Origin of the sequence: Lachnotalea sp. AF33-28, from assembly GCF_003477885.1 — a bacterium.
In the GTDB taxonomy this organism is placed as follows: Bacteria; Bacillota; Clostridia; order Lachnospirales; family Lachnospiraceae; genus AF33-28.
In genome coordinates this window covers 173015-230685 of record NZ_QUEE01000006.1, presented here as the reverse complement: position 1 = coordinate 230685, position 57671 = coordinate 173015, and the positions used below count along the sequence as shown (strand labels likewise).

Here is a 57671-nt window from a genome sequence, read left to right as displayed (position 1 = left end):
GCGCTTCATCCATCACGTCCATTACCAGATGGATCATGTCATACCATCTCTGGCATTCCGCCAGATCTCCTCTCTCAAACAGCTTCAGGAACCACTCCAGCTCGTAATACATGGGCTGATCCATCAGCTGACCGTTCACCGTCACACTGTCCCTGCCGTTTATTTCTGCCCGTACATCGGTAAAAAAGCTGGGCGCATAAGGGCTGTAAAAGCTCCCGTCCTCTCCGTGTATGCTCACAAACTGATTGGCGTTGCAGTCTTTAGCGGCAGTGCATTCACACAGAAAATCAGGATAAGTCAATATTACCGTGCCGGACAGATCAATGCCGTTGTCGGCCTTATTGCAGAAATAATGTACACTTTCCGGTTTTCCGAAGAGCCCCAGCGCGGCTTCGATATTGTAGACATTCAGATCCATCAGTGCTCCTCCGGAGAAATCTGGATTAAAGATGTTGGGATTTTTTCCGGCTTTATAATCGTCGTACCTGGTGGAATATTTGCTGAAATTTCCCTGGAACAGCCGCATTCTGCCCAATTTATTGATATTTTCCTGAATCCAGATATAGTTGGGCATATGCAGGGTAATGATCGCCTCAAATAAAAACAGCTGCTTTTCTGCCGCCAGCGAGGTCAGCTCCCGGGCTTCCCTTCCGTTGGAGGTAAAGGATTTCTCGCAAATCACATGCTTGCCATGCAGCAGGGCCATGCGGCTGTGCATGAAATGCAGCCCGTTGGGGGATGCCACATACACAAAATCGATTTCCGGGGACTCCATAAATGCTTCCAGATCCGTATATACTCTGGCAACCCCATGGCGGTCCGCAAGGGCTCTTCCATTTTGCTCGCTTCTGGAATACACCGCCTCGCAGGATATGCTGCCGCCCTGTGATTTGAGCAGCTTAAGCGCATTTAAAAAGCGGTCCACAATAAATCCAGTTCCGATCGTACCAACTCTCATAACCATCCCTCCATACTTCTATCAGACAAAGCTGATGTTCTGTGCACTTGCACACTCTTTTATTATGATTCAGCTGTGCTCTCCCATCAGATCATGTCCAGCTGCACTGGCGTATAAAACATCTCCCGCACAGCAGCAGGATCCCGTGTCTGGGATAATATCCACATCAGCTTGGTGACTACGGATTCAAATGTCATATTATAAGCTTCCATCAGCTCATATTTCTCCTTTACCAGGTTTCCAACCTGATAAACTTCCATATCGCTGCCCTCATGAGGCACCTGTGTGGTCATAACCATGATCTTTCCGGAAGCGATCCAATCCGCGATGGCATCGATGAAACCTTCATCCCCATAGCAGGGGATGCCGCCGACGCCGAAGCTCTCCACCACCACCGCGTCGTAGGAGTCCTTCAGCCAGCTAAAGATATCCGCTTTAAGCCCCGGTATCAGCTTCAGCGGAAATACCCGGTCATCCAGCCTGTTATAAAATACAGGGCCTCTTTTGCAGGTCTCAAGCTCTATGTAGTGTACCACACGGCCATCCCTGATCAGTGCCAGCTCCGGATAGTCGATGCTGGAAAATGCGTTATAACTCTTGGTACGCATCTTTCTTGCTCGGGTTCCCACGATCGCCCGGCCGTCAAACACGATACAGACGCCGTGGGCCCGGTCCTGGGAAGCATAGCAGAAGGCGTCCTCCAAATTGCTGCGGGCATCCGTATCCCGCACAAAAACTGATTTCTGCGATCCGGTAATCACTACCGGCTTAGGGGAATTCTGTATCAGATAAGAAAGAGCGGCAGCCGTATAAGCCATCGTATCCGTGCCATGGGAGATCACAAAACCGTCATAACGGTCATAATTAACCCTCACTGCCTCCGCTATAGCCAGCCAATGCTTCGGATTCATATTCGTGCTGTCCAGATTCAGTATCTGAACGGCATCGACTTCACAGAAACCGTTCACCTCCGGCACATAGCTTAAAATCTCCTCAGTATCCAGCATGGGGGTAAGGCCGGCATCCGTGGGCTTGGATGCGATGGTTCCACCGGTTCCAATCAGCAATATCTTTTTCATAATATCTTACTCCTGTTTATTATCTGTCGTCTCCTATAGTGCCCCTATTATAACATATGCGCCGGAATTTGACAAACCATGCACATTCCGGTGACTGAGGTAAACGGGCAAATAGGTTACTCATCACAGCTGGCGTAAACTTCCCGCGCATAGCGGCGCAGAGTATAGTAACACAAACAGTTATCGGAGATCTGTCCTTTTTACATAGCAAAAGAGCTGCGCACCATGCTTGATGCGACAGCTCTTTCTACTCTTAGATAACCGCAGGGGTTACCGCTTCAATATCATTTATTTCTCTTCCTTGGAATACAGCGCAACCAGCTTCTGCAGGTGTGCGTACTTATCCTTAGCGGCATCTTCTGCTCTCTCAAACAGTTCTTCCGCTCTTTCCGGATTCTTGAGAGCCAGGGAAGTATAACGAACCTCGCCCTTTAAGAATTCCTGATAATTGCCGGTAGGAGCTTTGCTGTCCAGGCTGAACGGATTCTTGCCTTCTGCTTCCAGAGCAGGATTATAACGGAACAGATGCCAGTAACCTGCCTCAACCGCTCTCTTCTCCTCTGTCTGAGCCTTGCTCATGCCGACCTTGATACCGTGGTTGATACAAGGAGCATATGCGATGATCAGTGAAGGTCCCGGATAAGCTTCCGCCTCTGCGATGGCCTTAACGGTCTGCGCATAGTCAGCGCCCATAGCGATCTGTGCAACGTATACATAGCCGTAGCTCATAGCGATCGCAGCCAGGTCTTTTTTCTTCACATCCTTGCCGCCGGCAGCGAACTGCGCAACCGCACCGGTAGGAGTAGCCTTGGAGGACTGTCCGCCCGTATTGGAATATACCTCGGTATCAAATACCATTACATTGACATCCTTGCCGCTTGCCAGCACATGGTCCACGCCGCCGAAGCCGATATCATAAGCCCATCCGTCACCGCCGAAGATCCACTGTGACTTCTTCGCCAGGAAATCTTTGTGCTTTACAATGTCTCTGCATACATCGCAGTCCACACCGGAGAGCGCTGCAACAAGTTTATCCGTAGCGGTTCCGTTGGTCGCTCCGCATGCGAAGGACTCCAGCCACTCTTTGCAGGCAGCCTGTACTTCTTCACTCGCTTTGTCGTTAGAAGCAACCTCTTCCACTTCCGCTTTCATTCTGTCTCTGAGCGCTTTCTGTGCCAGAGCCATACCGTAACCGAACTCTGCCGCATCCTCGAACAGGGAGTTGGACCATGCCGGTCCCTTGCCTTCCTTATTCACAGTATAAGGAGTGGACGGTGAGGAGTTGCCCCAGATGGAAGAACATCCGGTCGCATTGGCAATATACATTCTGTCACCGAACAGCTGGGTGATCAGTTTAGCGTAAGGAGTCTCGCCGCAGCCTGCGCATGCGCCTGAGAACTCTAATAACGGCTGTTTGAACTGGCTTCCCTTAACAGTGTTCTCTTTGAATTTAGCCAGAACTTCCGGTTTCACCGGCAGACTCTGTCCGTAATCAAAGTGATCCTGCTCAGCCAGGTTTTCTTCCAGTGATGTCATGGTCAGAGCCTTAGCGCCCTTCTTGCCAGGACATACATTTGCACAGGAACCGCATCCGGTACAGTCAAGAGCGGATACGCTCATGCTGAAATAATATCCGGGCATGCCTGTCATCGGAACTTTTTTCATTCCTTCCGGCGCTTTCGCAGCTTCCTCTTCGGTCATAACAACCGGGCGGATTACAGCGTGAGGGCACACATAGGAACAGAAGTTACACTGGATACAGTTTTCAGGATTCCATGTAGGAACATCCACAGCGATGCCGCGCTTCTCATAAGCTGCGGAACCGGACGGTGTAGATCCATCCACATAATCCTTAAATGCGGATACCGGCAGGTTCTTGCCTTCCTGCATATTGATCGGAATCTGTACATTGTTAACGAAATCCAATACGTCCTTACGGCCGCCTGCCACAGATTTGCCCAGCACTTCATCGGAAGCATCCTTCCAGCTCTCCGGAATCTGTACTTCCACAACCTGCTTTGCACCGGCTTCGATGGCGTCGTAGTTCATCTGAACGATCTTCTCGCCCTTTCTTCCGTAGGTAGCCTTTGCAGCAGCCTTCATCAGCTCAATTGCCTTGTCTTCCGGAATGATGTTGGCCAGTTTGAAGAATGCGGACTGTAAAACGGTGTTGATACGTCCGCCCAGACCGATTTCCTTGCCGATCTTAATACCGTCGATCGTATACAGTTTAATATTATGGTTTGCGATGTATCTCTTAGCCTGTCCGGGCAGATGCTCTTCCAGACCTTCCAGATCCCACGGGCAGTTTAACAGGAATGTACCGCCGTCCTTCACATCCTGTACCATGTTGTACTTACGTACGTAAGAAGGATTATGGCAGGCAACAAAGTTCGCCTTGGAAATCAGGTATGTAGAGTGGATCGGATCCTTACCGAAACGCAGGTGGGAAATGGTTACGCCGCCTGATTTCTTGGAATCGTAATCAAAGTATGCCTGCGCATACATGTCTGTATTGTCACCGATGATCTTGATGGAGTTCTTATTAGCGCCGACAGTACCGTCCGCACCCAGACCCCAGAATTTGCAGCTGATCGTAGCGGCCGGTGTTGTATCCGGATCCTCGCCGATCGGCAGGGACAGGTTTGTAACGTCATCCACAATGCCGATGGTGAATTTTTTCTTATCCTTATTGTTGTATACAGCGATGATCTGTCCGGGAGTCGTGTCCTTGGAACCTAAGCCGTAACGTCCGGAGAATACCGGTACCTGGTCAAATTTGGTCCCCTTTAATGCAGCAACCACATCCAGCCAAAGCGGCTCGCCAAGTGCTCCGGGCTCTTTCGTTCTGTCCAGAACGCTGATCTGCTTTACGCTGTCCGGAATCGCATCAATCAGAGCCTGTGCACAGAAAGGTCTGTACAGACGAACCTTAACAACTCCGACTTTCGCGCCTGCAGCCAGCATATGCTCAACGGTCTCATCGATGGTATCACATACGGAACCCATAGCGATGATCACATGCTCAGCATCAGCAGCGCCGAAGTAGTTGAACAGTTTATAATCCGTGCCGATCTTCTCATTCACCTTGTCCATATAATCCTGAACAATCGCAGGAAGAGCGTCATAATAAGGATTGCTCGCCTCTCTTGCCTGGAAGAAGATATCCGGGTTCTGAGCGGAACCTCTCTCACAGGGATGGTTGGGATTCAGAGCATGCTCACGGAACGCATCGATCGCTTCCATATCCGCCATATCCTTCAGATCTTCGTAATCCCATGTCTCGATTTTCTGGATCTCATGTGATGTACGGAATCCGTCAAAGAAATTGATGAAAGGAACCTTTCCCTTGATTGCAGCGAGATGCGCAACCGGTGTCAGGTCCATAACTTCCTGCACACTGCCCTCGCAGAGCATAGCACAGCCGGTCTGGCGGCATGCGTATACATCGGAATGATCACCGAAGATGGATAATGCATGGCTTGCAATCGCACGGGCGGAAACATCGAACACACCCGGCAGCTGTTCGCCGGCAATTTTATACAGGTTGGGTATCATCAGCAGCAAGCCCTGGGATGCTGTAAAAGTTGTAGTCAGCGCGCCTGCTGATAAGGAACCGTGAACGGTACCGGCAGCACCCGCCTCGGACTGCATTTCCGTTACCTGCACGGTCTGTCCGAAAATATTCTGTCTTCCGTCTGTTGCCCATTCATCCACGGCTTCCGCCATAACGGATGAAGGTGTAATCGGATAAATAGCCGCAACTTCCGTAAACGCATAAGAAACATGTGAAGCCGCATGGTTACCATCCATGGTTTTCATTTTTCTAGCCATTGTTATACTTCCTCCTATAGAATAATAAGCATTAACAGTGTGTTAAACTTATACTGCTATTAATTATACATATTTTAATAGTAAATTGCAAATCCTTTATTGTTAAAAATAAGTGAAAAGGCAATGAATTCCCTCTTTGTTTTAAAAAAAGAACATGCGGCCGCGGAAAGAAATACGGCACTTTTCAGTTTCCTTCCCCGGCCTTCTTACTAGGATTCCCATATTCCATCTCAGCCCTGCCTAAAAGGCCTGCGGCATAAGCCCATAAAAGCCTGCGCTCTTCTTCCGGCAGGGATGACAGGATATCCAGCCACTGTTTCTGTTCCCATGACAAGTATACATACTCCTCTTCGCAGAAAAACTGCGCCAGAGTGATCCCCAGCGCATCACAGATCTTCCGAAGCGTTACAAGTCCGGGAACATTTTTCTTTTGAAATAAATAGCATAAAGAAGATTGGCTGATTCCGGTCAGCTGAGACAGCCGGTACCGGCTCATATGCCTGGCCTTTAGCAGTTCTTTCAGCCGCTCTGTTATTTGCTCGCCATCTGTCATGATAAAATCGCCCTCCTTAATCGGCTTTTCGCCGTTCTACTATATTGTAATGTAGATAGAGGAATTTTATCAGGTACCAAATTCAGAACCCACTGCTTCTGTTTGCAAAAGTATATCGATAAATTTTTTTAACTTTTGTAGGAAGGTCTCTGCTGTTCGATTGTTTTTACGATGCTATTCCAAATCTTCAGCTTTTTCTCCTCTGTGAATTCCTGTCCCCTTGCTGTGTTTACCGGTACATACTCTGCTTTCATTACCTTTTTTTCGGTTCTGCCGTACACCATCTCCCATTCATCCTTTCTTATTAATTAGTTGGTGACCATGAGGTTCATTAACTGTTGCACTATAGTAACGTTCAAATGCGCTATTTATTACACTCTTTTTTAAATTTTTTTTTAAAGTTTATAGTTTCATCCGTTTTCTTTATGATATGATAGAGAAAATCTGCTGATCTGCAGTTAAAAGAAGCACACTAAGGAGATATAAATGATACTGATCATTGAAGATAACGCCGACATCCGGCAGGAACTGGCTGCCTTCCTTGGGGCAAACGGCCATCCGGCCGTCTGCCTGGAACATTATCCGGACAGCCAGGAAGAAATGGCAGATGCGGTGCGGGGACTGTGTACAGCCTTTTTGCCCGAGCTCATCCTTCTGGACATCAGTCTGGGAGCCTGCGACGGTCTGAAACTCTGTATGGATATCCGAAGCAGATCATCCGTCCCGATCATTTTTGTCACAGGCAGAACCGATGAAAAGGATGAACTGGCCGGCATACTCACAGGCGGAGATGATTTCATTTGCAAACCATACAGCCTTCCGGTTCTTCTGGCGCGCATCAACCGCATTCTTTTCCGCCAAAAAAACGCAGCCTCCGAAACCGTCCGGGCAGGGGGCGTCTCCCTGAATATCCTGGACGGTCAGGTTTCTTGGCAGGGGCTCACCCTGAATCTGTCCAAAAATGAAATGAAGATCCTCTACTGTCTCTTTCTGAATAAAGGGACTGTTGTGACTAAGGATTCTCTGATCGAATATCTTTGGGAGAACAAATACTATGTGGATGAGAATATACTGAATGTCAATCTTTCCAGATTGAGAAACAGGCTGAAGGAGCTGGGCCTTAAGGATCTGATTGTTACGGTCCCCCAAAAAGGGCTTACCGTAAACGATGCGGAACAGGAGGATTTTATATGACCGTCTTGAATTATCTGTCCGATAAACTGATGCTGATATTTTTGAATCTGTTCTGTGCGGCCGCATTGAGCCTGTACCTTTCATTACTTGGAAACAGTCCGGCCGTCCTCCTTCCCATACTCGTAATCTGGATGGCGGTACTGTCCGCCGTGTGGAGGGCGGATTATGTGCGCCTTAAAAGAAAATACATGCAGATATCCGCACAGCTTAATCTGCTGGACCAGAAATATCTGATCTGCGAGATGCTTGACAAGCCCCGTACGTCCGTGGAGAGACAGTATCAATCGATTCTGCGTGCAGCTTCCAAATCCATGCTGGAACAAGTAAACCGCCTGAAAAACTCCCAAAGACAGTATAAGGAATATATCGAGGAATGGATACATGAGGTCAAAACGCCGATTACTGCGGTTGACTTAATCTGCCGGAACCATCCGGACGGCAATCATCTGCGCATAGGGAAAGAACTAAGCCGGATCGATTATCTGGTGGAACAGGCGCTCTATTATGCGCGCAGTGAAAACGTTGAAAAAGATTATTTTGTCAAAGAATTCCCCCTGTTTGACGCGCTAAGGCCCGCCCTGCTGCTAAACAGGACACTGCTTCTGGAAGAAAAGATCTCTCTGCAGATAAAAGAAACGCCCGATACGGTCTGCACGGACGAAAAATGGCTCACCTATATCTTAGGGCAGATACTCGCCAACGCCGTCAAATACCGCCGTTCATCAGGCGCTTGGATCCGTATATCGGCAAACCATACGCCGGGCGGCGTCTATCTCACTATCGAGGATAACGGCCGCGGCATACGGCAGGAGGACCTGCCAAGAATATTTGACAAAGGCTTTATCGGCAGCATAAGAAACGGCAATAAATCCACCGGCATGGGGCTGTATCTGTGCAAAAAGCTCTGCTTAAAGCTGGGACTTTCGATAACTGCCGACTCGGTTTACCGGGAGAGCACCCGAATCACCATCGGATTTCCCACAGGCACCTTTCTGCATCCGGACCGCAGAGACTGACCGGTGCTAACAAATTTGTAAGTACAAAATAACTGCTGCTCCTGCTATGATATTCTGTATAAAGCATAGAAGAGGTATAGTATGGATGCACTGCTAAGAATTGAAGAACTCGAAAAATATTACGGCACCAAAACTATGGTGACCAAAGCTCTGGACCAAATCAGCTTCACGGTAAATGAAGGAGAATTTCTGGGGATCATGGGCGCCTCCGGAAGCGGGAAGACAACGCTGCTAAACTGCATTTCCACCATCGATACCGCAACTGCAGGACATATCTATCTAAGGGACAGGGACATTACGGAATTAAAGGAAGACGCTCTGGCCGAATTCCGGCAAAAAAATCTGGGGTTTGTCTTTCAGGATTTCAATCTGCTGGATACCCTGACCATTGAAGAGAATATTGCGCTCGCCCCTGTCATTCAGGGAACCCCTGCCTCTAAAATCGCGGGAGAAGTGGCGCAAGTGGCGCAGGAACTCGGCATAAGCGATATCCTTTCCAAGTTTCCCTATGAAGTGTCCGGCGGACAGCGGCAGCGCTGTGCCTGTGCCAGAGCGCTGATTGCACGGCCCAGCCTGATACTGGCGGATGAACCCACCGGCGCCCTGGATTCCAAGTCGGCCAGCATGCTGTTGGAATGTTTCACACAGATGAACCGCAGCATGCATGCCACTGTTATGATGGTCACCCATGATATCTTTTCAGCCAGCTACTGCAGCAGGATTCTCTTTCTCCGGGACGGAAGGATATTCAACGAATTGGTGAAGGGGGATAAGAACAGGCGCATATTCTTTAATGAGATCATGGATGTCGTAACACTGCTGGGAGGTGACGTGTCCGATGCTCTTTAAACTTGCTCTGCGGAATGCGAAGCGCTCCATGCGGGACTACAGCGTATATCTGCTGACGGTCACCATCGCCTTTTCCCTCATGTACGCGTTTAATATGGTTGTCTTTTCAGAAGAAATAAGAGGGATTAGTCAGATCATGGGAAGTCTCGCCCCGGTCATCTGTTTTATCTCCGTCATCGTAATCGCCGTCATCGCATGGCTGGTGAATTATATGAACCGTTTTATGCTGGAGAAACGCAGCCGGGAACTGGGCACCTATATGCTCTTAGGCATCGGCAGCGGCAGAATATCCCGGATGGTTCTGCTGGAGAATATGATCATGGGAGGGGCCGCCTTCGCTGCCGCCCTGTGTATCGGGACCTTCCTTTACCAGATTCTCACGATGGTCATCATGAATCTGTTTGAAGTGAGGTATGCGGTCAGGGACGTTTTTTCTATTCCGGCGGTGCTGCTTACATTCTTTTATGTGCTGCTGATCTACACGTTCTCCCTTCTGCGGATGAAAAAACGGCTGAAGAAAATAAAAATCTGCAGTCTGATATATGCGGAAAAACAAAATGAGACAGCCCTGCTGTCCGGGAAAAAGGGGCATTGGTTCCTCTGCATGTTGTCCGTCGCGCTTCTGGCTGCAGGCTGTGTGCTCCTCTACCTCATTTTTCATAACACCGCTCTGTTTTCTGCAGCTATGCTGTCTGCCGGCATCACGCTGATCATCGGCGGCCTCTACGGCGCTTACATCACGCTGGCAGCCTTCCTGGTCAAGCTTTTTCTGGGCGGTAATGAGCGGAAATACGCAAAGGATCACCTGTTCATCTACAGAAATCTGTCGGCCAAATTAAAGACTATGAGCGTTACGGTCGGAACCCTGGCCATGCTGCTGACGCTCACCCTGGCCTGCATGCAGAGCGCCATGCTTTTTAACCGTTTTTTTGAGCTTTCCGCTTTAAACCGCTGCACCTTTGACGCGCAGGTCTCTGCCAAAGACACTTCCGTATTTGCAGAAGCCGAAGAATACTTTGAAAGGACCCGCGGTATAAAAGCCAGCCTCCGGATTCCCATTTATGACTGCGGCCAGAGGACCTTATATGACGCGCTGGAGCTGGATTCATATGTGGAGGAGGATTATGCGGTTTCTTTCAGCGATTACGCGGCGATGCGGCAGATGCTGGGATACGAACCGGTAACACTGGAAGGAGGCCGGTATATCCTCCACGCTTACGCGCAGATCAAACGTGCTGCGGACGAAAAGGGGGCGCTGCCGTACAGCATAAACGGCACCGGCCTGACCCTGCAGGCGGTCTATGATGAACCGCTTTCACAAAACGGCAGCATCGGTGCCGGCTGCATCATCGTTCTTCCCGATGAACTGACCGTCGGACTCGATATCCCTTATACCACGCTGGCCATCGATACACTGGAAGATACCACTCCGGAGGACTGGCAGTATCTGACCGACCGATTTAAAGGCGACCGGCATTTCAGCGACTGGAGTGCCAATGCCTGGGACACAAAAGGAAATCAGCTCTCGACCAGCCGCTCCTCCATACTCGTGTTCGGCTTCAGTCTGTACTATACCGGCTTAATATTCATATGCACAGCAGCTTCCATCCTGGCCGTACAGCAGCTAAGCGAAGCCTCCAAATACAGATTCCGCTACAGCATTCTATCCAAACTGGGCGTACCGGATGCCAGGATCGGCAGGCTGATCTTCCACCAGCTGCTTTTGTATTTCGGTATTCCTCTGCTGCTTCCGGTTCCGCTCTCCATATTCATTTCCTCCTGCGTGAACACAATGCTGCAGACAATGATCTCACCGGCCGCCTTCCGGGCATCCGTCGCTGTAGGGCTGGGTATATTTCTGATGATCTATATCCTGTATTTCGCCGCAGCCTGTGTGGGATACCGCAGGAGCGTGCTGAATTAAAATGCAGTCACATGCTGCTTAAGCCGGCTGTGATCCGCTGTCCGCAATTTTTTCCATTGTCGCCCGAACCACAGCCTCCCTCCACTCCTCCGTAAAAGGAAAGGCTTTGGCCTCCTCCCTGCCGTAAGTCACCTGGAGCTCATACTCCAGGGGCAGCCAGGAGGAGATATCCGCTTCGTTATGCTCCATCACCGCATCAATACGGTCCAGTATCTTATAAAGCTTGGCTTCCGGTGATTCTTTCTTTTCCATCTCTTCCCACAGCGCCGAAAATCTGCCGCCCTCCCTGGCCGGCAGGGACGAAAACAGGTTTCTCACCGCATTGCCCTCACAGACTTCGTCCGATTCCTTTTTTTCGAAACAGGGGATATCCCCCGTCACCGCTTCTCCGATATCGTGAAGCAGACACATGCGGATTACCCGGTCCATATCCAGATCGGGGAACTCGTCCGCAATCAGCATCGCCAGAAAAGCCGTGCTGAAGGAATGGTCCGCCACGCTCTCCTGCCGCCCGTTTGCGGTCCACGAATGCCGGGTATTGCACTTCATCTTCTCCAAAATCTTATAAAACTCCAGTATATCTTCCGCTTTCATTCATCCTCCTGATCTGAACGGACAAGAGCCGTCTGAACTGTTACATTTTAGAATGTTACTGTTCACAGTTACCGAAAAATTCCCGCGTATGAGAGGGCAGGGTATGGTCCTCATTGGGACCCGCTCTCGCTCCGTGAAGCGCGCAGCGGTACTAATGCTGTAAAATACACAGCAATAAGTACCGGCGGGCTTCAAGGGATCCCTATGAGGACCATACCCTGCCCTCTCATACGCTGCTTGATCGGCAGCGTGTGAACAGTAACTTTAGAATATCCGGCGCTGTAATGTTTGTCAATCCATACTTGTATTTTGTTCTCTGTTTTTGATATAATGTAGTAACAGTTCAGACGGCGGGAAAATAGTGCAAAAGCAGACGTTGAGTTTGCTCATAAGACTGTTTTTGTGCTATTTTTCACATCGGATGGACATCCGATGCTTCTTGACCGGTTTTTTCGGTCAAGAAGATGAGCCGTCTGAACTGTTACTTAATGTAAAACATTATACCTGCGCCTGATTTTTGTCTGCAAAGCAGACAGTTTCCACAGGAAATCATGCGCATCCCCGCCAAATCGTAATATTAAGGAGGTCCCGCCATGGAATACGGGCTGATTGGAGAGAAGCTGGGACACAGCTATTCCAAGCTGATACATGAGCAGCTGGCAGATTATACATATGATCTGGTGCCTTTAACCAGGGAAGAATTTCCGCTTTTTATGAAAAAGAAAGAGTTTAAGGCGATCAATGTCACCATCCCTTACAAAAAGGATGTGATCCCCTATCTGGACGAGCTGGACAGCCATGCCGCGCAGATCGGCGCTGTCAACACAATCGTTAATAAAGAGGGGCGTCTCATCGGCCACAACACGGATTACGACGGCTTTCTGTACATGGTCCGCCGCAATCAGATCGATATGGAAGGAAAAAAGGTGCTGGTGCTCGGCACCGGCGGGGCCAGCGCTGCCGTCTGTGCCGTCGTAAAAGCGCTGAACGCATCCCCCCTTCTGTCTGTGAGCCGCAGCGGCAAGGACGGAGCCCTGACGTATGAGGAATGCCGCCGGGCACATACGGATGCCGCCGTCATCGTCAACACTACCCCGGTGGGCATGTATCCCAATGCTGACGCATCCCCCATCGACCTTACCCCTTTTACTGCCTGTGAAGCGGTGCTGGATATCATTTATAATCCTAAGGAGACCCGTCTCACCGCCCAGGCCAAAACGCTTGGAATGAAAGGGGTCACCGGGCTTTGTATGCTCACCGCCCAGGCCAAGTACGCATGCGAGTATTTCCTGGACCGCAGGATGGATGACAGCGTTATCGAGAAGGTCACCTGTCTCATAGAAGATACCCTGTAAATTATCCTATCAGGAGGATGAGTCCTATGATAAAACCGTTACAGATCAGATCCGCCGTATTCGGCACCGGAATGCCTAAAATATGTATCCCGCTGACTTCCTCAGGCAAAAGAGATCTGGCCGACGAGGCCCGCGCTCTGTTATCCGCTTCCCCCGATTTGGTGGAATGGCGCGTGGATTATTTTGAACAGTCGGACAGCCTGATCGAAGTCAGGATGATGCTATCCGCCTTAAGAGACATCCTAAAGGATATCCCTCTGCTCTTTACCTTCCGTACCAATGATGAAGGCGGACAGAAGCGCATTTCTCCGGAAGACTATCACCTGCTGTGCCGGACGGCTTGTAAATCCGGCTGTATCGATCTGCTGGATGCAGAGCTTTCCCAGGGAGACGCTCCGGTGAACAGCCTGTTGCTCAACGCGCATGCCTGCGGAGTGCGGGTGGTGGTATCCAGCCACGATTTTACTACAACTCCTCCCAAAGAAGCGCTGATCGAAAAGCTCACGCACATGCAGCGGCTGGGCGCCGACATGCCTAAAATCGCGGTTATGCCGAAATCCAGGCTGGACACGCTCACGCTCTTGTCCGCCACGCTGGAGATGCGGGAGAAGTTTGCAGACCGGCCTTTTATCACCATGGCCATGGGGGAATACGGCGCTTTCAGCCGGGTATGCGGTGAATTCTTCGGCTCTGCCTTAACCTTTGCCACGGCTTTAAACGCTTCTGCGCCGGGGCAGCTGGAAGCTGCCCGTGTACGCCGCATATTGGAGGCGCTGAATGGAATTTAAAGCGATTTAATATTATAACTCCAGCACCGCCTCATGTACTCCTTTTGCCGGAGTCGGGATGATCAGATTATCCCGCATCTGTATTCCATCCACAAAAAGCCTTTTCTGACCTTTACACTCCGGATTTCTGACAATTCTGATATGGTAGAGCGAGCCTCTGAACCGGCGGGTGATCTCAATGCTGTTCCAGCCCGAAGGCAGGCAGGGATCGATGAGAAGTCCCTCCATGACCGGGCGGATGCCCAGCAGATACTGGGTGACGGCCACATACATCCATGCGGCCGTGCCTGTCAGCCATGATACATTGGCCAGACCGAAACGCAGGCTGTCCGGCCCGAATATGTTGGAAGCGTATGCGTAGGGTTCCGCCTTATATCTCCAGACGCCCGCATGTTCCATGGCCACCGCCGGAATCAGTTTACGGTAATACTCATACGCCCGGTCACCATGGCCCAGCATGCATTCGGCGATCACCGCCCAGGTATTGGCATGGCAGAACACCGAACCGTTTTCCCCCGTACCCGGGTTGTAATTGGTCAGAGGATCCTTAGGATCCGGGAAGTTCACGATCGGCGGATCGATCTTCTTGATCCCCAGAGGTGTGTTGAGCAATTCATAAACGCTGTCCATGGCTCTTTCACACTTTTCTCTGTCCCCCATCCCTGAAAGGACGGCCCAGCTCTGTGCATTCAGCCATATCCTCGCCTCTTCACTGTCGGCGCAGCCCACATATTCGCCGTTATCCATGATGGCCCTGCGGTACCATGCACCGTCCCAGGCTTTGGTATTGACCAGTTTTTTCTGGCTTTGATAGCTTGTCTCATACTCTTTGGCAAGAGGCGCATCCCCCATGGCAAGAGCCATCATTTCCATCTTTTTGAGCATCATGCCATACTGCATGGAAGTCCAGATGCTCTCGCCCTTTCCCTCCCTGCATACACGGAAAAGCGCATCGTTCCAGTCGGAACGGAGCATCAGCGGAAAGCCCTCTCTGCCCAGATGTGCTGCCGTAAATTCCATGGCTCTTTTCAGATGCTGATAGACGGTTCCCTCTCCGCCATCATAAAAACGGACCGTCTCATAAAGGAAATCATAGCTTCCCTCCTCGCAGAGGATGTTATGCACCGCGAGGACGGTCCATAGATGGTCGTCGGAATGGACGGTGGTCACCGGCTCATATCCTTCCGTCGGGAAAAAATAATGATTGACATGGCCGTCCGCGTACTGCTGGGAAAGCAGCAGACGGACCTTTTCCTTCGAGGCCGTAAGATCAAACGGAATCATGGCCAGTATGTCCTGCGCCGTATCCCGGTATCCCACGCCGCGGAAAGTTCCTGTTGCATAATAGGACAGGTTTCTGGAGAACATGAAGTTTCTCTGGGCCTGATACGGGTTCCATACATTGATCATCCGCTCCGTATCCTCATCCGGCACGCAGCATGTAAAATGCTCCAGATGCTCTTTCCAGGATGCATTCAACTCCCGAAAGGATTCCTCCACAAAACCTGGCTCCCTCTGATTAGACAGAGAAGCGCGGATCTCCTCTTCCGTCATGCCGGTGCCTAGAAAAATTGAGATTTCTTTCTCCTCTCCGGCTTTCAGCTTAACCGGAATCTGAAAGGCAAAGCAGGGATCCCCGCCCCAAAGGACGGAATTACCTAACGTATCCTCCAAAACTCCGGCCGGCTCCTCCTCACTCCGGTAAGGTCCGATAAACTCATCCCGATCCCCTTCAAAGCTCAATACCGGCTCTGTGGCAGCGAAATAGATCAGAGGAGTCTCATCCGGCCTGGGCTGGTTTTCTACGCCATAGCGGTACACCAAGGCCTGTTCCTCTTCCATATAGCTGACCTTCAGCTGATGCTTATTGTAGCACTGCCACTGCAGCTCACGCATAAACTCCATCATGCCAAGCTCCACAAAGGGATAGACTGCTATTTCGCGGTCACAGTCGGATGTGAGCTTCAGATTCCATATCATGGAGTTCTCCCTGCTGCCGATAAAATAAAGAGCCTGCGCCTTCAGTCCCTTTCTCTCGGCCTCAAATCTGGTATAGCCCAGTCCGTGTATGCTTTTCCAGCGTTCGGGCTGCGTCTTTACCGGCATGCCGGTGGGGCACCAGACCTCCCCTCCATCCTTGATATAGGTATAAAATCCGCTCCTGTCCGTGGGCAGATGGAAAAAACGGTAATGGTTGATCCGCCAGATCTGCGGGGATTTATAAAATGCCACCCCGCCTCCGGCATGGGAAATCATGGCATGCAGCATGCCGTTGGAAAGGTAGTTCATCCACGGCGTGGGCATGTCGTAACGCATAAATTCTATTTCTTTATCAGAATCCAAAAATCTGTAATACTCACTCGGTTTGCCGCATTGAATCATGGTATGATATCCTCTCTGACGACTGCAGGGCGCACATCCTTCTTTGACGCCGTAAATCTGCAGTCCTCCAGTTTTATATTCCTGCCGTGGCGCAGATATGCTCCCCACGAGGGAAGCGGGTCAAACAGATGAAATTCCGGATACTGTTCACCCATTTCCGGCACAGCCTGCTTTTGATAAGCTTCCCTGCCGCCCGGCATTGCAAAGTCACAGTTACGCAGGGTAATGTTTTCTGCCGGATAGTCCCACAGTCCGGAGATCACCACGCCTCCTTCGGCATTTCCCCAGGGCCTGCCCTGATAGAGTCCGCCTCCGGCCTGTTTTACATCCGCCCTGATATCCTCCATCAGGATATTTTTTATCGTCCCCGGCCGCGCCTTTGAAACCTCATAATACCGGCGCAGACGGTTTCCTCCGCTGATAAAGATCGGGCCGGTGCACCGGATCATATGTACATTCCGGACCGTTACGCCGTCCACACATCCTCCGTCCACCGGAACAATCTTGATTCCGCAGCCTTCCACATCGTAGAAACGGCAGTTTTCCACCGTGATATCGGAAAAATCCCCCACCGACTCGGTCCCGATTTTAAATCCGGCCCATCTGGAGGTCACGGTACAGTCCGATATCCGGACGGACCTACAGCACCTGCTGGAGGTGGATTTCAGGCAGATGGCATCATCCCCGCTGTCGATCTCACATCCGGTCACCTCAACCTGACGGCAGCCGTCGATATCGATTCCGTCATTATTGCCGTTGCAGCGGGAGGAAATCCTGACCCGGCGTACCGTTACCTCCTCGCAGTCCTGCAGATGGAGGCACCAGGCCGCCGCCTGAACCAGCTGTATCCCCTCTATATGTACCTGACGGCAGCCGACCAGCCGGATCAGAAACGGCCGCACCAGATGGGAAGGGTGTCCCTCCGGATACAGATAGCCCCGGCCGTTGATCATCCCTGGGCCGCCAATTCCTGTATCGGTTTTGTTACAGGCATAGATCAGCGCTTTTCCCCTCACATGTCCCACCGCATCCGTAAAGCAGGTCTCATTATCCGGATAATCCTCAATCCGCCCGCTCCCCAGCAGCACGGCCCCCTCTTCCAGCCACAGTGTTACATGGTCTTTCAGACACAGAGTGCCGCATACATACATCCCCGGGGGGAGAATCACCTTCCCCCCGCCGGTCTTTTCACACAGATCCACCGCCTGCTGTATGATTTCCGTCATAATTTTTTCCGATTTTTCAATTCTCTGATCCATATGCTTCCTTTTCTATTCTCTGAAATGCTTACCGGCCTCCACAAGCATCATCAGTGCCATGGACTGGCCGTAAGGCATGGGGCAGACAGGAATATTCCTGTAATCTTCCCTGTTGGCAAATACCGGGGTGCCATAGGAAACCCCCTGTACACAGCCGTCACAAGTGATCTGCTTTATGACCCCGTTTACTGCCTTCAAACCGGTTTCCTCGTATTTTTGATCCAGATATCCCATCCGCACCGCTTTTAAAATGCCGTAGGCGAAAGCGCTGGTGGCGCTGGTTTCCAGATAAGAGGTGGCATCATCCAGCAGCGTATGCCACAGTCCGGAATCATCCTGGCAGGCTTTCAGCGCTTTTACCTGCTCTTCCAGCGTCGTCAGCAGAAACTGACGGACTCCGTCATTTCCTTCCAGCAGTTCCAGATAATCCACCAGTCCCGCTGTATACCAGGAATTTCCTCTTCCCCACAACGCCTCTCCGAAATGATGTCTGCCTAAGAATGTCCAGCCGTGAAATAACAGCCCGGTCTTCCGGTCGGTCAGGTATTTGATGTGCACCAGGAACTGGCGGATGCTCTCCTGGACATAGTCTTCCCGGCCGAGCAGCTGTCCCATCCGGGCCAGAAATAAAACGGTCATATAGAGCGTATCGTCCCACACCTGCCCCTCGTTCTGCCCGCCGCTGACCACATGCTGGATGGCGCCCTCACCGGCTCTCGGCATCCCATGATATACCCCATCGGCCCATTGCCGCAGCAGGGGCAGGTAGCTCTCCTTACCCGTCTCTTCATAGAGACAGGAGAGGGTGAGCATCGGGCAGGTCGTATTCACATTTTGTTCCGGAAGGCCTTTTTGAATCTGCCGGTCAAACCATCCGGTTAAAAACGTCAGGATTTGCGGGTCTTTCGTGTCCCGGTAATACTGATACATCGCAAACAGCGCCACACCCTGGGGCCATTCCCAGGCATCCATCGAGATGATGCTGATGGGGCAGGTTTCCTCCACCCCTCCCTCATTTTCCATGTGCTGCATTTTATCCATAATTTTACGGATCAGCGGATCCAGATTATGATGTTCGTTTATACACATATCTTTACCATTTCCTTTGATCATAGCTTTCTTTTACCTTTCAGGCCGCTTCCGGCGCTGCATATGCGGGACGCTTCCAAAAACGGCACGGCAAAAACCGGTGATTCCAGCGTCCAGGCGCTTTGGCCGAACCTTCCTTCTGAGTGCAGTATTTCATTGTCCAGCCTGGTTTCAACCTGAACCTCTGACGTTCCCCCGCAGCTCCCGTCCTCTTTGCTGCAATTTTCCAGGACTTCAATCGAAAAGACACCGTAGGTCTTCTCAAGCTGTTTTATATCAAGCAGCTTCTTCTCTCCTTCATAACCTGTGAGATAAAGCCTTTTCCCATCATCGCCTATATGGGCGTCCACCGGTTTCCCGTCAAAAACGAACTGATAGATCTTCACCTTTACGGTCAGTTCTTTGTCACGTATCACATAGGCATCGCCGTCCTTTTCAAAGGCAAGGTCTTCCCGTCCTCCCAGTTCAAAACAAAAACAGAGTCTGTCGGTTTCATAGACGCCGTCTTTTTGCTTGTCCAGGATATAATGGAAGCTTCCGCGGTCCGATACAAATCCCAGATGTCCGGCCATCCGGTTATTCTCCTGCACACCGTACACCATGGCGGAACAGAAATCGTAATCCCCGATCAACCCCCGGATGCGCATATAGGCCGGATTTCCCTCACCCCAGACCACCATGCCGTTGCGTCTCTGATTCCAGCAGTCCGATGCTTCAAAGATGCCCATGGAGTATTTCTCCGTCAAAAACGAATACGCTTTAAGATCAGGATGATCCAAATCCCTTATAATCGTGGTATCGGTCCCAGCCTCTCTCAATCCGTTCTTTTTATAGTATGTATGGGCCAGAAATCTTTCTTTCTCTGTAAAGCGGCAGAGATATACATCAGGGCATTCCGGCGGGTAAAGCAGGGATTCCACAGATATCTGGTCCAAAGAAACCTGATCCGGCCAGTCCGGATCAGAAACATCCGCAGCTCCTCCCGGAATACGGCCAAACCTTCCTCCGGTTCCCAGAAAAACATTCCAGGCCAGAGCGCCCTTATCCAGATCCGAATACGCTCTTGCCTGGGGAGGCGCAAGTTGGTTGATCCACGGGTTGTAATGGTTGGAGAGGCAGTCCCAGGCATAGCTGTTAAACGCTTCAGCCATGGCAAGACATTCAGGATCATGGAAAAATCTCCTCATTCTGGCGATTTCATTCAGCGCCACAAGGATATATGCGGAGCTGTTGTACTCGGAAAACGAGCCGTTAAATTCCGTGTATCTGTAAAGCTTCTCCAGACGGTCTTTTCCTGCCTGAAGGATTGCACAGTCTTTCAACAGCTCTCCCGCCGACAGGATCGTCATGCTGCTCATCAGGGCTATATTGGTATAATCCAGCCCCACATTTCTCTTAATGCTGCAAAGGGCCGCCCGCCTTATGGACTGATCCATCATCTCTTTTGTTTCTTCCGACACGCGTTCCCCGGCCAGAATCCGGATGCCCAGAAGGCATTTTGATATAAAGTCCGCCCAGTTATAATCCGGCGCAATCATGCTGTCTAAGGGTTCCTCCATATAGTAGGACCATAGGCCAAAGGTCCGGCTGTCCGGCCGGTCATCCTGCAGATGGCAGACCTTTTGTATCACCTGCTCCCCCCGCTCAAATAAATCTGTCCGCCCAGCCTGGAAAATCGCGTCCGCATACTCAGCCGCATCCCTAAGAGGGTGCAGGATACCGGTCTTTCTGGTGTGGTAACCGCCCTTCCAGTTCTCCTGGCGCACTGTGAGCATGGCCTCCGCCTCGTCGTACCGTTCGCTCTCATTGTCAATTTTTCTATGCAGCAGCCGCTGCATCCAATCCTTATTTTCCATAAATCGCTCCATTCCCGCCTTTGCTCCTGATTTACATAAAACCGCGGCGGCCGTTCTTCCAAACAGCCAGCCGCGGTTCTCCGGTCATTATTTTGCCAAGAACGCGTCTACTTGAGACTGCAGTTCTGCGGCAGCCTTCTCTACTCCGGCATTCTTCATCTTATCAATGAAATCACTGTATGTACTTTCCCATCCGCTTCCCATTACGCCGTACATCAGAGGTTTGCTGTACTCTGTTACCACAGCGGTGGTCTGCTCCAGTTCCGTCTTGATTGCGTCTGTCTTAAATGTACAGCCGATCAGATCTGATTTAATATTGGAATCGGACTCATTCAGCTGTAAGGACAGTTCCACTTCATCGTCCGTGCATGCCTGGTTCAGATAAGCGTTAAACGTATTGCCGATGATCCATTTCATAGCGGCATAGGAGGTATCCACACCGCCCTGAGTTCCTGAATACTCCAGGGTCTCTATATGGTTGTCATCGATTTTTTTGTAATGAACATCTTCAATTCCATAAACCATAAGATTATACAGTTCTTTTCCTTCTTCAGAAGTCATAGCGTTAATAAAGCGTATCGCTTCTTCCGGATGCTCGCAGCTGGAGGAAATACCGTTGCCGCCCGCTCCCCATGTGTTGATGATATAGTACTGCTCTTTTGTAGGGATCGCTGTGATATCCATGCCGTACATGGTGCTGTAAATCTGTGAAACACGTTCCGAATCGCCAAACTGGTTATTGATGCAGAATACGTAGGAAACGTCATTTAACATGTTGGCTCCGTCAAAATCCTTAGAATTAATTGTGAGGATATCGGGATGAATCAGGCCCTCTTCATATTCTTTTGCAGAAAGCTCAAAAGCCTGCTTCATCTTTTCCGTAACATACTTATTAAATACGGTATTGCCGTTCGCATCTTTAATATAATCTCCGTAAATGGTATCCGTAAAATCGTTGATGCCGAATCCGCTGTAAACCATGGATCCCATCGGAGGCATGTAATGGGTTGCGCCTTCGCCTGCCTGTACATTTCTTACATACTCTTCCAGTACAGCGGCTTTCTCAGCCAGGTGGCTGTCATCCATTTTCAATGTTTCCTCAATCTTTTCGGCATCACCGTATTTCTCCAGCCATTCTGTAGGCGTTACCAGATAATTCATGTTCGACGCTCTCTGGTAATTCGGCACCATGTAAATCTGTCCGTCCACGCTGCCAAGTTCCCATAACCAGTCAGGCAGTATATCCTTCAGTCCGTCCACAGATGCAATCAGATCATCCAGCGGAACCAGGCTGCCTTTTTCCACCTCTTCCGAGAAGTCCAGATTCACCGTATTTAAAATATCGATCTGCTCGCGGGAAGACTGTGCCAGCGTAACCGCCTGCTTATATTCAGAGGCCGTATAGCATTTCAGTTCCACCGTCACATGTTCCAGCCCCGGATATGTTTTCAGTTTTTCATTCAGCGCTTCCTGCACCATCTTGGTGTCCTTCTGCTCTCCGTTGCCGCGGTACCACCATACCAGCTTGACGGGCTCTTTGGATTCGTCGCCGCCCTCCCCGGCCTGTGCCGCGGTTGAAGCCGCTGCAGTTGTTGTTTCCTTTTCAGCTGCAGTCGTAGTTTCTCCTGTGGATTTATTTCCACAGCCGGCAAGTGCAAGCGTCATGATAAACGCCATTGCAAGTGCCAATACCTTTCTTGTAAGTTTCATTGTCTTACTCTCCTTTTCATTAAATATTTGCTGCGCCTGTTGTATAAAACCGGCGATTAAGCCTGTCTATCAGCCTTTTACTCCGCCCAATGTCATGCCCTTGGCAAAGTATTTCTGGAAAAACGGGAAAACTACCAGCACCGGACCTGCCGCCAGCAGCGCCATCGCATACCGGAAGCTTTCCGAAGGGAATACCTCTCCGCCCATGAGCTGGCCGGTCTCCGCCAGCTGTTTCAAATACTCTGATTCCTTTAAGATCTTCTGCAGCAAATACTGCAGGGAATACAGTTTCGCGTCATGTATATAGAGAAGTGAGGTCATCCAGTCATTCCACTTTGCCACTAAGAAGAGGAACCCGACGGATGCTAAAACCGGTTTGCAGAGCGGCATTACAATCTTAAAACAGATGTAGAGCTCCTTTGCTCCATCCACTTTGGCAGCTTCAATCAGTTCATTCGGGAGGCTCTTATAATTTGTCCGGATAATGATCAGATTGTAGGCCGAGATCAAACCGGGCAGGATATAGATCCACATCGTATCGTTCAAGTGAAGATACTGTACATTCAATATGTAGCTGGGCACCAGTCCGCCTGAAAACAGCATGGTGAACACCACAAAAAATGTGAAGGGCTTTCTCAATTTAAAATTCGGTCTGGCCAGTGGATATGCCATTACTCCCATAACCAGCACCGACAGTGCGGTGGCAGCCAGCGTGAATATAATCGTGACTTTATAGGACTGAAGCATCTGTTCCGGGTTTCGGAACGCCAGCTTATAGGCTGCCAGGGAAAACTGGTGCGGAATCAGCGAATAGCCTTCTTTGATCACCGAGGCCTCATCTGAAAAGGAAATTGATATCACCAGTAAAAACGGGATCAGATACATCAGCACCATAACGATAAAAATCAGATGAAGAACGGCCTGTCCCCAGGATATTTTCTTTTTCCGCCTGCCGGCGGGAAGCATTTCATTTTTCATCACATTAACCTCGCTTTTAAAACATACTGTTGTCCGGGCTGATCTTGCGCACGATACCGTTTGTGGTTACAACCAGTATCAGTCCGGTCAGCGACTGGAACAGGCCCACAGCCGTAGACTTTTCCAGAGCCCCGTTCTGCAGGGCACGGAATGTATAGGTGTTGATAATGTCCGTCGTCGGATAAAGGAGCCCCACATCCTTTGTCACCTGGTAGAAAAGTCCGAAATCTCCGGAAAAGAGATGTCCGATGCCGAGGATCGTGGTGATCACCATGACCGGTACCAGATGAGGAATCACAACATGCAGGGTCTGTTTCCATTTGTTGGCTCCGTCCAGCTGTGCCGCCTCGATCAGCGATTCATCCAGCCCCATTAAGGACGCGTAATAGATGATGCTGTTCATTCCCACCGTCTGCCAGATATGTACCGCGGTCAGTATAACCGGCCAGTAGACTGGCTGCATATACCACTGCACTCCGTTTCCGCCCAGGCTTTTTATTATGGTATTAAATATTCCGTAGGAAGGATTCAGCAGCGTGTATACAATAAACGCAATAATTACCATGGACATAAATCGCGGAAGGATCACCACCGTATTGTAAAACTTAAGAGCTCTGCGGGACCTTAGATTGTAAAACATAATCGCCAGCCCGACCCCGGCGATCAGATCCAGCACCAGAAAGGTAACGCTGTAGCCCAGCGTATTGCGGATCACTCTGACCGCATCCTGTGATGTGAAGAAGAACTCAAAGTTATCCAATCCGCACCACGGACTTCCCCAGATTCCCAGAATCGGATTATATTTCTTAAATGCCATCACCACTCCCACCATGGGAACGTAATTAAAAATCAACAGCAGCAGCGCGCCTGGCAGAACCATCATTGTCAGCCAAAAGTTTTCACGGAAAACGGCGCTGTTCATCGTTTTTTTCTTTCTGACTTTCTCCATTTCTTAAAAGCCCCTTCCGTATTGATGAAACAATTATAACGGAATATTTCAGGTCTCTTCCAGTGATGTTTTGTTACATCCGGTATCGTTTCATTTCCAAGTTACGGCATCTGATTGTGAAAACGATACATTTATCATATAATAATGAAAAACGATACAAACGAAACGGGGGATACGGGATATGCGCATTATCATTGTGGATGATGAAATGATTACAAGAGTATCTTTAAAAAATTTCATACTGACAGAATTAAACGGCTATGAAATAGAGGGGACATTTTCCAACGGGAGGGAGGCGGCGGACTGGCTGAAGACCCATACTGCGGACATCGTCATCACCGATATACGCATGCCGAAGATGGACGGCCTGGAGCTGGCCCGCTTCATTCAGGAGTCCTGTCCAAACACAATGGTGATCATCATCAGCGGATACAGTGAATTTGAGTATGCCAAGCAGGCGCTCCGTTATAATGTCAGCAACTATCTGTTAAAACCCATCGATTTCGAAGAGCTTACCGCGAGCATGGACTCCTGCAGAAATGCCCTGCAGCAGCTCTATTCCATGCGCAGGGATATGGATTATTCCTCCGAAGAATACGAACTGTTTTTCATTGATCTGCTGACTAAGGCCTATTCCACCCCTGAAATGTTAGAACAGCATTTTCATAAGATGAATTTTCCGTTTACTCTGGAGAAAAGCGCGGGAGTCCTGTTAAGAATCTCCTGCACCAGGGAATCCGACCGGGACTTTCAATGGAGTTATGGGCTGGAGACGCTGCCCACAGCGCTTCTGAATATGGTCAAAATGACCTTTCCCGACACCCATGCCTATCTGGTCATGAAAACGCGCTTCCACTACGACTTCATACTGATCACCGGAGAGGAGCCGGGGCGCCTTGACACGGGCCTGCTGCTGGATCAGATTGAGCAGAATCTCCATCTCATCTGTTCCATCGACTCGGTCTACTGTTTTTCATCACTGAAAAAACTGCTGGATACCCGCAGAGGAAGCGCCGGGAGCAGTCTCCCCCTTCCGGGTTCAGGACTCAAAGCGGGAAGTAACGATGCGAATACGGATACGGTTCAGGACAGCAGTGTGATCCAAAAGGCCATCGATTTCATTGAGACGCACTATTCTATGGACCTGACCAGAGAGGACGTGGCCGACACAGTTTATCTGTCTTCCGCTTACTTCAGCAGGTATTTTAAACAGAAGACCGGCATGAGTTTTCTGAATTATCTGACCACCGTGCGCATGAAAAAAGCAGTAGAACTCCTCGGTACGCGTATGAAGGTCGGCGATATCGCCAAAGCGGTCGGTTATCAGAGCCGGAACCGCTTTTTCATAAATTTCCGGCAGTATACGTCCTACAGCCCGACTGAATACCGCCGCATTATACTGAAGATGGGGGATTTTAATGATGAAAATGCTTAAGGCGCTAAGCGCGCGCCGTTTTTTCTCAAGCCGCTACTTTTTCCGCAATTTCCTGCTGCTGTTTTTCTGTATTTTATTCCTATTCTCCATATTCGCCTTCTACATCTATCATAATTCCAGGACGATTATCGAACAGGAATCCCTGACAAGCGGCAGAAATCAGGTGGAGACGCTGAAAAATTCGGTGGATGATTTCATAAAGGACGCCCGGTATATCATGGCCATCCTGGATACGGAGGATCTGTGCAGCATTTATTTCCATTCCAGCAATCCTGAAGCTTTTTTAGACGGAATGTATTCCCGCCTTCAGGAGCAGCTGAAATCCTACAGCAGCCGCCAGAACACCATCGATTCCATCTATCTTTACTCAGGGATCCAGCAGACGGTCCTGACTTCCACGCAGCACATTCCCGTCTCCTATCTGTCCGACGATAACTGGATGGATCATCTCTCCGACAATCCGGACGGTTATATTTTATACCCACGCTGTAAGAACGGGATCTTTCCCTACCTGCTTTGTCTCATGAAGCAGATTCCCGGCAAAGAGGGAAATTCTGCCATTGTCATCAATTTGAACCTCTCCAAACTGCCGGAGCTCATGCCGACCTCCAGCAAAACACAGTCCATCTATATCGTAACGGACGATGGAGAGATCATGTACCGGGACGGTCAGAAGGAACTGTTAGAACCTCTTACGGCGGTACCCGCCCTCTCACAGTTTGACGGCAGCAGCGAGGAAGCGTTTCACCTCTTTGAAAACGGAAATAAAACCTATACCTATAACCAGATGCATTCTAAGGAATACCCTTTCAGCTACGTGATTGTTTCTGAGCTCTCGGACTATTCGCAGCGTCTCTCCTATGCCAGAGCCCTCACCGCGTCCCTGCTTTTTGTCATCCTTTTTGCAAGCATCCTGATGTCCCTGTTCTTCACCTTCCGCGCTACCAAACCGATCCGTTCCCTGATCACCATGCTCCAGTCCCCCAAGACCTCCCCTGTGGAACTGGTCAACGACCGGGATATCAAATACATCGCACAGCAGATCACTTTCTATATGCAGAGCAATAAACAGCTCTCTGACGAGCTAAACGCCCGTGTCAGTCTGCTGAACCAGACCAGGATGATGGCGCTTCAGGCCCAGATCAACCCTCATTTTCTGTTCAATACGCTCAATATGATCCATATGCTGGAATCGGAAGCCCTGGGCTACCGGCATCAGGTGCCGAAGCTGACGCTGGCCCTAAGCCGTCTGCTGCGCTATGCCATTGAATCCACGGATCTGGTTCCGCTGGAAACGGAGCTGGACTTTACGAGAAGTTATCTGGATATCCTAACCCTGCGTTATGGAAATCAACTCGGCATCTCCATCTCCGTTCAGGAAGACAGCCAGAACACGCTGGTGCCCAAGCTGTTCATTCAGCCCATCGTGGAAAACGCGGTCTTCCACGGACTGTCCAAGCAGATCACGCCGGACAGCCACATCTGGATTTCGTTTACATGTGAGGACGGGAAATGCTGCCTTTCCATACGCGACAACGGCGCAGGCATGCCGGCAAAAACCCTGGAAACGCTGCGGGAAGCGGTAACAGACTTCGATCCCGACCCCAAAGAGCACATAGGGCTGCACAACGTGGCGCTGCGCATGCACCTTCTCTATGGGGATGAATTTTCAATGCAGATCGAGAGCGCAGAAAATGAGGGGACTGTCTTCTATCTGTATTTTCCCTATAAGATCTGACATCCGGTTTACTCCATATACCACGCATCCGTTTCCGGTTCTTCACCGTCATTAAGGGCTTTTGTATAGCGTTTCCACACAGGCTCCAGCAGATAAGAAGCTGCCAGGCAGTATAGACCGGGCAAAAAGAACAGCAAAAACAGCGGTTCCGCGGCTGCCAGAACGATTGTCGCAAATAAGAGCAGCACCAGCGAGACCGTACGGATGATGTGACGTAAGGACAGGATCAGTGATTTTTCGAATATGGCAACTACGTTCATCTCAAAGCGGCTCATCATAGGAAATGCGTACAGAAATACAAGTGCCGGGATGAGCAGCTTCAGGAAAAACAGCGCGGAAAAAGCGGCGTCTCCGGCCGTCTCCAGCTTAAAAAATGCGGCAAAGAGCGGTACATCGCCCACCAGCATCATGGCGAGAAACATAAGGATCACCATCCACACTGCGGTAGCTTTCCAAAAGTTTTCTTTCATTCCATAAAAGAATTCCCGGGAAGGATAACTGCGCCCCCTCCGGATATTCTTCACCACCGCATAATACAGACCGCTGGTGGCCGCTCCGGCCGTAACCACAAATACGGAGCAGACCGCCCACAGAACACTAAGCCACACGAGATCCACAATCTTCCGTACAATGCTAAAAAATGCATTTTCCGGATTTAACAACTGATCCATACAGTTCCTCCTTATTTTTTATTCAATAGGAATTTCCCGATGCAGGCAATCTACATCACCAAAAACGCGGCAATCCGCAGGAAATGCCCGAGAGAACCTTCGTCTTTATCCCCCGACACCTTAAATTCAAGGACGTGTCTTCCTTCCTCAAGCCCCGATGCGAGCATACAGTGATTGCACCGGTCAAACCGTAGCGCATAGGTATCCCAGGATGACTTGGCCTGCATCTTCCCCCCGTCGATCCGGTATTCCATGATGCCGGAATCCGCACCGATCATCCAGTAGACGCCGATTCCTGTGCCGTCAAATTCTACTCTGCCGGCCTGTCCCGGCACATTGCTGCTGATATACCCGGTATACCGGCCGCAGAGGGAGATGGCCTCTCTGCAAAAATCCGTCTCTGCAGTTTTCACCGCATCAAGCATCCGCACATTGCCGTACCTCAAATCTCCCATGGGCGGAGGCAGTGGACGGCGGGCCAAACCGTAGATTCCCTTCAGCAGGTATTCTTTTATCGTTTCGTAGTAAACGGCGTGCCCCCTGTCATTGGGATGCACCCCATCCGGCAGATAGGTTTCAGGAGCAGCCCCTTCCCTGCGGATCTGCTCAAGCAGTTCTTCTCCCACATGGATCACAGGGATATGATAATAAGAGGCTACCTGCTCATGGATGATGACCGACTCGGGAACCTGTCCTATACGATAACACTCCTCTTCCATCTTTACGGTCGCCGTCAATACAAACACGATCTCCGTCTCAGGCAGTTTTGTCCATATTCCCCGGACAATACCTTCCATTGCATTTCTGCACTGGTTCCCATCCGTCTTATAATCATTCACGGCGAACTCCACAAATACCAGATCCGGCTTTTGGGACAGGACATCGTGCTGGAGGCGGAATACGCCAAACTCTGAGTTCGTCCCGCCGATTCCCGCGTTATGGCTCCTCCAGCGCGTATCCGGCCAGTTTTCCTCAAGCCACGCCTGTATACGGGATGCCCATCTCCTGTCCTGCGCCGATGCGCCAGCTCCTTCCGTAATGGACCCTCCCAGATAAACCACACACAGATCTTTTTCATCCGTCAGCTTTTTCTTTATTCTTTCTAACATGCTATTCTCCTTTTTGTCCTCTATTTGGGATCAATCTCATCCACAGTCAGACGGTACCACAGCCTGCCTGCCAGTGCATGTCCGCCGCCATCCGTCAGGCGCAGCCGCATCCGAAACGGCTCTTTACCCGGCTTAGCTTCCACACAGAACACATTGCTCCCGGGTTTCAGCCAGACAGTATCCCCTGCCGGTTCACCGTTACAGTAAACACGTGCGCTTCGGCTGGCATTAAGGCAGAGCCGGACTTCGGTCTTTACTTCCGTACAGACAAAACATGTCATAAACAGGGGACATCCATTCCATTGGTCCACTAAGACCCAGCCTCCGTCGCTTCTGCACTTTTCCGCCTTTTTCATCCATCCGTACAGCCCCTCACCTAAATTATTAAGGGAATATTCAGGATCGGTATAATACCTGCGCATCGCCTCCAAGTCCTGCCACGGTTCACAGGGAAGAACCATCCATTCGTTAACTGCCTGCCTCATCTCTTCCCTGGCGCGAAACGCCGCTTCGGTCCGGAAGCTCTTTCTGGCAAACGAAATATGTTCCCGATCCAGTATCCCCGTATACAGCCGCACGGATTTACCGTAACCGCCGTCCGCCGCAATCTGGCTGATCAGTATCCGTCCCCTGCCCAAATCGAACTGCCAGGCACAGCCGCCGCGCGTTTCCTCCTTCCGCCGGTTGATCTCCACCAGAGAGCGGCGGCAGTACTCCGCGGAATGTTTCTTAACGAAGGTATCTTCCCACACCGTTTTTGCGGTTCTGCGGGCGAGCATGCTGCCCTCACCGCTTTGTACGGTATACTCACACAGTTTTCTGTTTTCTACTCTTCTTGGACACATATGCACCAGATCCATGCCATAGCAGTCCGCAATGGAGATATCCCTTAAAAAGTCACCGTCAAGTGTTTCAAACTGCCAGACCGTTTCCGGAAGAATCTCTATATCCGCGCCGGCAAGCAGCGCAATGCTCTCCTCCATGCCGGGCCTTAACCCCTGAATCAGCAGATGCCCTCCGCCCGCAGCCCATTGGGAAAGCCAGGTTTCCCTCCCTTTTATCCAGGCCGCATCTGCTAACAGGCAGCCCCGCTCCGGCAGCTTCTCCGTCTGGATACCGTCTTCAAAAAGCATCTTCCAGGCCGCTTTTGTCTCATCCAGCAGACCGGGCAGGCTGCTGCCTTCCTCACAGCCGATATATAACACCTTTCTTTCCTTCTGCCGTATCTCTTCCTGTCTCATGAGCAGGTAAGCAGCCATCCGCTCCAAAAGCTGTGCGGCATAGGGAACTTTCTCATAATACTGTTCCAGTTCCAGCTGACAGAGCAGCATAGAGGATTCATCAAAGCGGTATTCCACCAGAGCCGACCACAGATCGCCGCCGTCTCCGAAATCCCCGCAGCCGCATTCCAGAGGGTAGCGTATATTGCCGGCCTCTGCTTTGCGGTACGCCCATAAAAAGTCCGGAACCGGCCCAGCCTCACTGATCTCCCCGTTCCAATAGAAAAACGCATTCCGGTCCATCCCCATAAGCAGCGGATGGCTCCGGCAGCCCTCATAGGCTCCCAGATACATCCTGCATTCCAATTCCAGGTCCCCATACGCAAACGCGTGCTGTGCCAGGCACAGGATGGGATGTCCGTCCCGGATCCATCCGTCCATCCGCTCTTCCAGCCACTCGAATCGGTCGGTCTGGTGGCTTCCGATAATGATAAGCGCTCCATCCGGCATCTGCTCCTGTTCTTCCCACAGGGTCACATTTCCAAACTGCCGTTCAAGCAGCCTGTACTCGGATCCGTTTATTCCCACATAGAGGAAAGCCGTACTCATCCGCTTATCCGTCCCTCGGAATGCCGGAAAGATCTTATAGCTTTTTTCCTTTTTTTCTACCATCTTCTCGCCGGCAAAAAGCCGCCAGCTAAGTATCATGGTCTCCGGTTCATCCCCGCCGCAGAGACAGGGCAGCACTTCCACGGTTCTGACCTCATGGCCGGCCGGATCCATGTCCAGGCAAAAGGCGGTCCGGCAGACGCTTCTTTTTTCCTGCACGCACTCCACCTCCAGGCGGAGTGATACTCTGCTTTGCACATCATGATATATATCAAAGGTTCGGATAAATGCCCTGCCCTCGTAAAAGGCCTGATCATACTCTCTTAAGATGGCCGTTACGGGGCGCATCGCCTCCGCGATCAGCGGATAGGCAGGGTTTGGCTTATACCGAGGGTATCCGTATTTCTCCAGAATCCCGTTTCCTATGGTCATAGAATACTTGCGGATCAGTTTCGGATATACTCCCCATCTGCCCTCGCGGTCCACAGGCGGAAGCGGGATATCCCGGTCCGGCATGCTGACAGCAAAATAATGCGCGATATTAAAGCTGGAGATGCCGGTCACATCCATGCGCCTCGCATATTCCAGAAACAGCTTTTCCTTCAGGGCCACCGCATGGCAGCAGACTTCCGAATCCGTATAGACTCCCATCCCCTCATACATCGAAGCGTTCTGAGGGCATAGATACCAATGGCCTCCGTGCTCCCCGATTGTCAGCGGCGTGCTGTGATCCCACTGGCTGATGGTGCCGTCAATATTATAGTGAAGGCTGGCAATTTCCGTATGTTCACCGGATATGAGGCGGTTATCCCCGTCCAGGGAGATCGGCCTGCCTGCATGATCCGCAGCATGCATCAGCGCCATCAGGCCGGGAATATGTTTTTTATATACATCCCGCCCTTCCACCCAGCGCATTTCATTTTCCAGGCTCCAGATCACCACGCTCGGATGGTTTCGATCCCGTTTTACCAGTTCCTGTACATGTCTCCTGCAGTTATCCAGAAAAACCGGACAGGAAGCGTCCATGGCTTTTCCCGATCCGTAAATGGCCGTTTCATCCACGATCAGCATGCCCATCTCATCCGCGGCATCCAGATAATATGCCGGATGCGGCTCCGCATGAAGACGGACGCTGTTCACGCCGCTCTCCCTGCAGATGCTAAACCAGTTTTCTGCATATGCCTTCGTCTGCTGCACAGCTCCCTGGAAATGCCAGGAATCCCCCCGAAGCTTTATCGGAATGCCGTTGAGATAAAACAGATCTCCCTCCGTCCAAAACTCCCTGAAGCCAAAACGCACGGTATGCACATCGTAGCGACCGTCTGCTGCGGTCAGTTTTGTCTCCCAGCAGTAAAGAAACGGATTCTCCGTATCCCAGTAAACGGCATCCTTCCATGGCCTTTTATAGTATATTTCCTTTTCAGACAGCGGATTTAGAACGATGCTCTGTTCTGCCTCCCACATGACCCGTCCGGACTTCCATTCCGATACGCGGATAGCCAGTGTTCCGCACAGAGGAGTATCCGCTTCATTTTCCACCAGTATCCTGCCCTCGATTATGCCGTTTCTCACAGACGTCGTGATTTCCACGTCTTCCACCCGCGCAAAAGGCAGCGCGCTTAGGTAAATATCCTGCCAGATCCCCCTGGCAAAGCGCCCGAACCAGTTTCCGCCGAGCCCGGTTGTCTTCCTCGCGCCGGAGGGGATCTCCACCGTATCAAACGGGCCGCATTGGACATAGAGTTCCTGTTCTTCTCCGTATCTGACCAGGGGAGTGATATCCAGACAGATCGGAAGAAACGCCTCTGAAAAGGTGCCGGCCTTTATCCGATCCAGCCATATGACCGATTTCTGAAACACGCCGTCGCATCGCAGGACGATCTTTTTCCCCTTCCATTCTTCCGGTACACGAAACGTCCGATGCAGCAGTCCGGCCTCCGCTTTTGCCCAATGCTTAGGATAGGCAAAGACATCCATCGGAGCGAAATCATACTCCGGGATATGAAATTTATCGTCAAATCCTCTCCAGGAAGAAGGCACGCATACCTTTTCCTCTTCATAGACAATGGGATCCGGCAGCTCATCCGCGGCCTCCCGGTCCAGATACGGCATAAAGTCCCACTCGCCGTTCAGGCATAAGCAGTCCCTCCGGCTGCTTTTTACTGTATCCATCATATTTGCTCCTTCCGGATTTCAATTGCCGGCGCGCATTTTAAACAGGCGCATTCCTGGCATTCTGCCTTTATTATAAAAATATATCCGCATGCGTTCCAGTGATGTTTTATGACATTTATACTCTCTTCGTATCCTCCTGCCGTACGCAGCGATACACAGACGGTCTTTCGGCACGGATGAAGTTCTTCCGGAAGTGCTGCACTATACTTATTAAGCAGTCTCTACTTTGTGAAATGTGTGCTGACAGGCGCAAAAAAATATCCGGGTTCCATCCGCAGATGGAACCCGGTCGGCCACCATATCCGCCGTCACATCCGTGCCGGACACAGGACAATGCATATGGGCAGCCAGGCGGGGGATCCCGCGCATGATATGGATGACGAATTTCAGCCCCAGCCCATGCAGACCATTACATAAAAGAATAAATTATTGATATTAAGAGGTGATTTTCTGACTCCGCACATTTACCGTACGGATTAGCCCGTGATGGTCGCTTTACCCTTTCGCTGTCATATAGGAAAGGGACTCCGCCTTCACTTCGTACTTAAGCGCCTCTCCCCGTACGAATCTTGCGATTTCTTCCACCACTGTTTTTCCGCACAAACCGTACAGGTCACTCGCAGGGCCCGCCATATGCGGCATTAAAATAGCTCGTGACAGCTTACAAAACCTTGAATTTACAGGCAGAGGTTCCGTTTGATAGACATCAAGCACCGCATAGAAACGTTCCGCCTGCAGCAAATCTGCCAGCGCCTCCTCATCCACGAGTCCTCCTCTGGCCGTATTTACAAACAGTGCATCTTTCTTTATCTTCTCCAAAAGCCTTCGGGTAATCATGCCGCCTGTTTCCTCATTCAAGCCATTGTGCAGGGAAATCACATCACAAGTTTCAAAGATTTCATCCAAAGATGCCTGCTTCACCTTCAGCCTGCTGCAGTCCTCTTCAGACAGGTGGCTGCTGTTAAGCAGAATCTCAGCATCAAACGCCTTAAGCAGCGGCAGCAGATTTCTCGCTACCGCTCCGTATCCGGTAATTCCTACACGTTTTTTCATCAGCGAATGGTTGGAAAAGGTGTCGTTCCTCCATTCTCCTGCCTTTAAATTCCTGTCCCAGAACGGAATTTGCCTTAATCCCGCCAGGATGTAAGCCATTGTGCCCTCCGCCACGCTTTTTGCAAATATCTCATTAGCACAGGTCACTTCCAGCCCTTTATCGAATGCAGACTGATCCGTATATGGCGCAACGCTTCCGCCCATATGAGCTAGAAGCTGCCTTCGTACCTGTTTGATCATGCTTCCCTTTACACCGGGCGTTCCCCATCCCGTCACAACCACATCCGTCCCGCCAAGCAACTCTCTTAGTTCCTCCTGGCTGTAATGCCTGCCTAAGCAATTCCATGTTACGGTTCCGAGACATTCCAGTTCCATTCTGTTTTCCTCTGTAAAAAAACGATCGCGGACAGGGCCCTCCGGTAACAATACCAATATATTCATTGCTCTACTCCTTCTTATTACATTTTCTGTTCATTCTCCGGTCTGTGGCGGTATTCATTGGGAGACATCCGGCACAGTTTGCGGAACACCGTGCTGAAATAACTGGTACTCGAAAATCCTGTCTTCTCCGCAATCTTCTGGACACTGTCCTGCGTCTTATCCAACAGTTCCTTCGCCATCTCTATCCGGTACTCCTGTATGTAGTTGCCGGCAGTTTTACCTGTTATCTTTTTAAACATCCTTCCGAAATATACTGCGGAAAGCTTCGCCTCCCCGGCGAGACGGTTCAGATCCAGGTCCGGATCTCCATAGCTGTCCTTAATGATCTGAACGGCATCACTGACGATCTGATTGTGCCTGGAATCCTGCGGCTTCTGATACAGCTCTGACAATTCTAAAATCGCCTGGCAAAACAGTTCTCTCGCCTCTTTCACTGTTTTGCAGTTATAAAGATCCAGGCCAGGTATCACATCATGTATACCTTCTGGCAATGGCTCTGCGCTTTTATACGAGGACAGCAAAGTTTTCAGACTCATAGCGGCATGCCTTAGAGTAAACATCACTACATTGCTCTGTCCTGCTGCCACCGCTTTGTCAATCAGTTTATCGAAACAGTTCATGCCTTCCATCCCGTCTCCCTGGCGGATAGCATTGAGCATATGTTCTTCCAATAAGGACGGATAAATATAATCCGCCTGTTGAATCTTCGCTTGGTTTACAGCCTCTATGATACTGCCAGGACCTGTGATAAAGAGCTGTTCCTGACACGATCCAGTTTTAGCATAAATCCGTTCCAGACCAAACAGATCTGCACTGTTTTCACTCACTATCACAGAAAACCAAACCTGTGTCTTCTGATGTACCTCTTCGATCATATGGCGCAGAATATAATAGTTATCTTCACTGATCAGCCCAGCATGTTCCCGGCTCACCGCCCAGACAATCTGATTAAAATCCATATCCACGAAAAAATTATCCAGTTCCAGTTCCTGCGAACAGTAAACCTCTGTTATCCTTTGCATCACCTGTCGTTTGATCTGTTCTGCCGGTTTGTCCTCCATCATCATGCGTTCGAAATCAAATACGAACAAAAACAGCAGATATTCCGCATCCATATTTATCCTGCACTCCAGCCATGACAGCTTAGTTTTAACCTCGTCCCTGTTATTACGCATATCAGTGTGCAGAAGCATTTTAAGATATTGTTGCTGCATAATCCAGGCCATGCTCTGGCGATTGCTTTTTTCAATTTCTACAAGGCTCTCCATCGCGGCCATAGGTGTTATCACCTTTCCGGGCAAAAGTGCAATGAATACGGTAAGTACTCCCACAACAATGAAGCTCACAATGAGAACAGTTATAAACATCCGGTTCGCCTGATGAAACAATCGGTCGTAGGGTTGTATGCCGACAAGTATCCAGTTCACGCTTTCCGAAGGCATAAATACCACAAACATTTTTTTGCCTTCTATACTGACAGTAAAATTACGTCGGACATCCTCACGGTCAAGCACCTGTTCCCGAATAGCCTGTATATCACCACCGCCCATATAATCATGGGGAGTAATTCCTAAAAGCTCCCCTTCCTTATTCAGCAATACGGTACAGCCGCTGCTTTCCTGTCCATTTTCCTGATTATTTGCCTGAAGATACTGCAGTATATACTCCGCATTCATATTGATCATTACAATATTGCGCTGTTCCTGATTGGCCGCTGACTTGTCATAGCAAAACACCGTATATACTTCCTTTTCGACTTGCTGATATGGCACCGGTATAGTGCGCCTGATCAGTAATCCGTCATAATCCAAAAAATCAGATACCAGATCCGCTGCTCCTACATCAAAGAACACCTCCCGTTTAAACACATTCCCGGTATGTGAAGTGTAAAATTCATTAAGCCTCGCATTATAATAATAAATCGAATGCAGATAATTATAATTTGCCAGATACATGCTAAGCTGATTAGCCGCAGCCACACTCTGTGCGAAATCCGCCCGGTCTGTGCCGACGCTGTAGGCTGTCAGAGCCGGATCAAAATAAATCTGTCTGGCCAGATACTCCATATTCCGGGTGGTCATAAGCAAATTGTGATGAGTCTGGTTTAACTGGTTTATCATGGATTTTTCAACAGTTTCCTTCTGTGCTTTGGCAAAGTATATCATCAATAAAATCACAATGAGTATGGAACAGGCCAGCAGGGACAGAGAAACAACCAGAAATCTGACGCTTTTTTGATAATCCGCCAGGTGCTCTCTTTTAGACATAATTCTCATTCTACCATCCCCCTTATATTCCGGTTATTTCCCTGCCCGATTCCAGTATACTCTATTTTCTAAACCGGTTAAACTGTTTTGAGCTCTCCAATTTATTCCACGGCTTATAGGTTCCGCTCATCCGTTCATACTCCATACAAGCCGCTGTGCAGATAAATGCTGTGGCATAGACACAGGTGATCGGAAACCATCTGCGGTAGATGACTGCGGATTGCGGGCTGGTCGCCTCCACCGCGCCTCTTTCCAGTTCATCCTCCCCTGTATACAAATTTTTAAGGCACCAGGCCAGAGCCTTCCTCGATGCTTCCAGATACCTTGTCTCTCCTGTAAAATCATAGAGTCTGGACATCAGAATGCTCCAAACCGCCGTTCCTTTATCGCTGACGCCGGCTACAGTCGCGTCTTTCTCGTTATACCTGTAATTCCAGTGTCCGTCCGGTTGTTGATTTTTAAGCATATGTTCCGCAAGCCGGACCGCCTTGGATAGATAGGCACCTTCCGGTAACACCTTAGCGCTGGAGAGCAGTCCTTCCATGGCCCAGGCGGCCGCACGGGTATGGTAGATCAGTTTCTCGGCTCGCTGTTCTCTCCTAAGCCATGCCCTGTCCCACATACCGTCACTGCGTTCCAGCTTGGCTATGTGTGCATCGATATACGTCTTTATCAACGCCTTTAATTCTTCTGTGGGTTCTTCCGCATATAATTCTGCAAGGCCTTCTGTTCCGAATCCTGATTCATCCAGTGTATGTGCGGTCCAGTCCGCTTCAAGGGAAGCATAATCCTGTGGCGGCAGGTCAAATGTATCCAGCATCCGCCCTGTAGCCGCAGCCAGCTTCTGTGCTCCGCTTAGATAGCGTCCGTCCCCGGTAGCCTGATACAGCGGCATCCATCCCCATCCGCTCAGATAGTTGCTGTCACTGCCGCAGGTAATGTATTCCAGCATTCCAGGCTCTGCAGCACGCACATCGTCACGGAAGGTTCCAAATCCATCTGTCACATGCTCTTTATTATAAACCTGAAATCTCAAAGATGTATTTCCGATTCCCCACGCATCCCTTAGCAGTCTCTCTTGTTGGTTTTGATTAAAGAAATCCTGACAGGCAGCGCTAAGAAGAGCATAGATGGAAGTTCCCCAATGCCACATCCAGGGACTTAACCGGTAAGTCCCAGCTTCCCTGTCATAAAAACTAAAGATTCCTTCATTGAAGAGACTGTGTTCCGATCGTATTACCGCTCTCTGCAGATAAGAAGAAGTTCTAATAATTGCCTCTTTCAGCTCATCTTTTGATAAGGTGCCCTTAAGAGGTTCCTGTACCTCTGCCGGGCGCCGCGAATTAACCCGCTGATCAAATATCCATTCTCTGTTTCCCGCACTATCCAGCCCATAACATCTCACCATTCCTGCCGTATTGTCCGACAAGCACTTTATAGAAGCGCGAATCATACACTGTGAAGCCGGGCGCACCCTCATCCTTTTAACAATACAGAAGGAAGCAGGACCGGCCGTTCGAGGTGTTACGTATAACATATTTTCCCACGGTTCCAGCTGCTCTCCCTTGACCGCAATACTGCGTTTTCCTGCGTAAACCGTATTATCCGTATGATAATTAAATGTATACCGGACAGGTTCGGATCCAAATTCTATCTTTCCATACATATCCGCACCAACTTCAATATCCACTACAGGAAAGAACACATCACATGCCGAATTTTCCCGTTCTTTCATCACTATTTCATAATCCGGGTCATTTTCCCCTATATCCCAATATCTTGAAATGTTCTTGTTTCTGTCACTGTGCCATTCCAACTCTACTATGTCATAATGGCGGCCTGCCTGTCCCTCGACCAGAATCATATACTTGTCTGTCATTTCTATTTCTCCAGCCTCTTTTCTATCGCTTTGTTTTCAGGAATTCATCTACCTGCCTTTGTACATCAGCAATCAACTCATCGATCCCAGCCTGCTCCATCTTCGCTGCAAACTGCGGATATACCGTATCATAATCCACCATTCCGCAGGCCAGCGTCACAAAATATTCATCCCATACAGACTTGACCGAGGCCAGCAGAGGTGACGTATCCGCCGAATCATAAGTGAATCCGATCAGCGGTGACGGCCGTGCGCTGTCATTATAGGCTTCAACCAGCTCTACATAGTTATCCGGATAATTGTCCAGTACTGACTGTACCTTAATATTTTTTACGGCTGCCAATTCCTTATAGCCGTTCATTCCGCTTTCCGTCTTAACCACTTTTCCGTCATCCGTATAGTTAAAATGTTCACCCTCTATGCCATATGCAAACAGGTCCTGCAGATATTTATCCGTAAAAATCAGTTCCATAACCATCATGGCCCGCTCTGGATTCTTACTGGAGATAGGAATCGCATGCATGCTTCCGCAAACTGTGGTGGTTGCAACCAAAGGAGGCTCGTTTGTACATGGTACTTCATACATCTCAAATCCCATATTTCCTTTTACCAAATCTGATCCATAACCGTCATAGGCGATATGTTGAAACCAGCCCACGACCTTCTGATTTTTACGGTCTCCGGAACTGTCCTGAACCGCATTGACATTAGGATCAAAATAACCTGCTTCATACCATCTTTCGGCCAGCTTAAAGATCTCCTGTCCAAATTCACTTAAGTACTGTGTGGTGACCTTTGCATTAGGGTCATCCACATTGATGCCGACGGTTGAATATTTTTCAATCCGATCAAATACGCCTGCAGTGGCATAGCTTACCAGCCAGCCCTGCGAGGCATCCACACAGATCTTGTCAGGATATTTTTCCAATATCTTATCAAACAGCGGTTCCAGGTCCATGATTGTATCCACCTGGCTCATATCATACCCTACAGAATCAACGATATCTTTATTCAAAAGCAACGTGGGCTGCATCGTGTAGGGCAAATAGCCAGGCACAGCATAAATACTGCCATTGACTGTAACCGAGTTCCACACATATTCCGGGATCGCCTCATACATGGTCGGAGCATATTGCTTCAGCAAATCATTCAGTGGAAGAAACGCCCCCTTGGAGATATTTGCGAAGGTATCGTTGCGATGGTTGCTGGTCCACATGATATCGCTCTGTTCTCCGCTGGCCAGAATAACTGAGAATTTTTGATCAATATTACTGTCATCGCCGGTAACAAATTTAAATGTGCAATTTAACTTTTCCCTCAGGTACTCGTTGATTTTCTCCTGAACCTTTTCATTGTCTTTAGATACCATCTGACTCCCATGCCATACAAGCTCCACATAATCCAGCCCAGTTTCCTCCGAATCGTTATTCGAGTCGGTGCCTTCTGTTTCTTCTGTTGTAAGCAGTGCAGTCGAATCATCGTTCGAGGGCTTTTCCGCGCTGTTCCTGCACCCCGATAGTATGCCTGTGATAAGGAATACGCACAGCAAAGCCGCCATCCAGTTTTTAATTGTTCCTCTCTTCATAATGAGATCCACCTTTCTTCTCTTGTTTTCAGTATTTTTTTGTATCACTTAATCTATCCTTTTATGCTTCCCGCCATGATCCCCTTTGCAAAAAACTTCTGGAAGAACGGAAACACCACCAGCATCGGCCCTGCCGCCAGAATACACATTGCCATACGTACTGTTTCGGACGGTATATTGGAAAAGTCAACATCCACCGCACCAGAAGCTGCCATTTCCGAAATTGCCTGTATATTGGCCATAATCCGGTATAGCAGATACTGCAGGTTGGCGAGTTTATTGCTGTCAATGTATAAAAGCGGCAGCCACCAGTCATTCCAGTATTGCAGTGCAACCAGCACACCGATCGTTGCAAACGCCGCTTTGCACAGCGGCACCGTTACCTTAAGATAAATACTGAAATTACCAGCTCCATCTATTTTAGCCGCCTCAATCAGCTCGTAGGGAATGCCTTTGAAGAATGTGCGCATGAGCAGAAGGTTCCAGGCACCAATCACATAAGGAAATATCAGCGCACCCAATGTATCCTTTAGATGCAGCACCCGTGTCACCACCATATACCCAGGAACCATCCCCCCGTTAAACAGCAGTGTAAAATATACAAGAAACCCAAAAATTCTGGCCCACCTAAAGTCGGGTCTGGCCAGTGCATATGCCATCATTGACATAAACACCAGGCTCAATACAGTTCCGGCTGCGGTTGTGGTTATCGTAACGCCATATGCTTTCGCCAGCTGCCATCCTGCAGAATCCATCACATAACGGAATGCATCCAAAGTAATTCCCCTTGGTATCAAAGAATATCCGTATTGTGAGATCATTGCCTCATCCGAAAGGGCAATGCTTATGACAGACCATATGGGCACTATGCACAGCAACGAGAACAAACACAGAATCAATAAACCTAAAACATGTTCGAAACTCCATTTCTTTTTTCTATTCCTCGCTGATCTCAAATTTTCACCCCCTTAAAACAGTGCACTGTCCGGTTCAGTCTTTTTAACGATTGTATTAGTCACCATTACGAGTAAAAAGCCAAGGAGTGACTGATACAGGCCAGCCGCCGCCCCCATGCCAATATCCCCTGTAATTTTAAGAGACCGGTATACATATGTATCAATTACATCCGTTGTCTCATAAAGAATGCCTATATTACGAGGGAGGTTGTAAAAGAGCCCGAAATCCGCATAAAATATTTTACCGACCGCCAGCAGCAACATGGTAATGATCAACGGCCTTAGCTCCGGCAGCTTCACCCAAAACAGCACCTGTCGGGGATTTGCCCCGTCCATACGCGCCGCTTCCACAATGCTGCTGTCTATGCCCAGAAGTCCGGAATAATAGATCAATGAAGTATATCCTGCATTTTTCCATACATACATTACCGGCAGAATCACAATCCAGCAGGATGCATCCATATACCATTTTACCCCTTCCATTCCGAACAGACCCAGCAGACGATTGAGCAGCCCATATTGCGGCTGCAAAAATGCATAGAGCATGAATCCCGCCACGACCCAAGACAGAAAGTGCGGAAAAAAATTTACTGTCTGAAAAAATTTCAAACCGGATTTCTTTTTCAGCCCGTCCAGTGCAAAGGCGAGCGCCAGGGAAATCATCGTATTCAGAATAATAAACGTTAGATTATAGAGAATGGTATTCCTCGTTATCCTCCACGCATCCACCGTACTGAACAAAAAACGGAAATTCTGCAGCCCGCACCAGGGACTTCCCCAGATTCCCTCTGCGATGCTATACCTTTTGAAAGCCACAACAGCCCCGAACATTGGCAGATAATTAAACAACAGTAAAAATACCAGTGCCGGCACACACATCAGGAACAGACTGAGGTTATTTCTGGTTTTACTGTCAGATATCTGTATCTTTCTAGTCATATATAATTTCCCCTTTCCGCCCGGATCAGTCCGCCGCGGCAACTGAAACTGTTAGTATATGAGATGTCTCATATACTCCGCATAGGCCGGCAGCACTGCTTCCGCTCCTGCTTCCGGGACATTTAACTCTTCTCTCCAGGCCGATTCCCATTCCAGCGAATAGTATCCCTTATACCCACCTCGCCGCAGTATATCGACAATCCTGCTCAACGGTACAAGCCCCTCTCCAATAAACGTATATTTCCAATCATGATGGATGGCATCTCCAAAAGGTTTTCCATCTTTAATATGTACATGTACGCAGTCCTTTTTCAGCCACTTCCAAGTTTCCTCCGGATCTTCTCCATCCTCCAACGGATGCAGCACATCCCATATCACTTTGCAGTTTTCCTGACATACCTGATCCAAAAGCTTGCGAAGATCCTCTCCCTTTGCATACTCATTATGAGTTTCAATCCAGAGCTGAAGCCCCCTGTTTCGCGCCTCAACGCAGTACTTTTTCAGAAACTCCTCAAGATTGCCGGAATCTATCCCCTCTGTCGGATCATCATATCTTCTCATAAAATTTCCCAAGAAGATACGGATACCCCTGGCTTCAAAATTTTCAGCTACCTCAAATGCGCTTCTAAGTTCCTGACCCGCCAGATTCAGTTCCTCTGTCGATATTCCCTTAATGCATACGCTGGAAGCGATATCCGTGACATCAATTCCAGCACTTCGAAGTTTCACTGCCGCACGGATTCTCTCTGCCTCCGTCATGCCGGCTGACATGATGGCGTTCTCTCCTAACCGAAGCTCGATCCCTTCAAATCCATATTCCTGGCAGTAAGCAATCACACGATCTACCGTCCATCCCATACAGCAAAGTGTGCTGAATGCAAGTTTCAAGCCGCGATCTGCCATTACCTCCCTCCTTTCTGTCGACAACTGAAAGGTTGATGATCTACGCACACATCGGTGTGCTTATTCGTAAACTCCAAACGTTTGTGAGCCCATCAAAATCATATCATTACATTCCGGTCAAAATCTATTAAAAAAGGCTGCTATTCTTTAGAAAACTATACATTTTTCTTTAAAAATCAGAGGATATATCGTTTTTATAATAATAAAGCAGGCAAATCATACAAATATGTATAGTTTGCCTGCTTTATATCAATTCTTCATTATATTGTTTCAATCAACGCCCAGTGTTACTTCATTTCAATCCCATATATTCCCTCCTCATAACCTTCATAAGGGGAAATCTGGCCTGGCAGCGTCTCTGACTTCAGCATATCGGTGTTATAAACCGTCATGTTCACAGTCTGGCAGACCGGCAGCACCACAGCCTTCTGCATCAGAAGGTCCAGGGTCTCCGCTACCTTCGCCCTGCGCTGCTCCAGATCCGAAAGACCGATTCCCTCATCGATTGCGCTTTTAAGCTTCTCATCCTTCAGTCCGAAATGATTGTCGGATATATCATAGGATCTGGACAGATCGCTGTCGGTCAGTCCTTCCATCGTTCCGACCCACATATCCAGCGTTTCCCGGTCAGCCTTGTCCCACATGATATCGTACTGGTACTCGATAATGTTACAGGCCGCCCCCAGGCTCTCCAGCGCAGATTTAAGCTGGTTTACCAGCTGCATCATGGGGTTTTCCACCGGACGCACCACGCCGATATTCACCGTCAGCTGTCCGTCCTTCTTGTGGGAGAGCTGGCCGTCTTTGGAGGTGTAGCCGGCTTCCTTAAAGAACGCTTTTGCCTGCTCAATATCGTAGCTGTAATAGCTGCCCGCACCGGCCGGATACTCCGGGGCGGCAGGCGACATGGGGCGCTCCACGATATCGGCCAGGCCCCCGTAATAGGAAGACACCGCGGATTCTCTGTCTATGAGGCTCATCAGGCCTTTTCGCAGATCCGAGGAACTGACTCTGTCCGCATTGATGCCGATATACTGAAAACCGGTATCATCCGACAGCAGATAGCTGACGCCCGCGCCCTCACATCGGGAAAATGCTTCCGGAGTGGCCGTCAGCTGCGTGATATCCACCGCGCCGGAAAGCACGGCCTCCAGTTTCTGATTCTCGTTTAATTCCTGCACCTTAAGCTCGGATGCTTTGGGCGCGCCGCGATAATAGCCGCTGTTAGCCGTCATGGTCACCACATAGTTTTCATAGCCCTGAAACACATAAGGCCCCATGCCCATCGGTTCCGCGTTTCTGGCCTGCACCGTTTCCAGATTTCCTTTCACCACAGCCCCGTCCCCGTAATAATGGGAAGGGACGATGGGAAGAAGCGCCAGGCGGCGCAGAGCGCCGGCATGATAGCCGTCCGTAACTATGGTGCAGGTATAATCATCCACCCGCTCAATCCCGGATATCTCCGTAACTTCTGCCCCTTCGGCCAGTGCTGCCTGCATATATTCCACGGTCTTATTTTTTGTAATCTCTTTTACATAGCGCCTGTAATAATCATCGCGATAATAGGTGAATTCACATTCCACCAGCTTTTCAAACACCCCATCCGCGTTTCCGGCGTCCAGGCCGCTTAGATCCGCGCCCAGTCCCGCCATGTAATCCGTCCATGTCATGCCGCGGCCGTCCGCATTGCCCGGCATACTGCCGTCCCACCAGCCCGCCAGGCTGCTGTCCTTCATCCACTGCTTCAGGCTGTCGTCCGTGATATCCTTTACCGCGCGGTCTATATTTTTCTGTAAATTCGCCGCGGCAGCGCCAGGATCTTTATTATCATAATAGTAGCTTTCCAGTCCTGCGATGCCAAGTTCCCTAAGGTTCTCCAGCGATCCGTCATAGAAGGGATCCGAAAGGACATACAGTGTAAACAGATAATCGTCTATCGTCACCGGTTCACCGTCAGAAAATGTCATGTTCGGCTGAAGGCTTACCGTATATTTCGTCTGCGCCGAGCCGGAATCCGAAGTGACTGTTTCCTCCTCCACGTGCCCCGCCCGGTCTGTCAGCTCATTGCTGCTGTTGATCGCACAGGGCGTTTCAAAAACCAGCTCCAGCAGCTGACGGTCCGCTTCATTGGCATAGTAAAAGGGTGAAAATACCCCGCCCAAGACCGAGCTTCCCACAATCATGGTCTTTCCCTGGCCCGCCGATCCGCCTGTGCCGCCGCTTTCTCCCTGACTGCTTTCATTAGAGCCGGCCGTCCCTTCCGCAAAGTCCGATGAGGGAACTGATTCGGTTCCTGTGGGAGTCTCCTCCTTCCTGCAGGCCGATACCGATACCGTCATTGCCAAAATCAACACAGCCGCCAGGCTTTTTTTCCAATTCATCAATCCGTGCCTCCTCTTTCATGTCACCAACTGCAGGTTGATGACCTGCTCACGCTTCAGCGTGCTTCAGCTTTACTTCAGGTTTTCGGGGTTCAATGCCTGAAGCTCGGGAAGCATAAATCTGCCGTCCTTGCGCACCAGTACGTCATCAAAATAAATCTCTCCGCCGCCGTATTCCGGTGTCTGGATGCAGACCAGATCCCAGTGGATGGCGGAACGGTTGCCGTTGGGCGCCTCATCATAGCAGTTGCCCGGTGTGAAATGGAAGGAACCCATGATCTTTTCATCAAACAACGTGTCCTTCATGGGCGTCAATACATAGGGATTCACGCCGATGGCGAACTCACCCACATATCTGGCGCCTTCATCGGTATCAAATACCCCGTTGATCAGCTCGGTATTGTTCGCTTCCGCCTTAACAATCTTTCCGTTTTCGAAGGTCAGCCGGATATCCTCAAAGGTAAAGCCCTGATAAACGCTGGGAGTATTATAGGAAAGCACGCCGTTTACGGAATCCTTCACCGGTGCCGTAAAGATCTCGCCGTCCGGAATATTCATCTCCCCTGCGCAGGGAATCGCCGGAATACCCTTAATGGAAAATGAAAGATCCGTTCCCCTGCCCGTAATGCGCACGCGGTCGGTCCGTTCCATCAGCTCCTTAAGCGGCTGCATCGCCTCCCCCATCTTGGAGTAATCCAGATTGCAGACATTAAAGTAAAAATCCTCAAACGCCTCCAGGCTCGTATTAGCGCTCTGGGCCATAGCAGGATTCGGATAACGAAGCACCACCCATTTGGTCTTGGGCACCCGGATCTCATGATGCACAGGCGTGCCATAGAGCTTGGAATACAGGGACATGCGGTCGGAAGGCACATCAGCCAGTTCCGCTGCGTTATTTCCCCCGCGTACGCCGATGTAGCAGTCCATCCGGGACATCAAAAGGGCATCCACTTCCGCCATCAGGTTCAGCTGTTTTTCGCCGCAGCCAAGCAGCAGCTCCCTCTGTACTGAGGGCTCGGTATAGGTGGTAAAAGGAATCCCCTTCGCTTTATATACCTCTTTTACCAGCTGTCTGGCCAGAGAAACGGTATCCTCTCCCGTATAATGTATCAACACCTTTTCACCCTCCTGCACTCTGCAGGAATAGTTTACAAGGTTATACGCAAGTGTTTTGATTCTTTCATCCATAGTCTCATATCCTTTCCGGTTTCTTTCATAACATTTTACGTGATTTACAGGTATTTGTAAAGGGTTCCCGTTGACATTTCCCAGCAGTTATTTTATATTCAAAGCATAAGTTTACTTAGGAGGGCCCCGCATGCTTGCTGATACCCATGTTCATTCCCAATTCTCCAGTGACTCGCAGACACCCGCCGGCAGCCAGGCGGACAGAGCTGTTTCCCTGGATATGCCGCTTCTTTGCATAACCGATCATCAGGATTTCGACTTTCCGCCTCAATATGAGCATTCCTTTACGTTTGATACGGACAGATATTTTGACGATATGCTGCGCCTCAAATCGGCATACAGCGGCCGTATCCCCATACGGATCGGTGTGGAACTGGGGCTGATGCCCCATCTGAAAGAAAGGCTGGAGGATTACACGGAGAGCTATCCTTTCGATTATGTAATCGGTTCCGTCCATATCGTGCGCGATATGGATCCCTATTACAGTAACTTCTATGAAGGCCGCACGGAAACAGAGGCTTACCGCGAATACTTTCAATGTGTATATGACAATTTAAAAGTACACAGCTGTTTTGATGCGCTGGGGCATCTGGACTATGTGGTCAGATACGGTCCGCACAAAAATCAAAATTATTCCTATGAGCAATACCGCGATCTGATTGATCCGATACTGGAACTGCTGATCCAAAAGCAGATCGCGCTGGAATGCAATACCGCCGGATTGAAATACGGCCTGGGCACCATACACCCCCTTCCCACCATTTTGACACGCTACCGCCAGCTTGGCGGAGAACTGATCACGCTGGGTTCGGATGCCCATAAACCGGAGCACTTAGGTTACGGATTCGCGGAGGCCGCTAAGATCATAAAGGCCTGCGGATTCACAGAATATGCTGTCTTTGAGAAACGCCGGCCGGTCTTTTATCCGCTGTGATTATGATTCCGAAGGTCCCTTATCTTCTGTGGGGACCTTTTCTATATGCTCCTGCCAGTAAAGCTTTTTCTGCCCTTCCGTCACTTCCTCCGCAAATCTCCTCTTAATCCTTAAAAACTCCTGCAGATCATGCACCATCTCATACAGAACAGCCCTGGATTCAAATTCTTTTCTGGTGCCGGGAAGCTTCCCCTGCCGAAACTGGCTGCGCATGACGGCCAGTGCAGATAACAGAGCCTTCGCATTGTTCAGCTCATGAAAGGAATCTGAAACGGCGCGGATGAAGCCGGCCACGATCTCTCCTTCCTTAGGGACGGTCAGAAGCCTTGAAGTATTTCCAAATATTTTCCTTAGCAGAATTGCCTGCTTTTCCCTCATTTCCACATAACGCAGGAAATAGTCATCCTCCATGCGAAACGAATTTTTCCGATAAACTTCCGCCCTTTTTTTGGCTTCCTCCAACAGCTGCTCCAAGCGCTCCCAATCAGGCTGCCATGCAAGCTTTTCCTGAATCGCACCTGCCGCCTGAAACAGTATCTGCTGCATCATATCGTCGATCTTTAACTGGTCCTTTCGTATCTGCCGGATCTGTCCAGGCATATAGCTGTTCATCAGAAACCCCAGCAGTATGCCGATCGTCATAAGAGCCGCCTCATTAAGCAGCCCCCTCGCTGTGATGGCACCCGTATTCCACAGGTGCAGCATGAGGACCGTCGTCATCGTCAGCCCTTCTTCCACTTTTAAAAGCATACAGGCCGCGATCATCAAAACCAGGTATAAAAACAGAGAAAATACGGAAAACTTAAGCAGGGTGAAACATGCTGCCGCGATCACCGAACCGAGTCCGAAGGAACAGACTCTTTTGAATGCCAGGCTTACGGTATCTCTTCTCGTATGCTGTATGCTAAGCAGTGTGATCGTGATCACCGCGGTGGCGTAATTAAGTTCCAGATTTGAGGCCGCCAGATAGGCAAGTATGCATCCTATGGACAGCTTCCAGATTCGGATATGATTCAGTTCCTTAACTTTCATAATTACTCCTTTGTTATCGGATTGAAAAACGCGAAGATGGGGAATGCTGTTATAGTCAAGTTTTTGTTACTTATCAGAATTTATTCCAGGAAGGAGATTCTATTATGTCTGATAATAGTGAAAAAAAGGTCAGCCCCTTCGGCATAAAGGATAAATTGGGTTATATGTTCGGGGATTTCGGCAACGACTTTACATTTATTTTTGCCAGCAGCTACCTGATGGTATTTTATACGAAAGTTCTCGGAATCAACGGTGCGGCTGTCGGCTTTCTGTTTCTCGCGGCGCGGCTGGTAGATGCGTTTACAGATGTGACCATGGGGCGCATCGTGGATACCGCCAGGCCCGCAAAAGACGGCCGGTTCCGTCCCTGGATCCGTAGGATGTGCATACCGGTAGCCATAGCCAGCTCCCTGATGTACCTCTATTTTGTCCGCGACTGGCCCTATGCCGGCAAGATGGCCTATATGATCATCACTTATATTCTGTGGGGAAGCATCTTTTATACCAGCATCAATATCCCCTATGGCTCCATGGCTTCCGTCATCAGTTCCGATCCGGCCGAACGTGCTTCGCTTTCCACCTTCCGAAGCATCGGCGCATCCCTTGCCGGACTTGCCATCGGCATTTTAGTTCCATTGTATCTGTATACGGAAGACGCCGGCGGCAACCAGATCGTAATACCGGAAAACTTCACCTACATCGCGCTGGTTTTTTCAGCGCTGGCTGTGATCTGTTATGTCCTGTGTTACAGGCTGTGCAGGGAGCGGGTGCATATCCCGCCAAAATCCTCCGGGCACACCATGCCGGTGGGCACCATGCTGTCCGGCCTTTTCACCAACCGTGCCCTTTTAGCCATCATAGGTTCCGCACTGCTGCTTCTTCTGGCTACGCTGCTTTCACAGAATATGAATAACTTTCTGTTTATGGATTATTTCCGCAACGCCAAAATCCTCGCCGTAGTCAGCGTGATCAGCATGGGCGGCGTATTGCTGGTGGCTCCCTTCGCGGTGAGCATCTCCAAACGGATCGGCAAAAAGGAAGCGGGAAGCATCGGCGCACTGATCGCTGCCATCGCTTATTTTGTGCTGTTTTTTATCCGCACCAGGAGCCTGGGTGTTTTTATTGCTCTCATGTTCATCGGCTCCATCGGTATCGGATTCTTTAACATGATCGTCTGGGCCTATATCACGGATGTGATCGATTATCAGGAGATCCGGACCGGACAGAGAGAGGACGGAACCGTCTACGCCGTCTACTCGTTTTCACGAAAGCTCGGCCAGGCCCTGGCAGGCGGTGTGGGCGGCTTCGCTCTGACGGCCATCGGCTACATCTCGGAAGCGCCGTCCCAGACGCAGCAGGTGGCCGACAATATCTACAGCGTTTCCACACTGGTGCCGGCGGTCTGCTATCTGGGAGTGTTTTTAATCATGTTCTTCGGCTATCCGCTGTCCAAAAAAGCGGTGGAGGAAAATACCGCCGTGCTGAACAGGCGGCGCGAAGAAAATGCCGCAAAAGAAAATAATTGATAAGGAAGGAAGTTCTATGCGTACAGTAAAAAATTTGAACAAATTCTGGATGTTTAAAAAAGATGTCACACAGCCGCCCGCATCGCTGCCAGGCGAATGGGAATTTGTAGACCTGCCCCATACCTGGAATGCTTCGGACGGGCAGGATGGCGGAAACGATTATTACCGGGGCAGCTGCTGTTATGTCCGCAGCTTCGACCGCCCCTTGGGTGACCGCATCTATCTGGAGACAGAGGCCGCAGCAAACACCGCAGAAGTCTATATTAACGGTATGAAGGCGGGGAGACATGAGGGCGGCTATTCCATCTTCCGCATGGATATCACCGATCTCTTGAAAGAAGAAAATAATCTGCTGGCCATCCTCGTGGATAATAGCCCGATGGATCATGTCTATCCGCAGGTTGCGGATTTCACTTTTTACGGCGGCCTATACCGCGGGGTGAATCTGATCGGCGTTGCGGACAGCCATTTTGACCTGGATTATCTGGGCAGCAGAGGGATTACAGTCTCGTCAGAAATAGACGGCGGGCACGCGGTTCTTACTCTGGAGGCGTTTCTTACAAACCCCGCCGAGGATCTGTCCGTATGTTTTGAAATCCGGGACCGTGAAGGCCGCATGGCCGGCCGCGCGGTATGTCCCGCAAACCCCGCTGTGAAGACGAAACTGATGCTCATGAATCCCCATCTGTGGCAGGGTGTGGAGGATCCCTATCTGTATGAATTAAAGGCACACCTGGTCCGCCGTAATGAGGTCATCGATGAGGTCAGCACACGTTTCGGAGTCCGCAGCTTTAAGGTCGATCCGCAGAAGGGCTTTATCCTGAACGGTAAGCCCATGCCCCTGCGCGGGGTCTCCCGCCATCAGGATATCCTGGGCGCGGGCAATGCCTTGACGCCTGCGCAGCATCTGGCCGACATGGAGCTGATCCGGGAGATCGGCGCGAACACAGTCCGTCTGGCCCATTATCAGCACAGCCAGGAGTTCTACGACGCCTGTGACGAAGCCGGCATGGTGGTTTGGGCGGAAATCCCCTTCATCTCAGTGATGAATGAGGACCCCGCCGCACATGAAAACTGTATCCTGCAGATGAAAGAACTCATCATACAGAATTACAACCATCCCTCTATCTGCTTCTGGGGGATCGCCAACGAGATCACGATCGGCGGAGAACGTCCCGGGCTGGCAGAAAACCTCCGCGCCCTGAACGATCTGACCCACGAGCTGGATCCCACAAGGCCCACCACCATCGCACAGATGTCCCTGGTGCCCAAAGAAAGCCCTTTAAATGAGATCACGGATCTGGTCAGCTATAACCATTATTTCGGATGGTACGGCGGGGCCATGGAACAGAATGAGGTCTGGCTGGACGCATTTCATGAAATGCACCCGCAGATACCGCTGGGTCTCTCCGAATACGGCGCAGAAGGCATCCTCACCTATCACAGTGACGATCCGAAAGTCAAGGATTATTCCGAAGACTACCAGGCGCTCTATCATGAACACATGGCAAAGATCATTGATGAACGCCCCTGGCTGTGGGCCACCCACGTCTGGAATATGTTTGATTTCGGATGCGACGCCAGGGATGAGGGCGGCATAAAGGGCCGCAACAACAAAGGGCTGGTGACCATGGACAGGAAGATCTGCAAGGACTCCTTCTATGTCTACAAAGCGTACTGGAGCAGTGATCCCTTCGTACACCTGGCCGGCTCCGGATACTCGCAGAGGACGGGCGAATACACGGACGTTAAAGTTTACAGCAACCAGCCATGTATCTCGCTGTATATCGACGGGGAACTTTTCGCAACCATAAGCGGCAGCCATGTATTCTGCTTTAAGTGTGTCCCTCTCACCGGCCGTTTCACCATGATCTGCGCCGTTGCGGGCAGCCAAAGCGATTCCATCACGCTGGAAAAGACCAGCGTGCTTCCCGCGGTCTACACGCTCCCTCCGGAAGATGACGATGACGGTGACGGCGCGGCCAACTGGTTTAAATTGGAGGATTACCAGGATGTGAAACCGCTGGAGATCCGCCCCGGGTATTTTTCAATTAAGGATACGGTTGGGGATATTCTTGAACATGAAGAGGCCGGAAGCGCGCTGATCCAGGTAATGAGCGCCGTCTCCGGCATGAAGCTGAAGCGCTCCATGATGGGCATGATGAAAGATATGCCGCTGGAACAGATTGCAGGCATGATGAGCGGCATGTCCGATTCCGCAGCGCCGCAGGGCGGTCAGGATATGCTGCTGATCCTCAACGATATACTGAATAAGATTCCGAAGTGATAAATAAGAAGAAAAAGGAAAGCCCCCGGTCCACGGAGGCTTTCCCTGCTTTTGTACTGCTATAAAACAATCCCGGTCATATTATCCGATTGAATCAAATAATTTTCTTTTTCGAACTCCGACTTGCTGTGCTCCTTTATCAGGAACGCGAAATGAGCGCCGTACCTGCCGGCAGCGCTGCTGGACGCCTGATTCATGCGGCCGGCCCCAGGCTGCTCGATTCCTGAGATCCGACATTCAAATACTGGCTGAAGATCTCTGTCCACATAGCTCACTCTGTCGCCTACCGCTACCGTTCCGCTCAAAACAAGTCCGGCTATGACAGCGCTGCCGTCCTTTAATGCGAAGGTGTCTTCAATTTGAAACTGAAACTTGCCTTTCTCTTTGCTTTTCCATATATCAAAGAAACCCATGCGTTTGTCCTTTCCTGCCCCATAAGCATCTGCCGGCCGAAAGCAGAACGTCACAATGCTTACGGGGCGCACAGATCCATCAGTATCCTAGTACAGCGGATATTTGTCCGTCAGCTCCTTCACCAGGGCGAGAGCCTTATCTTTGTTTCCTTCCACGTCCTTTACAACCAGATAAATTGCTTCGGCAATGGTGTCCATATCGGCTTCTTTCATGCCCCTTGTGGTAACGGCTGGCGTTCCCAGACGAATGCCGCTGGTAACAAAGGGCTTCTCCGGATCGTTAGGGATCGTATTCTTATTGCAGGTGATATTGGCTGCATCCAGCAGTTTCTCAGCCGCTTTGCCGGTCACGCCCATGTTCCTTAAATCCACCAGCATCAGGTGGTTGTCAGTACCGCCGGATACCAGCCTGAATCCGCGTTTCATCAGGCTTTCTGCCAGAGCCTTTGCGTTTTTCACGATCTGACCCTGATACGTCTTAAAGCTGGGGTCTAACGCCTCTTTAAAGCAGACAGCCTTGGCCGCGATCACATGCATCAGAGGGCCTCCCTGAATGCCCGGGAATACCGCCTTATTAAAGTTGAATTTCTCATTCACTTCATTGCTGGAGAGGATCATACCGCCTCTGGGACCTCTTAAAGTCTTGTGGGTCGTGGTGGTGGTGACATGGGCGTAGGGAATCGGGCTCATGTGAAGCCCCGCGGCCACCAGTCCGGCGATATGCGCCATATCCACCATCAGATAAGCTCCCGCCTCATCGGCAATTTCGCGGAATTTCTTAAAATCGATCTCACGGGCATATGCGCTGGCCCCCGCCACGATCAGTTTCGGACGGCATTCCAGAGCGAGCCTCCTCACTTCATCGTAATCTATAAAACCTTCATCATTCACGCCGTAGGGCACGATATTGAAATACTTGCCGGACATATTCACCGGGCTTCCGTGTGTCAGATGTCCGCCATGGTTTAGATTCATACCCATCACCGTATCTCCGGGTGTCAGCATGGCAAAAAATATAGCCATATTGGCCTGAGCGCCGGAATGAGGCTGCACATTGGCATATTCACAGCCAAACAGCTCTTTCGCACGGGCAATCGCAAGATTTTCAGCAATATCCACAAACTCACATCCGCCATAATAGCGCTTTCCCGGATAGCCTTCCGCGTATTTGTTCGTTAACGGGCTTCCCATAGCTGCCATAACGGCCTTGCTTACAAAGTTCTCGGACGCTATCAGCTCAATATGGCTGTTCTGACGGCCAATTTCCAGCGTAATCGCTTCCGCCAGTTCCGGATCAAAGCCGGAGACTTCTTCAAATGAGTACATTTCCCTACCTCCGTGATTTTTTTACCTATGAGCGCGCAGTGTGCTGATACATGCGTATCCGGCACCGTCTGGCCGAACCGGCCGCTTTGCGCGCGATGCATAAAAACGGCGGATAACCTGCACCCGCCTGATTTTAATAGCGATCATAAAATATTTTAAACGAATACTATCATAAAATCAATGATTATTTATATCACGGGCTTCACAAATGGTAACAGTTCACAGTTGCCGTAAACTTCCCGCGTGTGAACAGTAACGCAACACGGGAGGCACCGTCTTAATTGTTACAATTTTCTTGCCCGGGCAGCAGGTATGTGATAAACTAATGATTGAGACAGCGTCTCGCGACAATGTTAAGATGAAAGTGAGCTAAGATATGACAGATAAAGAAGAGCTGTATTCGCTTCTTTACAGGCAGGCGGTCTCACTGACCGAGGGCGAACAGGATGCGGTCGCCAATATGGCGAATATCAGCGCACTGCTGATGGAAGCTTTGCCTGATATCAACTGGGCAGGATTTTATCGGTTTAAAAATGGAGAACTGGTCTTAGGGCCTTTTCAGGGGAAGACGGCCTGCGTACATATCCCTTTGGGCAAGGGCGTCTGCGGCACCGCATTTGTCGGGAACCGGACGGAACTGGTGGAGGATGTCCTGGCGTTTCCCGGACACATCGCCTGTGACAGCGCGTCCCGCTCTGAGATAGTAATACCGCTGCATGACGGCGGCGGAATGCCCATAGGGGTTCTGGATATCGACAGTCCTGTAAAAAGCCGGTTCGACGGAACGGACCGGCGCGGTCTGGAAAAGATCGCCGGGCTGCTTGAAAAGGTGTGCCAATGGAATGGCTGATATTATGGCTTCTTGCCGCAAACCTGGCCGGTTTTATAAGTATGGGCATTGATAAATCACGGGCCCGCCGCGGGAAGTGGCGGATTCCGGAGAAAACACTGCTCCTGATCGCCGCAGCCGGAGGGAGCGCAGGAAGTCTCATGGGCATGTACTATTTCCGTCACAAAACAAAGCATAAAAAATTTACCGCGGGGATCCCCTGCATCCTGTTACTTGAGCTTGGGGCCGCCGTGCTGATTTATCTTGCCTTCGGACAGCCGAGCTAAAAGACGAAAGAGGAAGCACACTGATGTGTGCGCAGGTCATCCGCTTAAGGCTGGTGACAGCAGAAAGGACTTTAAGAGCTGATTATGGATAAGATAGAAACTTATATTCAAAATGTATTTTCCGGATGGCCGGAAGCGGAGGTCGTAACTAAAACAAAATCCAACCTCCAGTCCCTTATGAAAACGCACTATGAGAGGCTTTTGTCCGAAGGAAAAAATGAAGATGAAGCATTCGGGCTGGTGGTCTCACAGTTCGGCAACGTGGAAGAGCTGAAAGCCAGCCTGGGCGTGGACCCGGCAATCTGGTATCAGGACCCTCTGGCACCCACGCCGTTAGAGGAATACCGGGCCTTTAAAACCAAATATGCGCTGGCAATCGCGGCCGGAGTGTGCATGTTTTTTCTGGGAATCATCTCGCTGCTCTTTTTAGAAACCTTCTTCGGTGCGGATTCCAATATGCCCGTCATCGCAATGCTGCTGTTTATGATGCTGGGCGTCGCCATCATCATCGTGGCAAATATCTCGAACAGCAAATTCGCCGATGTGAAGGCATCCATGCGCATAGAGACGGATCCAAAGGCTATTGCCAAACGGCGCAAAAAAACATCCGACAAGATCTGCAGCCTGATCATGTGTATCGCAACGCTGGTCTTTTTCTTAAGCGGTTCTCTCCTGAGCGCCTGGCATCCGGCATGGGTTGTTTTTCCCATAGGCGGAATACTGTGCGGTATTGTGGATACAATCCTGAAAAAATGAGGCTGATATGAATATGATCCGACTTGATAAATTTCTTGCAGACATGGGATGCGGCTCGAGGGCAGAGGTAAAGCAGTTCATCCGAAAAGGCCGGACTGCGGTCAACGGCGTGATTGTAAAAAGCCCGGATTATAAAGTGAATCCGGAAACGGACCATGTGGTGTGCCGCAATGAGGAGATCTCCTATACGGAATACGAGTACTATCTCTTAAATAAACCGGCCGGAGTCATCACGGCCACTGAAGACAGCCGTGAAAGAACCGTTCTGGATCTGATCCGTTCCAAAAAGCGGAAGGATCTTTTTCCCACAGGCCGTTTGGATAAGGATACAGAAGGGCTGATTCTGATCACCAATGATGGTCCTCTTGCGCATAATCTTCTGGCTCCCGGAAAACATGTATCCAAAACCTACTATGCCAGAATCGACGGCACCGTCACCGAAGAGGACGCTGCCGCGTTCAGGGAAGGCGTGGATATCGGAGATCCAAAGCCCACGCTCCCGGCCGACCTGCGGATTCTCTCCTCCGGTCCGGAATCGGAAATTGAACTCACCATCACCGAGGGACGTTTCCACCAGGTAAAAAGGATGTTCGAAGCGAAAGGTAAAAAAGTGCTGTATCTGAAACGAATTTCTATGGGCAGCCTGAAACTTGACCCCACCCTTGCGCCAGGAGAGTACCGAGCCCTGACAGTAGAGGAAATCCGTGAACTGACCGAAAACAAACAAAAAAAATAAACACGAATTCTGGTATGCCAATTTCATTCACAGATGCTTCCTTCAAAATATCCTCATAGGGTACAAGCGTTACATTGCCCAGCTCTGCTGCGCTCCGCAAGAGTTTCAAGCACACCGAGGTCAACTTTTTCGTTTATCCACTTGCATTCAGCAAACAAGGCAGTGTCCTTGTCTGTTCCCATGATATCAATTTCTTCCTGCGTTTTCGTTTTAGGATTCGTACCCCACCAACGGCCGAGGTCGGTGAAGTTCACAGCACAGGGCCGCCGTCATCGTCTATCCCATCAGCCAATCAATAATATTTACCACCCGTATTCCCTCGTAATTTCCGACGGAATACCGATCCAGTGTAAGAATCATCTTTTCATAGTTATCTTTAATCAGCCGAAGTGAACGCATTTCACGCTCAAAGGTTTCTTCTGCGGTCATATCAGCAGTTACCTGAATATACTGAAATTCCCCATTCTTACTTGCCACAAAATCCACCTCCGTAGTTCCCACCTTGCCGATATTGACCTTATAGCCTCTCCGAAGCAATTCAAAATACACAACATTTTCCACTGTGAAGCCAAGATCGTATCTCCGCTTTGCAAATACATGATTGCGTAACCCTAAATCTACCATGTAGT

General features: G+C 50.0%; 46 protein-coding genes (2 of these 46 running past the window's edge). 16 read left to right on the top strand and 30 right to left on the bottom strand.

Annotation, left to right across the window (positions count from 1 at the left end; genetic code table 11):
* From DWZ56_RS10665 to DWZ56_RS22715, 5 genes are all read right to left on the bottom strand, one after another.
* Positions 1-958, bottom strand: partial view of a Gfo/Idh/MocA family protein gene (locus DWZ56_RS10665; RefSeq protein ID WP_158584535.1) — the 5' portion only. It extends 92 nt beyond the left edge of the window; only the first 958 of its 1050 coding nucleotides appear in the window; the start codon lies at positions 956-958; its stop codon lies off the left edge, out of view.
* Positions 959-1044: 86 nt separating this feature from the next.
* Positions 1045-2037, bottom strand: coding sequence for an asparaginase (locus DWZ56_RS10660; protein ID WP_118556618.1), 993 nt, complete (start codon positions 2035-2037; stop codon positions 1045-1047).
* 288 nt (positions 2038-2325) lie between these two features.
* Positions 2326-5871: a pyruvate:ferredoxin (flavodoxin) oxidoreductase gene (nifJ, locus tag DWZ56_RS10655; RefSeq protein ID WP_118556617.1), complete on the bottom strand. Its 3546-nt coding sequence runs from the start codon at positions 5869-5871 to the stop codon at positions 2326-2328.
* A gap of 184 nt (positions 5872-6055) precedes the next feature.
* Complete coding sequence (locus DWZ56_RS10650) at positions 6056-6424, bottom strand: helix-turn-helix domain-containing protein (protein ID WP_118556616.1); 369 nt, start codon at positions 6422-6424, stop codon at positions 6056-6058.
* A 128-nt stretch (positions 6425-6552) separates the two neighbouring features.
* Positions 6553-6708, bottom strand: coding sequence for a hypothetical protein (locus DWZ56_RS22715; RefSeq protein ID WP_158584534.1), 156 nt, complete (start codon positions 6706-6708; stop codon positions 6553-6555).
* Between the two features lie 202 nt (positions 6709-6910).
* Here DWZ56_RS22715 and DWZ56_RS10645 point away from each other — a divergent pair, with 202 nt between their 5' ends.
* The 4 genes from DWZ56_RS10645 (at position 6911) to DWZ56_RS10630 (ending at position 11407) form a co-directional block, all read left to right on the top strand.
* Entirely contained in the window at positions 6911-7618 is a 708-nt protein-coding gene (locus DWZ56_RS10645) for a response regulator transcription factor (protein WP_118556615.1), read from the top strand.
* Complete coding sequence (locus DWZ56_RS10640) at positions 7615-8634, top strand: sensor histidine kinase (RefSeq protein WP_118556614.1); 1020 nt, start codon at positions 7615-7617, stop codon at positions 8632-8634. The genes DWZ56_RS10645 and DWZ56_RS10640 overlap by 4 nt, the downstream gene beginning before the upstream one ends.
* Before the next feature lie 81 nt (positions 8635-8715).
* Positions 8716-9483: an ABC transporter ATP-binding protein gene (locus DWZ56_RS10635; protein WP_118556613.1), complete on the top strand. Its 768-nt coding sequence runs from the start codon at positions 8716-8718 to the stop codon at positions 9481-9483.
* Entirely contained in the window at positions 9473-11407 is a 1935-nt protein-coding gene (locus DWZ56_RS10630; RefSeq protein WP_118556612.1) for an FtsX-like permease family protein, read from the top strand. The genes DWZ56_RS10635 and DWZ56_RS10630 overlap by 11 nt, the downstream gene beginning before the upstream one ends.
* 18 nt (positions 11408-11425) lie before the next feature.
* On the opposite strand, the gene DWZ56_RS10625 is transcribed toward DWZ56_RS10630, so the two are convergent.
* Positions 11426-12001 carry an HD domain-containing protein gene (locus DWZ56_RS10625; protein ID WP_118556611.1) on the bottom strand — a complete coding sequence of 192 codons (576 nt, stop codon included), beginning with the start codon at positions 11999-12001 and terminating at the stop codon, positions 11426-11428.
* A 593-nt stretch (positions 12002-12594) separates the two neighbouring features.
* Between DWZ56_RS10625 and DWZ56_RS10620 the strand changes: the two genes are divergently transcribed.
* A complete protein-coding gene (locus DWZ56_RS10620) occupies positions 12595-13356 on the top strand; it encodes a shikimate dehydrogenase family protein (RefSeq protein WP_118556610.1) in 762 nt (253 codons plus the stop codon).
* A 26-nt stretch (positions 13357-13382) separates the two neighbouring features.
* Positions 13383-14144: a type I 3-dehydroquinate dehydratase gene (aroD, locus tag DWZ56_RS10615; protein WP_330424859.1), complete on the top strand. Its 762-nt coding sequence runs from the start codon at positions 13383-13385 to the stop codon at positions 14142-14144.
* 12 nt (positions 14145-14156) lie between these two features.
* Here the strand turns inward: aroD and DWZ56_RS10610 are convergent, their stop codons facing one another.
* The 7 genes from DWZ56_RS10610 to DWZ56_RS10580 all read right to left on the bottom strand — a co-directional run bounded on the left by DWZ56_RS10610 (position 14157) and on the right by DWZ56_RS10580 (position 24367).
* Positions 14157-16526: a GH36-type glycosyl hydrolase domain-containing protein gene (locus DWZ56_RS10610; protein WP_118556609.1), complete on the bottom strand. Its 2370-nt coding sequence runs from the start codon at positions 16524-16526 to the stop codon at positions 14157-14159.
* On the bottom strand, positions 16523-17785 hold the full coding sequence (locus DWZ56_RS10605; RefSeq protein ID WP_118556608.1) for a glycoside hydrolase family 28 protein: 1263 nt from the start codon (positions 17783-17785) through the stop codon (positions 16523-16525). Before DWZ56_RS10605 ends, DWZ56_RS10610 begins: the two co-directional genes overlap by 4 nt.
* Positions 17786-17797: 12 nt before the next feature.
* Positions 17798-18874 carry a beta-galactosidase BglB gene (bglB, locus tag DWZ56_RS10600; RefSeq protein ID WP_118556676.1) on the bottom strand — a complete coding sequence of 359 codons (1077 nt, stop codon included), beginning with the start codon at positions 18872-18874 and terminating at the stop codon, positions 17798-17800.
* Between the two features lie 20 nt (positions 18875-18894).
* Positions 18895-20730, bottom strand: a complete 1836-nt coding sequence (locus tag DWZ56_RS10595; protein WP_147369414.1) for a hypothetical protein — start codon at positions 20728-20730, stop codon at positions 18895-18897.
* Positions 20731-20817: 87 nt separating this feature from the next.
* On the bottom strand, positions 20818-22440 hold the full coding sequence (locus DWZ56_RS10590) for an ABC transporter substrate-binding protein (RefSeq protein ID WP_118556606.1): 1623 nt from the start codon (positions 22438-22440) through the stop codon (positions 20818-20820).
* 69 nt (positions 22441-22509) lie between these two features.
* On the bottom strand, positions 22510-23418 hold the full coding sequence (locus tag DWZ56_RS10585) for a carbohydrate ABC transporter permease (protein WP_199679578.1): 909 nt from the start codon (positions 23416-23418) through the stop codon (positions 22510-22512).
* A gap of 16 nt (positions 23419-23434) precedes the next feature.
* Positions 23435-24367 carry an ABC transporter permease gene (locus DWZ56_RS10580; RefSeq protein WP_199679577.1) on the bottom strand — a complete coding sequence of 311 codons (933 nt, stop codon included), beginning with the start codon at positions 24365-24367 and terminating at the stop codon, positions 23435-23437.
* 181 nt (positions 24368-24548) lie between these two features.
* Between DWZ56_RS10580 and DWZ56_RS10575 the strand changes: the two genes are divergently transcribed.
* Positions 24549-25802, top strand: coding sequence for a response regulator (locus DWZ56_RS10575; RefSeq protein ID WP_118556605.1), 1254 nt, complete (start codon positions 24549-24551; stop codon positions 25800-25802).
* Positions 25786-27540 carry a cache domain-containing sensor histidine kinase gene (locus DWZ56_RS10570; RefSeq protein ID WP_118556604.1) on the top strand — a complete coding sequence of 585 codons (1755 nt, stop codon included), beginning with the start codon at positions 25786-25788 and terminating at the stop codon, positions 27538-27540. The genes DWZ56_RS10575 and DWZ56_RS10570 overlap by 17 nt, the downstream gene beginning before the upstream one ends.
* An 8-nt stretch (positions 27541-27548) precedes the next feature.
* Here the strand turns inward: DWZ56_RS10570 and DWZ56_RS10565 are convergent, their stop codons facing one another.
* The 3 genes from DWZ56_RS10565 to DWZ56_RS10555 are packed head-to-tail and all read right to left on the bottom strand — an operon-like array spanning position 27549 to position 33324.
* Positions 27549-28211, bottom strand: a complete 663-nt coding sequence (locus DWZ56_RS10565) for a YesL family protein (RefSeq protein WP_118556603.1) — start codon at positions 28209-28211, stop codon at positions 27549-27551.
* 50 nt (positions 28212-28261) lie between these two features.
* Entirely contained in the window at positions 28262-29320 is a 1059-nt protein-coding gene (locus DWZ56_RS10560) for an SGNH/GDSL hydrolase family protein (RefSeq protein WP_118556602.1), read from the bottom strand.
* Positions 29321-29340: 20 nt separating this feature from the next.
* Complete coding sequence (locus DWZ56_RS10555) at positions 29341-33324, bottom strand: glycoside hydrolase family 2 protein (protein WP_118556601.1); 3984 nt, start codon at positions 33322-33324, stop codon at positions 29341-29343.
* A 228-nt stretch (positions 33325-33552) separates the two neighbouring features.
* Between DWZ56_RS10555 and DWZ56_RS23450 the strand changes: the two genes are divergently transcribed.
* Entirely contained in the window at positions 33553-33741 is a 189-nt protein-coding gene (locus DWZ56_RS23450; protein WP_158584533.1) for a hypothetical protein, read from the top strand.
* Positions 33742-33819: 78 nt separating this feature from the next.
* Here the strand turns inward: DWZ56_RS23450 and DWZ56_RS10545 are convergent, their stop codons facing one another.
* The 9 genes from DWZ56_RS10545 to DWZ56_RS10505 form a co-directional block, all read right to left on the bottom strand.
* Positions 33820-34818, bottom strand: a complete 999-nt coding sequence (locus DWZ56_RS10545) for a hydroxyacid dehydrogenase (protein ID WP_118556600.1) — start codon at positions 34816-34818, stop codon at positions 33820-33822.
* Between the two features lie 17 nt (positions 34819-34835).
* A complete protein-coding gene (locus DWZ56_RS10540) occupies positions 34836-37094 on the bottom strand; it encodes an AraC family transcriptional regulator (protein WP_118556599.1) in 2259 nt (752 codons plus the stop codon).
* A gap of 52 nt (positions 37095-37146) precedes the next feature.
* The gene (locus tag DWZ56_RS10535; RefSeq protein ID WP_118556598.1) at positions 37147-38964 is read right to left on the bottom strand and encodes a hypothetical protein; all 1818 of its coding nucleotides are present in this window, start codon (positions 38962-38964) and stop codon (positions 37147-37149) included.
* Between the two features lie 22 nt (positions 38965-38986).
* Positions 38987-40549 carry an ABC transporter substrate-binding protein gene (locus tag DWZ56_RS10530; RefSeq protein ID WP_147369413.1) on the bottom strand — a complete coding sequence of 521 codons (1563 nt, stop codon included), beginning with the start codon at positions 40547-40549 and terminating at the stop codon, positions 38987-38989.
* 53 nt (positions 40550-40602) lie between these two features.
* Positions 40603-41325, bottom strand: a complete 723-nt coding sequence (locus tag DWZ56_RS10525; protein ID WP_199679576.1) for a carbohydrate ABC transporter permease — start codon at positions 41323-41325, stop codon at positions 40603-40605.
* Between the two features lie 192 nt (positions 41326-41517).
* Entirely contained in the window at positions 41518-42444 is a 927-nt protein-coding gene (locus DWZ56_RS10520; protein ID WP_118556595.1) for an ABC transporter permease, read from the bottom strand.
* Between the two features lie 51 nt (positions 42445-42495).
* A complete protein-coding gene (locus DWZ56_RS10515; protein ID WP_118556594.1) occupies positions 42496-43347 on the bottom strand; it encodes a sugar phosphate isomerase/epimerase family protein in 852 nt (283 codons plus the stop codon).
* A gap of 287 nt (positions 43348-43634) precedes the next feature.
* Positions 43635-45728 (bottom strand): ABC transporter substrate-binding protein, encoded by a 2094-nt coding sequence (locus DWZ56_RS10510; RefSeq protein WP_118556593.1) that lies wholly within the window; start codon positions 45726-45728, stop codon positions 43635-43637.
* 72 nt (positions 45729-45800) lie between these two features.
* Entirely contained in the window at positions 45801-46916 is a 1116-nt protein-coding gene (locus DWZ56_RS10505; RefSeq protein ID WP_118556592.1) for an aminopeptidase, read from the bottom strand.
* Between the two features lie 130 nt (positions 46917-47046).
* Here DWZ56_RS10505 and DWZ56_RS10500 point away from each other — a divergent pair, with 130 nt between their 5' ends.
* Positions 47047-47850, top strand: coding sequence for a histidinol-phosphatase HisJ family protein (locus DWZ56_RS10500; protein WP_118556591.1), 804 nt, complete (start codon positions 47047-47049; stop codon positions 47848-47850).
* Here DWZ56_RS10500 and DWZ56_RS10495 read toward each other — a convergent pair whose 3' ends face one another.
* Positions 47851-48882: an aromatic acid exporter family protein gene (locus DWZ56_RS10495; protein ID WP_118556590.1), complete on the bottom strand. Its 1032-nt coding sequence runs from the start codon at positions 48880-48882 to the stop codon at positions 47851-47853.
* 104 nt (positions 48883-48986) lie between these two features.
* Here DWZ56_RS10495 and DWZ56_RS10490 point away from each other — a divergent pair, with 104 nt between their 5' ends.
* Positions 48987-50408: an MFS transporter gene (locus DWZ56_RS10490; RefSeq protein ID WP_118556589.1), complete on the top strand. Its 1422-nt coding sequence runs from the start codon at positions 48987-48989 to the stop codon at positions 50406-50408.
* A 16-nt stretch (positions 50409-50424) separates the two neighbouring features.
* Entirely contained in the window at positions 50425-52695 is a 2271-nt protein-coding gene (locus tag DWZ56_RS10485; protein WP_118556588.1) for a glycoside hydrolase family 2 protein, read from the top strand.
* A gap of 59 nt (positions 52696-52754) precedes the next feature.
* Here DWZ56_RS10485 and DWZ56_RS10480 read toward each other — a convergent pair whose 3' ends face one another.
* Together DWZ56_RS10480 and glyA are read right to left on the bottom strand one after the other, a co-directional pair.
* Positions 52755-53108 (bottom strand): hypothetical protein, encoded by a 354-nt coding sequence (locus DWZ56_RS10480; RefSeq protein WP_118556587.1) that lies wholly within the window; start codon positions 53106-53108, stop codon positions 52755-52757.
* A gap of 87 nt (positions 53109-53195) precedes the next feature.
* Entirely contained in the window at positions 53196-54434 is a 1239-nt protein-coding gene (glyA, locus tag DWZ56_RS10475) for a serine hydroxymethyltransferase (RefSeq protein ID WP_118556586.1), read from the bottom strand.
* Between the two features lie 376 nt (positions 54435-54810).
* Between glyA and DWZ56_RS10470 the strand changes: the two genes are divergently transcribed.
* From DWZ56_RS10470 to DWZ56_RS10455, 4 genes are all read left to right on the top strand, one after another.
* Positions 54811-55284, top strand: coding sequence for a GAF domain-containing protein (locus DWZ56_RS10470; protein ID WP_118556585.1), 474 nt, complete (start codon positions 54811-54813; stop codon positions 55282-55284).
* Positions 55272-55550, top strand: a complete 279-nt coding sequence (locus DWZ56_RS10465; RefSeq protein ID WP_118556584.1) for a DUF1294 domain-containing protein — start codon at positions 55272-55274, stop codon at positions 55548-55550. Before DWZ56_RS10470 ends, DWZ56_RS10465 begins: the two co-directional genes overlap by 13 nt.
* 84 nt (positions 55551-55634) lie before the next feature.
* A complete protein-coding gene (locus DWZ56_RS10460; RefSeq protein WP_118556583.1) occupies positions 55635-56306 on the top strand; it encodes a permease prefix domain 1-containing protein in 672 nt (223 codons plus the stop codon).
* A gap of 13 nt (positions 56307-56319) precedes the next feature.
* A complete protein-coding gene (locus DWZ56_RS10455; RefSeq protein ID WP_118556673.1) occupies positions 56320-57042 on the top strand; it encodes a pseudouridine synthase in 723 nt (240 codons plus the stop codon).
* Positions 57043-57095: 53 nt separating this feature from the next.
* Here DWZ56_RS10455 and DWZ56_RS23620 read toward each other — a convergent pair whose 3' ends face one another.
* Both DWZ56_RS23620 and DWZ56_RS10445 read right to left on the bottom strand, forming a co-directional pair.
* A complete protein-coding gene (locus DWZ56_RS23620) occupies positions 57096-57296 on the bottom strand; it encodes a DUF234 domain-containing protein (RefSeq protein ID WP_199679575.1) in 201 nt (66 codons plus the stop codon).
* A gap of 22 nt (positions 57297-57318) precedes the next feature.
* On the bottom strand, positions 57319-57671 hold the 3' end of the coding sequence (locus tag DWZ56_RS10445) for an ATP-binding protein (protein ID WP_118556582.1). The gene runs 865 nt beyond the window's last position; 353 of the gene's 1218 nt are visible here — the last part of the coding sequence; its start codon lies off the right edge, out of view; its stop codon occupies positions 57319-57321.

Bases quoted from the DNA above. Each gene is read 5' to 3' on its own strand.
- DWZ56_RS10660 (WP_118556618.1), bottom strand. From the start codon at position 2,037: ATGAAAAAGATATTGCTGATTGGAACCGGTGGAACCATCGCATCCAAG.
- nifJ (WP_118556617.1), bottom strand. From the start codon at position 5,871: ATGGCTAGAAAAATGAAAACCATGGATGGTAACCATGCGGCTTCACAT.
- DWZ56_RS10650 (WP_118556616.1), bottom strand. From the start codon at position 6,424: ATGACAGATGGCGAGCAAATAACAGAGCGGCTGAAAGAACTGCTAAAG.
- DWZ56_RS22715 (WP_158584534.1), bottom strand. From the start codon at position 6,708: ATGGTGTACGGCAGAACCGAAAAAAAGGTAATGAAAGCAGAGTATGTA.
- DWZ56_RS10645 (WP_118556615.1), top strand. From the start codon at position 6,911: ATGATACTGATCATTGAAGATAACGCCGACATCCGGCAGGAACTGGCT.
- DWZ56_RS10640 (WP_118556614.1), top strand. From the start codon at position 7,615: ATGACCGTCTTGAATTATCTGTCCGATAAACTGATGCTGATATTTTTG.
- DWZ56_RS10635 (WP_118556613.1), top strand. From the start codon at position 8,716: ATGGATGCACTGCTAAGAATTGAAGAACTCGAAAAATATTACGGCACC.
- DWZ56_RS10630 (WP_118556612.1), top strand. From the start codon at position 9,473: ATGCTCTTTAAACTTGCTCTGCGGAATGCGAAGCGCTCCATGCGGGAC.
- DWZ56_RS10625 (WP_118556611.1), bottom strand. From the start codon at position 12,001: ATGAAAGCGGAAGATATACTGGAGTTTTATAAGATTTTGGAGAAGATG.
- DWZ56_RS10620 (WP_118556610.1), top strand. From the start codon at position 12,595: ATGGAATACGGGCTGATTGGAGAGAAGCTGGGACACAGCTATTCCAAG.
- aroD (WP_330424859.1), top strand. From the start codon at position 13,383: ATGATAAAACCGTTACAGATCAGATCCGCCGTATTCGGCACCGGAATG.
- DWZ56_RS10610 (WP_118556609.1), bottom strand. From the start codon at position 16,526: ATGATTCAATGCGGCAAACCGAGTGAGTATTACAGATTTTTGGATTCT.
- DWZ56_RS10605 (WP_118556608.1), bottom strand. From the start codon at position 17,785: ATGGATCAGAGAATTGAAAAATCGGAAAAAATTATGACGGAAATCATA.
- bglB (WP_118556676.1), bottom strand. From the start codon at position 18,874: ATGTGTATAAACGAACATCATAATCTGGATCCGCTGATCCGTAAAATT.
- DWZ56_RS10595 (WP_147369414.1), bottom strand. From the start codon at position 20,730: ATGGAAAATAAGGATTGGATGCAGCGGCTGCTGCATAGAAAAATTGAC.
- DWZ56_RS10590 (WP_118556606.1), bottom strand. From the start codon at position 22,440: ATGAAACTTACAAGAAAGGTATTGGCACTTGCAATGGCGTTTATCATG.
- DWZ56_RS10585 (WP_199679578.1), bottom strand. From the start codon at position 23,418: ATGAAAAATGAAATGCTTCCCGCCGGCAGGCGGAAAAAGAAAATATCC.
- DWZ56_RS10580 (WP_199679577.1), bottom strand. From the start codon at position 24,367: ATGGAGAAAGTCAGAAAGAAAAAAACGATGAACAGCGCCGTTTTCCGT.
- DWZ56_RS10575 (WP_118556605.1), top strand. From the start codon at position 24,549: ATGCGCATTATCATTGTGGATGATGAAATGATTACAAGAGTATCTTTA.
- DWZ56_RS10570 (WP_118556604.1), top strand. From the start codon at position 25,786: ATGATGAAAATGCTTAAGGCGCTAAGCGCGCGCCGTTTTTTCTCAAGC.
- DWZ56_RS10565 (WP_118556603.1), bottom strand. From the start codon at position 28,211: ATGGATCAGTTGTTAAATCCGGAAAATGCATTTTTTAGCATTGTACGG.
- DWZ56_RS10560 (WP_118556602.1), bottom strand. From the start codon at position 29,320: ATGTTAGAAAGAATAAAGAAAAAGCTGACGGATGAAAAAGATCTGTGT.
- DWZ56_RS10555 (WP_118556601.1), bottom strand. From the start codon at position 33,324: ATGATGGATACAGTAAAAAGCAGCCGGAGGGACTGCTTATGCCTGAAC.
- DWZ56_RS10545 (WP_118556600.1), bottom strand. From the start codon at position 34,818: ATGAATATATTGGTATTGTTACCGGAGGGCCCTGTCCGCGATCGTTTT.
- DWZ56_RS10540 (WP_118556599.1), bottom strand. From the start codon at position 37,094: ATGAGAATTATGTCTAAAAGAGAGCACCTGGCGGATTATCAAAAAAGC.
- DWZ56_RS10535 (WP_118556598.1), bottom strand. From the start codon at position 38,964: ATGACAGACAAGTATATGATTCTGGTCGAGGGACAGGCAGGCCGCCAT.
- DWZ56_RS10530 (WP_147369413.1), bottom strand. From the start codon at position 40,549: ATGAAGAGAGGAACAATTAAAAACTGGATGGCGGCTTTGCTGTGCGTA.
- DWZ56_RS10520 (WP_118556595.1), bottom strand. From the start codon at position 42,444: ATGACTAGAAAGATACAGATATCTGACAGTAAAACCAGAAATAACCTC.
- DWZ56_RS10515 (WP_118556594.1), bottom strand. From the start codon at position 43,347: ATGGCAGATCGCGGCTTGAAACTTGCATTCAGCACACTTTGCTGTATG.
- DWZ56_RS10510 (WP_118556593.1), bottom strand. From the start codon at position 45,728: ATGAATTGGAAAAAAAGCCTGGCGGCTGTGTTGATTTTGGCAATGACG.
- DWZ56_RS10505 (WP_118556592.1), bottom strand. From the start codon at position 46,916: ATGGATGAAAGAATCAAAACACTTGCGTATAACCTTGTAAACTATTCC.
- DWZ56_RS10500 (WP_118556591.1), top strand. From the start codon at position 47,047: ATGCTTGCTGATACCCATGTTCATTCCCAATTCTCCAGTGACTCGCAG.
- DWZ56_RS10495 (WP_118556590.1), bottom strand. From the start codon at position 48,882: ATGAAAGTTAAGGAACTGAATCATATCCGAATCTGGAAGCTGTCCATA.
- DWZ56_RS10490 (WP_118556589.1), top strand. From the start codon at position 48,987: ATGTCTGATAATAGTGAAAAAAAGGTCAGCCCCTTCGGCATAAAGGAT.
- DWZ56_RS10485 (WP_118556588.1), top strand. From the start codon at position 50,425: ATGCGTACAGTAAAAAATTTGAACAAATTCTGGATGTTTAAAAAAGAT.
- DWZ56_RS10480 (WP_118556587.1), bottom strand. From the start codon at position 53,108: ATGGGTTTCTTTGATATATGGAAAAGCAAAGAGAAAGGCAAGTTTCAG.
- glyA (WP_118556586.1), bottom strand. From the start codon at position 54,434: ATGTACTCATTTGAAGAAGTCTCCGGCTTTGATCCGGAACTGGCGGAA.
- DWZ56_RS10470 (WP_118556585.1), top strand. From the start codon at position 54,811: ATGACAGATAAAGAAGAGCTGTATTCGCTTCTTTACAGGCAGGCGGTC.
- DWZ56_RS10465 (WP_118556584.1), top strand. From the start codon at position 55,272: ATGGAATGGCTGATATTATGGCTTCTTGCCGCAAACCTGGCCGGTTTT.
- DWZ56_RS10460 (WP_118556583.1), top strand. From the start codon at position 55,635: ATGGATAAGATAGAAACTTATATTCAAAATGTATTTTCCGGATGGCCG.
- DWZ56_RS10455 (WP_118556673.1), top strand. From the start codon at position 56,320: ATGATCCGACTTGATAAATTTCTTGCAGACATGGGATGCGGCTCGAGG.